The organism is Massilia sp. Root351 (assembly GCF_001425045.1).
Classification (GTDB): Bacteria; Pseudomonadota; Gammaproteobacteria; order Burkholderiales; family Burkholderiaceae_D; genus Rugamonas.
The window spans coordinates 112,953-169,633 of sequence record NZ_LMDJ01000035.1; the positions used below are offsets into that span (position 1 = coordinate 112,953).

48 protein-coding genes (2 of these 48 cut by a window edge) are annotated in these 56,681 nt (G+C 66.7%); 20 read left to right on the forward strand and 28 right to left on the reverse strand.

The annotated features are described in order from the left end of the window. Nucleotides 1–1,560: the 5' portion of a glycoside hydrolase family 65 protein gene (locus tag ASD15_RS28885; RefSeq protein WP_082552220.1), read on the reverse strand. The gene continues 777 nt to the left of window position 1, outside the view; the window shows 1,560 of its 2,337 coding nt (coding positions 1–1,560); it begins with the start codon at nucleotides 1,558–1,560; its stop codon lies off the left edge, out of view. A 112-nt stretch (nucleotides 1,561–1,672) separates the two neighbouring features. Then, nucleotides 1,673–2,680: a LacI family DNA-binding transcriptional regulator gene (locus ASD15_RS28890; protein ID WP_057158471.1), complete on the reverse strand. Its 1,008-nt coding sequence runs from the start codon at nucleotides 2,678–2,680 to the stop codon at nucleotides 1,673–1,675. A gap of 210 nt (nucleotides 2,681–2,890) precedes the next feature. On the opposite strand from ASD15_RS28890, the gene ASD15_RS28895 reads away from it, so the two are divergent. Beyond that, the gene (locus ASD15_RS28895; RefSeq protein WP_057158472.1) at nucleotides 2,891–5,395 is read left to right on the forward strand and encodes a TonB-dependent receptor domain-containing protein; all 2,505 of its coding nucleotides are present in this window, start codon (nucleotides 2,891–2,893) and stop codon (nucleotides 5,393–5,395) included. Between the two features lie 143 nt (nucleotides 5,396–5,538). After that, a complete protein-coding gene (locus tag ASD15_RS28900) occupies nucleotides 5,539–5,865 on the forward strand; it encodes a hypothetical protein (RefSeq protein WP_082552221.1) in 327 nt (108 codons plus the stop codon). A 235-nt stretch (nucleotides 5,866–6,100) separates the two neighbouring features. Here ASD15_RS28900 and ASD15_RS28905 read toward each other — a convergent pair whose 3' ends face one another. Beyond that, nucleotides 6,101–7,168: an MBL fold metallo-hydrolase gene (locus ASD15_RS28905; RefSeq protein ID WP_057158473.1), complete on the reverse strand. Its 1,068-nt coding sequence runs from the start codon at nucleotides 7,166–7,168 to the stop codon at nucleotides 6,101–6,103. 76 nt (nucleotides 7,169–7,244) lie between these two features. Here ASD15_RS28905 and ASD15_RS28910 point away from each other — a divergent pair, with 76 nt between their 5' ends. Then, the gene (locus ASD15_RS28910; protein WP_057158474.1) at nucleotides 7,245–7,859 is read left to right on the forward strand and encodes a TetR/AcrR family transcriptional regulator; all 615 of its coding nucleotides are present in this window, start codon (nucleotides 7,245–7,247) and stop codon (nucleotides 7,857–7,859) included. A gap of 4 nt (nucleotides 7,860–7,863) precedes the next feature. On the opposite strand, the gene ASD15_RS28915 is transcribed toward ASD15_RS28910, so the two are convergent. Further along, nucleotides 7,864–8,952 (reverse strand): hypothetical protein, encoded by a 1,089-nt coding sequence (locus ASD15_RS28915; RefSeq protein ID WP_057158475.1) that lies wholly within the window; start codon nucleotides 8,950–8,952, stop codon nucleotides 7,864–7,866. A gap of 1 nt (nucleotide 8,953) precedes the next feature. Next, nucleotides 8,954–9,223: a MoaD/ThiS family protein gene (locus tag ASD15_RS28920; RefSeq protein WP_057158476.1), complete on the reverse strand. Its 270-nt coding sequence runs from the start codon at nucleotides 9,221–9,223 to the stop codon at nucleotides 8,954–8,956. 95 nt (nucleotides 9,224–9,318) lie between these two features. On the opposite strand from ASD15_RS28920, the gene ASD15_RS28925 reads away from it, so the two are divergent. Further along, the gene (locus tag ASD15_RS28925; protein WP_057158477.1) at nucleotides 9,319–9,651 is read left to right on the forward strand and encodes a hypothetical protein; all 333 of its coding nucleotides are present in this window, start codon (nucleotides 9,319–9,321) and stop codon (nucleotides 9,649–9,651) included. Here the strand turns inward: ASD15_RS28925 and ASD15_RS28930 are convergent. The 6 genes from ASD15_RS28930 to ASD15_RS28955 form a co-directional block, all read right to left on the reverse strand. Next, the gene (locus ASD15_RS28930; RefSeq protein ID WP_057158478.1) at nucleotides 9,648–9,953 is read right to left on the reverse strand and encodes a 2Fe-2S iron-sulfur cluster-binding protein; all 306 of its coding nucleotides are present in this window, start codon (nucleotides 9,951–9,953) and stop codon (nucleotides 9,648–9,650) included. The two genes, ASD15_RS28925 and ASD15_RS28930, sit on opposite strands and share 4 nt — an antisense overlap. Beyond that, nucleotides 9,950–10,288, reverse strand: a complete 339-nt coding sequence (locus tag ASD15_RS28935; RefSeq protein WP_057158479.1) for a hypothetical protein — start codon at nucleotides 10,286–10,288, stop codon at nucleotides 9,950–9,952. The genes ASD15_RS28930 and ASD15_RS28935 overlap by 4 nt, the downstream gene beginning before the upstream one ends. 109 nt (nucleotides 10,289–10,397) lie before the next feature. After that, complete coding sequence (locus ASD15_RS28940; RefSeq protein WP_057158480.1) at nucleotides 10,398–12,092, reverse strand: PAS domain-containing methyl-accepting chemotaxis protein; 1,695 nt, start codon at nucleotides 12,090–12,092, stop codon at nucleotides 10,398–10,400. A 132-nt stretch (nucleotides 12,093–12,224) separates the two neighbouring features. After that, the gene (locus ASD15_RS28945; protein WP_082552222.1) at nucleotides 12,225–13,964 is read right to left on the reverse strand and encodes a glycosyltransferase family 39 protein; all 1,740 of its coding nucleotides are present in this window, start codon (nucleotides 13,962–13,964) and stop codon (nucleotides 12,225–12,227) included. Continuing rightward, on the reverse strand, nucleotides 13,961–15,175 hold the full coding sequence (locus tag ASD15_RS28950) for a TIGR03088 family PEP-CTERM/XrtA system glycosyltransferase (protein ID WP_082552223.1): 1,215 nt from the start codon (nucleotides 15,173–15,175) through the stop codon (nucleotides 13,961–13,963). The genes ASD15_RS28945 and ASD15_RS28950 overlap by 4 nt, the downstream gene beginning before the upstream one ends. A 41-nt stretch (nucleotides 15,176–15,216) precedes the next feature. Then, a complete protein-coding gene (locus tag ASD15_RS28955; RefSeq protein WP_057158481.1) occupies nucleotides 15,217–16,440 on the reverse strand; it encodes a glycosyltransferase family 4 protein in 1,224 nt (407 codons plus the stop codon). Nucleotides 16,441–16,592: 152 nt separating this feature from the next. On the opposite strand from ASD15_RS28955, the gene ASD15_RS28960 reads away from it, so the two are divergent. The 4 genes from ASD15_RS28960 to ASD15_RS28975 are packed head-to-tail and all read left to right on the forward strand — an operon-like array spanning nucleotide 16,593 to nucleotide 21,571. Further along, on the forward strand, nucleotides 16,593–17,960 hold the full coding sequence (locus ASD15_RS28960) for a UDP-glucose/GDP-mannose dehydrogenase family protein (protein ID WP_057158482.1): 1,368 nt from the start codon (nucleotides 16,593–16,595) through the stop codon (nucleotides 17,958–17,960). Nucleotides 17,961–17,971: 11 nt separating this feature from the next. Beyond that, entirely contained in the window at nucleotides 17,972–19,006 is a 1,035-nt protein-coding gene (locus tag ASD15_RS28965) for an NAD-dependent epimerase/dehydratase family protein (RefSeq protein WP_057158483.1), read from the forward strand. A 10-nt stretch (nucleotides 19,007–19,016) separates the two neighbouring features. Continuing rightward, nucleotides 19,017–20,333, forward strand: a complete 1,317-nt coding sequence (locus tag ASD15_RS28970) for a nucleotide sugar dehydrogenase (RefSeq protein WP_057158484.1) — start codon at nucleotides 19,017–19,019, stop codon at nucleotides 20,331–20,333. Beyond that, nucleotides 20,330–21,571, forward strand: a complete 1,242-nt coding sequence (locus ASD15_RS28975) for a glycosyltransferase family 4 protein (protein WP_157201186.1) — start codon at nucleotides 20,330–20,332, stop codon at nucleotides 21,569–21,571. Before ASD15_RS28970 ends, ASD15_RS28975 begins: the two co-directional genes overlap by 4 nt. Before the next feature lie 67 nt (nucleotides 21,572–21,638). Here the strand turns inward: ASD15_RS28975 and ASD15_RS28980 are convergent, their stop codons facing one another. From ASD15_RS28980 to ASD15_RS29025, 10 genes are read right to left on the reverse strand one after another with little or no spacing between them, the layout of a single operon-like run. Next, nucleotides 21,639–23,534, reverse strand: coding sequence for an XrtA/PEP-CTERM system amidotransferase (locus ASD15_RS28980; protein ID WP_057158486.1), 1,896 nt, complete (start codon nucleotides 23,532–23,534; stop codon nucleotides 21,639–21,641). 41 nt (nucleotides 23,535–23,575) lie between these two features. Next, complete coding sequence (gene xrtA, locus ASD15_RS28985) at nucleotides 23,576–25,186, reverse strand: exosortase A (RefSeq protein ID WP_082552224.1); 1,611 nt, start codon at nucleotides 25,184–25,186, stop codon at nucleotides 23,576–23,578. Then, nucleotides 25,183–26,397 (reverse strand): TIGR03087 family PEP-CTERM/XrtA system glycosyltransferase, encoded by a 1,215-nt coding sequence (locus ASD15_RS28990; RefSeq protein WP_057158487.1) that lies wholly within the window; start codon nucleotides 26,395–26,397, stop codon nucleotides 25,183–25,185. Before ASD15_RS28990 ends, xrtA begins: the two co-directional genes overlap by 4 nt. 4 nt (nucleotides 26,398–26,401) lie before the next feature. Beyond that, the gene (locus tag ASD15_RS28995) at nucleotides 26,402–27,478 is read right to left on the reverse strand and encodes a FemAB family XrtA/PEP-CTERM system-associated protein (RefSeq protein WP_057158488.1); all 1,077 of its coding nucleotides are present in this window, start codon (nucleotides 27,476–27,478) and stop codon (nucleotides 26,402–26,404) included. Continuing rightward, on the reverse strand, nucleotides 27,475–28,341 hold the full coding sequence (locus ASD15_RS29000) for an XrtA system polysaccharide deacetylase (RefSeq protein WP_057158489.1): 867 nt from the start codon (nucleotides 28,339–28,341) through the stop codon (nucleotides 27,475–27,477). The genes ASD15_RS28995 and ASD15_RS29000 overlap by 4 nt, the downstream gene beginning before the upstream one ends. Beyond that, entirely contained in the window at nucleotides 28,338–29,477 is a 1,140-nt protein-coding gene (gene wecB / locus ASD15_RS29005; protein WP_057158490.1) for a non-hydrolyzing UDP-N-acetylglucosamine 2-epimerase, read from the reverse strand. The genes ASD15_RS29000 and wecB overlap by 4 nt, the downstream gene beginning before the upstream one ends. Continuing rightward, entirely contained in the window at nucleotides 29,474–30,520 is a 1,047-nt protein-coding gene (locus tag ASD15_RS29010) for an XrtA/PEP-CTERM system-associated ATPase (RefSeq protein ID WP_057158491.1), read from the reverse strand. Before ASD15_RS29010 ends, wecB begins: the two co-directional genes overlap by 4 nt. Nucleotides 30,521–30,535: 15 nt before the next feature. After that, the gene (locus ASD15_RS29015) at nucleotides 30,536–32,098 is read right to left on the reverse strand and encodes a TIGR03016 family PEP-CTERM system-associated outer membrane protein (RefSeq protein WP_162249954.1); all 1,563 of its coding nucleotides are present in this window, start codon (nucleotides 32,096–32,098) and stop codon (nucleotides 30,536–30,538) included. Next, the gene (locus ASD15_RS29020; protein ID WP_057158493.1) at nucleotides 32,091–33,101 is read right to left on the reverse strand and encodes an XrtA-associated tyrosine autokinase; all 1,011 of its coding nucleotides are present in this window, start codon (nucleotides 33,099–33,101) and stop codon (nucleotides 32,091–32,093) included. The genes ASD15_RS29015 and ASD15_RS29020 overlap by 8 nt, the downstream gene beginning before the upstream one ends. 19 nt (nucleotides 33,102–33,120) lie before the next feature. Then, nucleotides 33,121–34,659 (reverse strand): XrtA system polysaccharide chain length determinant, encoded by a 1,539-nt coding sequence (locus ASD15_RS29025; protein WP_057158494.1) that lies wholly within the window; start codon nucleotides 34,657–34,659, stop codon nucleotides 33,121–33,123. A 289-nt stretch (nucleotides 34,660–34,948) separates the two neighbouring features. Between ASD15_RS29025 and ASD15_RS29030 the strand changes: the two genes are divergently transcribed. From ASD15_RS29030 to ASD15_RS29060, 7 genes are all read left to right on the forward strand, one after another. Then, complete coding sequence (locus ASD15_RS29030) at nucleotides 34,949–35,734, forward strand: serine protease (protein ID WP_057158495.1); 786 nt, start codon at nucleotides 34,949–34,951, stop codon at nucleotides 35,732–35,734. A gap of 129 nt (nucleotides 35,735–35,863) precedes the next feature. Continuing rightward, nucleotides 35,864–36,484, forward strand: a complete 621-nt coding sequence (locus ASD15_RS29035) for an XrtA/PEP-CTERM system exopolysaccharide export protein (protein WP_057158496.1) — start codon at nucleotides 35,864–35,866, stop codon at nucleotides 36,482–36,484. Between the two features lie 203 nt (nucleotides 36,485–36,687). Further along, nucleotides 36,688–37,314 (forward strand): hypothetical protein, encoded by a 627-nt coding sequence (locus tag ASD15_RS29040; RefSeq protein ID WP_057158497.1) that lies wholly within the window; start codon nucleotides 36,688–36,690, stop codon nucleotides 37,312–37,314. 32 nt (nucleotides 37,315–37,346) lie between these two features. Then, the gene (locus tag ASD15_RS29045) at nucleotides 37,347–37,625 is read left to right on the forward strand and encodes an HPr-rel-A system PqqD family peptide chaperone (protein WP_057158498.1); all 279 of its coding nucleotides are present in this window, start codon (nucleotides 37,347–37,349) and stop codon (nucleotides 37,623–37,625) included. Continuing rightward, nucleotides 37,619–38,533: an HprK-related kinase A gene (locus ASD15_RS29050; RefSeq protein WP_057158499.1), complete on the forward strand. Its 915-nt coding sequence runs from the start codon at nucleotides 37,619–37,621 to the stop codon at nucleotides 38,531–38,533. Before ASD15_RS29045 ends, ASD15_RS29050 begins: the two co-directional genes overlap by 7 nt. Beyond that, nucleotides 38,530–39,633, forward strand: a complete 1,104-nt coding sequence (locus ASD15_RS29055) for a nucleotidyltransferase family protein (RefSeq protein WP_057158500.1) — start codon at nucleotides 38,530–38,532, stop codon at nucleotides 39,631–39,633. Before ASD15_RS29050 ends, ASD15_RS29055 begins: the two co-directional genes overlap by 4 nt. 44 nt (nucleotides 39,634–39,677) lie before the next feature. Then, nucleotides 39,678–40,631: a lytic transglycosylase domain-containing protein gene (locus ASD15_RS29060; RefSeq protein ID WP_057158501.1), complete on the forward strand. Its 954-nt coding sequence runs from the start codon at nucleotides 39,678–39,680 to the stop codon at nucleotides 40,629–40,631. Between the two features lie 100 nt (nucleotides 40,632–40,731). On the opposite strand, the gene ASD15_RS33460 is transcribed toward ASD15_RS29060, so the two are convergent. Continuing rightward, entirely contained in the window at nucleotides 40,732–41,595 is an 864-nt protein-coding gene (locus ASD15_RS33460) for a PEP-CTERM sorting domain-containing protein (protein ID WP_057158502.1), read from the reverse strand. Between the two features lie 448 nt (nucleotides 41,596–42,043). On the opposite strand from ASD15_RS33460, the gene ASD15_RS29070 reads away from it, so the two are divergent. Further along, entirely contained in the window at nucleotides 42,044–42,877 is an 834-nt protein-coding gene (locus ASD15_RS29070; protein ID WP_057158503.1) for a ThiF family adenylyltransferase, read from the forward strand. 11 nt (nucleotides 42,878–42,888) lie between these two features. Here ASD15_RS29070 and ASD15_RS29075 read toward each other — a convergent pair whose 3' ends face one another. From ASD15_RS29075 to ASD15_RS29100, 6 genes are all read right to left on the reverse strand, one after another. Then, entirely contained in the window at nucleotides 42,889–43,737 is an 849-nt protein-coding gene (locus ASD15_RS29075; RefSeq protein WP_057158504.1) for a PEP-CTERM/exosortase system-associated acyltransferase, read from the reverse strand. Between the two features lie 22 nt (nucleotides 43,738–43,759). Next, nucleotides 43,760–44,572: a PEP-CTERM/exosortase system-associated acyltransferase gene (locus ASD15_RS29080; protein WP_057158505.1), complete on the reverse strand. Its 813-nt coding sequence runs from the start codon at nucleotides 44,570–44,572 to the stop codon at nucleotides 43,760–43,762. 173 nt (nucleotides 44,573–44,745) lie between these two features. Continuing rightward, nucleotides 44,746–47,526, reverse strand: coding sequence for an XrtA/PEP-CTERM system TPR-repeat protein PrsT (prsT, locus tag ASD15_RS29085; RefSeq protein WP_057158506.1), 2,781 nt, complete (start codon nucleotides 47,524–47,526; stop codon nucleotides 44,746–44,748). Nucleotides 47,527–47,643: 117 nt separating this feature from the next. After that, a complete protein-coding gene (locus tag ASD15_RS29090; RefSeq protein WP_057158507.1) occupies nucleotides 47,644–49,497 on the reverse strand; it encodes an asparagine synthetase B in 1,854 nt (617 codons plus the stop codon). After that, entirely contained in the window at nucleotides 49,494–50,771 is a 1,278-nt protein-coding gene (locus tag ASD15_RS29095; RefSeq protein WP_057158508.1) for a pyridoxal-dependent decarboxylase, exosortase A system-associated, read from the reverse strand. Before ASD15_RS29095 ends, ASD15_RS29090 begins: the two co-directional genes overlap by 4 nt. Next, nucleotides 50,768–52,354 carry an acyl-CoA ligase (AMP-forming), exosortase A system-associated gene (locus tag ASD15_RS29100; RefSeq protein ID WP_057158509.1) on the reverse strand — a complete coding sequence of 529 codons (1,587 nt, stop codon included), beginning with the start codon at nucleotides 52,352–52,354 and terminating at the stop codon, nucleotides 50,768–50,770. Before ASD15_RS29100 ends, ASD15_RS29095 begins: the two co-directional genes overlap by 4 nt. 239 nt (nucleotides 52,355–52,593) lie before the next feature. Here ASD15_RS29100 and ASD15_RS29105 point away from each other — a divergent pair, with 239 nt between their 5' ends. The 4 genes from ASD15_RS29105 to ASD15_RS29120 form a co-directional block, all read left to right on the forward strand. Next, nucleotides 52,594–53,904, forward strand: coding sequence for a putative O-glycosylation ligase, exosortase A system-associated (locus tag ASD15_RS29105; protein ID WP_057158510.1), 1,311 nt, complete (start codon nucleotides 52,594–52,596; stop codon nucleotides 53,902–53,904). A 3-nt stretch (nucleotides 53,905–53,907) separates the two neighbouring features. Further along, complete coding sequence (locus ASD15_RS29110; protein WP_057158511.1) at nucleotides 53,908–54,894, forward strand: polysaccharide deacetylase family protein; 987 nt, start codon at nucleotides 53,908–53,910, stop codon at nucleotides 54,892–54,894. Between the two features lie 88 nt (nucleotides 54,895–54,982). After that, nucleotides 54,983–56,245 carry an aminotransferase class I/II-fold pyridoxal phosphate-dependent enzyme gene (locus ASD15_RS29115; protein WP_082552226.1) on the forward strand — a complete coding sequence of 421 codons (1,263 nt, stop codon included), beginning with the start codon at nucleotides 54,983–54,985 and terminating at the stop codon, nucleotides 56,243–56,245. After that, nucleotides 56,242–56,681, forward strand: partial view of a GNAT family N-acetyltransferase gene (locus ASD15_RS29120; RefSeq protein WP_057158512.1) — the start only. 646 nt of this gene lie beyond the right edge of the window; the window shows 440 of its 1,086 coding nt (coding positions 1–440); it begins with the start codon at nucleotides 56,242–56,244; its stop codon lies off the right edge, out of view. The genes ASD15_RS29115 and ASD15_RS29120 overlap by 4 nt, the downstream gene beginning before the upstream one ends.

Sequence of the window (56,681 nt, forward strand, 5' to 3'; positions counted from 1 at the left end):
GGCGAAGTTCAGGTGCATGCGCGCCATGGCGTTGGTGTAGTAGTTGTTGTTGACCAGCGCCGTGTACTCGTCCGGCCCCGTCACCTCGTTGATGCAGTAGCGGCCGGCGCGGTCATAGGCGCCGATGCCCATCCAGATGCGCGCGGTCTCCAGCACGATCTCGGCGCCGTATTGCAGCAGGTACGCTTGGTCCCGCGTGGCCTCCATGTACAGCTTGATGGAGTACGCGATGTCCGCATTGATGTGATATTGCGCGGTGCCTGCCGGATAGTAGGCGGAGCATTCCACGCCGGCGATGGTGCGCCAGGGGTAAAGCGCGCCTTTGGCGTGCGACATCTGGCGCGCCCGCTCGCGCGCCAGCGGCAGGCCGGCGTAGCGGTACTCCAGCAGCTTCTTGGCGATCTCCGGCTTCGAGTACAGGAAGAAGGGGAAGATGTAGATTTCCGTGTCCCAGAAATAGTGGCCTTCGTAGCCTTCGCCGGTGACACCCTTGGCCGAAATGTTGGTCTTGCCGTCGCGCCCAGCCGACTGCAGCAGGTGGAACTGGTTGAAGCGCATGCCTTGCTGCAGCGCGTCGTCACCGCTGATCTCGACGTCGGCGTGCTGCCAGAAGTCGGCCAGGTACTGCTCCTGCTCCTGCGCCAGCGCGCGGAAGCCTTTCGCGGCGGCGGCGGCCAGCGTGGCCTTGGCGCGCGGCAGCAGCTCGGTCTCGGGATAGTCGCGCGAGGTGTGGTAGCTGCCGTACTTGGTGAGCCGCACTACCTCGCCCTGCATGGCGGCCACGGTGTAGGCCTGCTCCAGGCGCTGATCGCCCGCGCCGTTCCTGGGCTGCGCCAGCTCGAACACGCCGCGCATCTCGGTCTGCACCGCGCTCACCAGCCGGAAGCCGCTGTTGACGGTGCGCTGCGTGAGCGCCGAGAAGTGCGGCGCCTGCTCGGCGGCCACCAGCGCCAGCGACTGGCCGCTGATGGCCGAGCCCACGCGCGGATCGTCGCCCGCCTCCAGGTTCTTCACCGCGCCGTCCACGCTGGACACCAGCACCACCTTGCCCGAGAAGTTCAGCGGCGTCACTTCGTATTCAATGGCGAACAGATGCTTGTCCGCCATGCTGACCAGGCGGCGGCTGGCGATGGCCACGCGGCGGCCCTGCGGCGAGCTCCATTCCAGCGTGCGGCGCAGCACGCCGGTGCGGAAATCCAGCACGCGTTCGTAACTGTCGAGGGTGCCTTGCAGCGGATCGAAGCATTCGTCCTCCAGCCACAGCGCGATGCCCTTGGCGTTCGGCACGTTCAGCATGAACTGGTTGGTCTTGGCCAGGCCGTACGCCGCTTCCGGGTAGTGGATGGCTTCCGATTCGTAGAAGCCGTTCAGATAGGTGCCGTCCAGGGAGCTGCCCTTGGGCCCCGTGTAGCCTTCCTCGTGCGTGCCGCGCAGGCCGATGTAGCCGTTGCCCAGCGCGAACAGCGTCTCATCGAGGAAGTGCGACTCGGTGTCAAAGGCGGTTTCGCGTATGCACCAGGGTTCCAGCGGATACGTGTGGTTTGGGGCGTCAACGGGCACGATATTGTTCCTTTTCGGTGATTCAAACCGGTTTGGACACCGGTCCAAAAAAACCAGCCGCGCAGGCTGGGGTCGGACCCGCCGGGTCCGTCCCCGGGGGTAGCAATTGCTTCTAGGTCTGCCGCACCATCAGCGTGGTCGGCAGCATTTCAGACTGCACCGGCTGGCCCTCGATCAGGCCCAGCATCTTCCTGGCCAGCAGCACGCCGCCGTCGCGCAGGTACTGGTGCACGCTGGTCAGCGGCGGCACGAAGCTGGCGGCGCTCGGCGTGTCGTCGTAGCCGATCACGGACACCGACTCCGGCACCCGCATATTCTTTTCCGCCAGCGCGCGGATGGCGCCCATGGCCAGCGAATCGCTGGCGGCGAACACGCCGTCGACCACCGGCCCCTTCTTTTTCAGCAGCGCCGAGATGCAATCGAAGCCGGCCTCGAAGGTGAACGCCTTCGGCCGCATGATGTGCACCGTGCCCTGCCCGCCCATGGCGTCGATGAAGCCGGCGCAGCGCTCCTGCACCTCGGCGTGGTCCACGTCGCCCAGGAACACCAGCTTGCGGCGGCCCTGGTCGATAAAACGTTGCGCAGCGCTGACCCCGCCGGCCCGGTTGTCCGAGCCGACCACGATGTAGTCGCCGCCCGGCTCGGGCGCGCCCCACACCACCAGCGGCAGGCCGGTGCGCTGCAGCGCGTGCACCGCCTCGCCGTGCGAGCCCTGGCCCAGCAGGATCATGCCGTCCGCGCCCTGCACCGGCGCCGTGTCCAGCAACTGCTTGGAAGTCAGCACCACGCTGTAGCCGGCTGTCGTCAATTCCTGGGTGATGCCGCCCAGCAGTTCCAGCGGATACGGATCCGACATCGGCCGTCCCTTCACGGGCGTCATTTCCACCACCACCGCCACCGAATAGCTGCGGCGCATGCGCAGATTGCGCGCGCTCACGTTCAGGCGGTAGCCCTGCTCGCTGGCGATCTGGCGCACTTTCTCGCGCGTCTCCGGGGTCACCAGCGGGCTGTCGCGCAGCGCGCGGGACACGGTGATCTTCGACACGCCGGCCAGCTTGGCCAGGTCTTCCATGGTCAGGCCCGCGTCGCTGTTGCGGATTCCAGTCTTTGGTGCAGGCATGCATTTGTCTTTTCGTCAGTTCTGAAACTTATTATGCCAGATTTTTTTCGTATGCAACAGAAAAATGACATCGATAACATTTTGATTGACATCGATATCATTTGTGGATTTAATGACTACACTCTCGCAGCAATGACCTCTGCGAAGCGTGTGGACAGTGGCATCATGTCCAGGAGACAGCACGATTACCTCGATAAGAAAGAGAAGCATATGAACAGCTCGAACAAGTTCCTGTTGTCGTCAGTGACGCTGGCCGTCCTGTCGTTGATGAATCAATCGGCGTTGGCGCAGGAAGCTGCCGCCGCGCCGGCCGCCACGCCAACAGCCCCTGCAGCGCCAGCCGCCCCGGCCAAGGATTCCGTGGCCGCCGAACTGCAGCAAGTGGTGGTGACCGGCGTGGCGGCCTCGCGCGGCGTGCGCAAGCTCGATTCGGCGTTTTCCATCACCACCGCCAATGAAGAGCAGCTGAAGCAAGCCTCCCCCAGCAGCACCGCCGACGTGATGAAGCTGGTGCCCGGCGTGTACGCCGAAGCCACCGGCGGCCAGTCCGGCGCCAACATCGAAGTGCGCGGCTTCCCGTCCGGCTCCGATTCGCCGTTCGTATCGGTGCAGATGCAGGGCAATCCCATTTATCCGGTGCCGACGCTGTCCTTCTTCGAAGGCTCGTCGGCCTTCCGCCTGGACGACACCATCGAGCGCGTGGAAGTGCTGCGCGGCGGCCCGAGCACCATCTTCTCCAGCGGCCAGCCGGGCGCGACCATGAACTTCATCCTGAAAAAAGGCGGCGAGACGCCGGAGGGCACGCTGCGCTTCACCGCCGGCACCGGCGAGTTGCGCCGCGTGGACTTGTTCTACGGCGGCAAAATCAGCGAAGGCTGGTATGGCAGCGTCGGCGGCTTCTACCGCACCGCGCACGGCGTGCGCGACGCCGGCTTCCCGGCCGACGACGGGCACCAGATCACCGCCACCCTGACCCGCAAGCTGGACCAGGGCGAACTGACCCTGTACGCGCGCAGCACCAGCGACAAGAACGCCTTCTACACCGGCGTGCCGCTGATTTCGGCCAACGAGGGCCGCAGCATCAGCGCCTTCCCCGGCTTCGACCCGCTCAAGGGCACCCTGATGAGCGGTGAAATGCGCCGCTTCACCATCGAAGCGGCGCCCGGCAAGACCCTGAGCTACGACCTGGGCGACGGCCGCGGGCTGAAAGGCAACGTGTTCGGCGCCGAGTTCGACCAGACCTTCAGCGGCTGGACCGTGTCCAACAAGTTCAACCGCTTCGACGCGGACATGAACACCATCGCCATGTTTACCGGCAACAATCCGCTGACCATGGGTGCCTACAACGCGGCCGCCATCGCCTCGGCCAACGGCAGCGCGGCCACCCTGGCGGCAGCGGGACGTCCGGCCACGTCGGCGGCGGCCACCTTCGTCAACGGCGGCGGCGCCGTGTCCGACAGCACGCAGGTGGTGCAGGCCGGCCTGTGGGCGGTGGAGAAGAAACTGAAATCGTTTACGGACGAGCTGCGCATCAGCCGCGAATGGATGGCCGGCAATACCGTCACCGTGGGCGGGTATTTCGCCAACTACTCGTCGGACGACGTCTGGTACCTGGGCAACAGCCACCTGATGACGGCGGTGCCGAACGCCAGCCTGATCAACGTCAAGCTGAACAACGGCGTGGTGGTGTCCAACAACGGCACCGACGGCAACGTGTTCTACGCGCCGAACGCGTCGTACGACGGCAGCAACACGGCCTTCTACGTCAGCAACGAGTGGAAAGTCAACGAGCGCATCAAGGTCGACGCGGGCGCGCGCCGCGAGCGGCAGAAGATCGACGGCACCATCTCCAACCTGATCGCCGGCGACACCGACAACAACCCGCTGACCGTGTACAACAACGGCACCTCGATGCCCTCCGGCGCGTACACCGCGCTGGGCCGCAAGGACACCGCCAGCTCCTTCACCATCGGCGGCAACTACAAGCTGAGCAAGGACGCCAGCGTGTTCGCGCGCGCCAACACCGGCCACACCTTCATCACCTTCGACGACCTGCGCAACGCCGGCAGCCAGAAGAACGTGGACGACCGCGGCATCCTGCCGACGCCCAAGATCAAGCAGCTGGAGATCGGCTTCAAGACGGTGGGCGAGCTGTACAGCGCTTACATCAACGCCTTCCACACGGAGTTCGACGGCATTGCCTTCCAGCAGATCCTGTCCAACGGCAGCATTTTGAACTCCACCAGCGGCTCCAAGGGCAACGGGCTGGAGTGGGAAGTGTCGCTGCGCCCGGTGCGCAACCTGACGCTGACCTTGACGGGCGATTACCAGAAGTCCGAATACAAGGACAATCCGGCCACCGAAGGCAAGACTGTTCAGCGCCAGCCCAAATTGCAGTTCCGCTTCACGCCGACCTACAAGATCCCGCTGGGCGAGGACAACTCGGTCAAGCTGTACGGCACCTTCACCAAGATCGGCGACCGCTGGGCCGACCAGGCCAACCTGCAATACCTGCCGTCGTACAAGACGGTGGACCTGGGCGCGCTGTTCTCGCTGGGCGAGAAGATCGAGATCCGGGTGGCGGCCACCAACGTCAACAACGAGCTCGGCCTGACCGAAGGCAACTCGCGCCTGACCAGCGGCAACAGCGGCCCGGTCAATGCGCGTCCGCTGTTCGGGCGCGCGGTGGAAGGCTCGCTGCTGTACCGGTTCTAAACACGGCGATCAGCCGGCATTACTCCCTGTAGTCTTGGGCAAGGCCGTTCCCCTCCGGCCCTGCCCTTTTTTGTCTGCGCGACTATTGCAACTGCGCTACTTTTCGCCTACGCTTGAGATAAGTCCGCTCTAAGGGGTGCACCGTGGCTACCGTCACGTCCGTCGATACGCTGCGCAATGCGGTTGCGGTTGCTGAACGCAAAGTCCAGCAGGACCAGACGCGTGTGGACCAGGACGCCAGCCGGCTGCAGGACAGCCGGGTCCAGCTGGCCAAGGACCAGGAACAGCTCAGCACCCGTCAAAAAGAAAGCCGCCAGGCCGAAAGCGCGACTGCTGTCGCAGCCGCCCCGGTACAGCTCGACAAAGCCATTGCCAAGCCCGTCCCCACCGACCTCGACGCACTCCCCCGCGCGCCCCAGCTCAACACCCAAGGTCAGACGGTAGGACGCATCATCAACATCATCGTCTGACCCGCCTCAGCCGCCTCCTACGGGCAAGCTGTGCCGCATTCCCACCACTTCGGGGTCAGACCCCGAAGTGGTGCACAGTCCGCTTCGCCGGGATACAAAGTCAGATTTGGCCCTGCGGCCGCCACGCAGCCATCTGACAGTGCTAAGACAGCGCCGACAAGCAGCCTGAGCCGCATCCGCACCGCCTCGGGGTCTGACCCCGAAGTTTGGCGGATGCGGCTCAGCTCGGTGGGGCTTACAGCACTTGCTGCCACCATTTGCCGGTGGCGGGGATCTGGCGCAGGTTGAGCTGCTGGCCGATTTCGGGGGTGGCGAGCACTTGGCCGCGCTGCTCGGCCAGCACGCTGATGCGGTCGAACGGCTCGTTCCAGGCGTGCATGGCCAGGTCGAAGGTGCCGTTGTGGATCGGCATCAGCAGCTTGCCGCGCAGGTCGATGTGGGCCTGCATCGTCTCTTCGGGCTGCATGTGGATGTCGGGCCATTGGGGGTCGTAGGCGCCGGTTTCCATCATCGTCAGGTCGAATGGGCCGTATTTGTCGCCGATCTCCTTGAATCCCTTGAAGTAGCCGGTGTCGCCGCTGAAGAAGATGCGCTGGCCGCCAGCCTGGATTACCCAGGACGCCCACAAGGTCTTGTTGCGGTCGGTCAGGCTGCGGCCGGAGAAGTGCTGCGCCGGCGTGGCGGTCAGGCGCACGCCATCGACTGCGGTCGATTGCCACCAGTCCAGTTGCTGCACCTTGGCTGCCGGCACGCCCCACTTGACCAGGGTGTCGCCCACCCCCAGCGGCGCCAGGAAGTGTTCGGTCTTGGCCGCCAGCGCCAGCACGGCGGCGTGGTCGAGGTGGTCATAGTGGTCGTGCGACAAGATCACGCCCTTGATCGGCGGCAGCTCGGCGATGCTGATCGGGGGCTGGTGGAAACGCTGCGGCCCCAGCCACTGCAGCGGCGATGCCCGTTCCGAGAATACCGGGTCGGTCAGCCAGAATTGACCGTCCAGCTTGAGCAGTATCGTCGAGTGCCCCAGGCGAAACACGCTGTTGTCCGGCGCCGCCAGCAACTGCCCGCGCGTGATCGCGTGCACCGGCACCGCCTTGGCGGGCGCGGTGTCGGCCGGCTTGGCAAACGCCATCCGGTACAGGATGCGCATCCCGCCCATGAAGCCGGTCTTGTGCATCGGCACCGGGTTGCGGAAGGCGCCGTCGCTGTACTGCGGCGAGACGTGGTCGAGTTCGTGCGCGGACAAGGTGCAGTAAGCCATGGTCAGGGTTCCCAGGAGTAAGGTGAGCAGTGCAAGGCGTTTCATCGGCGGCCTCAAAAGTATACTGCACAGTGTAGTTTCATTTTTTGAGAAAGTAAACTGCCGGGTGTAAAATACTTGCATGCCTACTCCCCCAGCCTCCCGCCTTACCGACCGCAAGCGCCAGGCCATCGTCGCCGCAGCGGTGGCGGAATTCCGCGCCAACGGCTTCGACGCCACCAGCATGGACAAGATTGCCTCCACCGCCGGCGTGTCCAAGCGCACCGTCTACAACCACTTTGCCAGCAAGGACGAGCTGTTCGCCCATATCCTGCAGCAACTGTGGGACAGTAGTGCGGCCCTGCAGGCGTTCCGCTACCGCGCTGACCAGCCGCTGCGCGCGCAATTGCTGGAGCTGATGGGAGCCAAGATGGCGCTGCTGCGCGACGGCTATTTCCTGGACCTGGCGCGGGTCGCCATCGCCGAGGGCATCCACCGCCCGGAACGGGCGCAGGAAATGGTGGCCAGGCTGGCCGACAAGGAGGAAGGCGTGGCGGCCTGGCTGCGCGCGGCGCAGGCCGACGGCAAGCTCAAGCCCATGGACCCGGTACTGGCCTCGCATTTGCTGCAGGGCCAGCTGAAGGCATTCGCCTTCTGGCCGCAGGTGACCATGGGCCAGCCGGTGCTGGAACCGGCTGCCGAAGCGGCCCTGGTGCAGACGGCGGTGGAGATGTTCCTGGCTTACTACGCCAGCTAGCAGGTCAGCCGAACCTGACCGCGTACACCGGCGGCATAGTGCTGGAGATGGTCTGCCAGTAGTCGCCGCCGTTGGCCGACAGCCACACGCCGCCGGTGGTCGATCCCATCAACAAGGTCTTGCCATCCTCGGCCACCGCCAGGCCATGGCGGTACACCAGGTCGTAGCAGTGTTCCTGCGGCAGGCCGTTGCGCTGCGCCGTGAACGTGGCGCCGCCGTCGGTGGTGCGGGTGGTGGCCATGGCCGCGTCCACCGGAATGCGCTGCTGGTCGGCCACGCCGGGCGCGAACCAGGCCGTGTCGCCGTCGCGCGGATGCACCGCCACGGCGAAGCCGAAGCTGGACGGCTGTACCTGCGTCACCTCGGTCCAGCGCGCGCCGTTGTCCACGCTGCGCCAGATGCCGCTGTGGTGCTGGCACCATAGTTTGTCCGGCTCGGCTTCGCAGCGCACGATGCGGTGCGGGTCTTGCGCCACGCCGTCTTCGGCCAGCTCGGGCGGCATGTAGCCGGCCACCATGCCGCTGGCGCGCAGGGTCCAGCTGGCGCCGCCGTCCGTGGTCAGCCAGGCGCCGCCGACCGACACGCCGACCAGGATGCTGCGGCTGTCGCGCGGGTCCACGCACACGCTGTGGATGCCGGCCGCGTCATAGCCGCCACCCATCCACTGGGTGCGCTCGGGCAGGTTCCACAGCGCTTCCACCAGCTGCCAGCTGTCGCCCCGGTCGCTGGACTTGAACAGTCCACCCGGCAGCGTGCCGGCCCACAGCACGCCCGGCTCGTCCTTGCCGCCCGCCTCCAGGCACCAGATCTGGCGCAGGGTCCAGTCGGTCTGGTCCTCGCTGCCTTCGGGCTTGGGCGGGTAGACCGGCACGCTCACTTCGGTCCACTCGGCACTGCCGGCGTCGCGCCGGTGCAGCTTGGCGCCGAAATGGCCCAGGTTGAGGGCCGCGTACAGGGCGCCGTCGCGCTCGTCCGCCAGCACCTGGCTGACCGGCTCGCCGAGGAAGTGGCGCCCTTCCAGTTTCCATTCGCCGTTCTTTGCGGCCAGCTCGAACAAGCCCTTGCGGGTTGCAAGATACGCGCGGTCTGCCATGTCAGCCTCCTGAAAGTGCTTGCAAGATGTAGATCTGGGAATCGGGACGCAATGCATCGTCCAGCCGTTCGCGGTCGCGGCTGCGCTGGCCGTCGATGAACACCACCACGTTCTGGCGCAGGCGGTCCTGGTCGTCGAGCACGTAGCCGCGCAGGCGCTGGTTGCCGGCAAAGGCGGCGTCGAGCGCGCCGCGCAGGTCGGCCGCCTGCACCTCGAGCCGGGGCACGGGCAGGAAACGGGCAAGTTGCTGAGTAAAAATGATGTGCGCCATCAATGGCTCCAACCGTGCTCCTGGACCGGAAATTCTAGCGCGGATCGGACCAGCTTAGGTCTAAAATGCAGGCAGGGCAACCTCAGGAGCAACAGATGGCGATCTCGCGTGCAGAACTGGAAGCGCTGATGCTGGAAGTGGAGCAGGAAGACCCGATCGATTTCGCCGACCTGCCCTTCGCGGAGCAGGATTTGCGCGCCCTGGTGGCCAGCCACCTGGTGGACATGGCGGACGCCATGGCGTCCTTCAGCGAGGAGGACCGGCGCCTGACGCTGATGGCGGTGGCGGCCAAGCTGGTGCTGGAAAACCTGGTGCTGCACATTCAGATGCTGCGCCAGCACGGCTTGCCGCTGAGCGGCAGCGCGGATGCACTGCTGAGCCGGCTGCGCCGGGGCGAAACCGGCGGCGGCTCGCAGGCCGGCGGCTAAGGCTGCGGCGCGCCGGGATCCGGCGCGATGCGGCGCGCGGCCGGCACCGCCAGTTCCAGGTCGGACTGGGCCACGGCCACGCAGGGCAGGATGTAGCCTTCGCGCTTTTCGTCCGCGCTCAGGCCAGGCCACTCGATCAGGTAGCGCACGCTGCCGCTGCCCATGTGGCAGATGCACGTGCGGCAGGTACCGTTGCGGCATGCACTGGGCAGGCGGATGCCGGCCTGCTGCGCCGCCATCAGCAGCGTGCTGCCGCCGCCGGCGTCGAATTCCCAACCCTGGATGGTCAGGCTGACCTTCATGTCGCCTGGCAGGCCGCCCGCGCTGCGGCCATGCGCTGGTCCTTGCGCTGGTCCACGGCGGCGGACTGGCCGTTGTTCATGAGTTCGTCGACCTCGGCCTTCGGAATATTGTCCCAGTAGGCCTTGGCCACGCACGCGCAGTACTTGGGGACCAGCTTCAGGTTCTTGGGTGCGCCCGGCCCGGTATTGCCCAGGCGCACGCAGGCGCTGCGCTCGATCTGCTTGATGCCGTCCAGGCGTGGATCGGCGGCGGGCGTGGACGCTGCGGTGGCGCCAAGCGAAATGGCAACTAAGGTGGCAACCGTGGCGGCAGCCGGCAGGATGGTCAAACGCATGAAAATTTCCCCGGTGAATTACTCCGCTATCTTACACCGACCTCTAGCGGACCTTGCACGTCCTTCACCGGGGACAACGCGCGGCAGGGCGCGGGAGGAGACAACTCGGTCAGGCCAGCTGGCGCACCTTGGCGCGGATGGCAGCGGGCGGCGCGGATGGCGCCGGGATCGCACGGCCGCTGGAGGGGAAGACGCGTAGCGCGCCTGACGGCGCCGGCGGCGCCACGCGGCGCGCCGACAGCTCGCGCAGCTTGAACACGGCCATGGCCTGGGCCACGCATTCGGTCTGCTGCGCCAGGCTGGTGGCGGCGGCGGCAGCCTGCTCCACCAGCGCCGCGTTCTGTTGCGTGATGTCGTCGATCTGGATCACGGCCTGGTTCACCTGCACGATGCCATTGCCCTGCTCCTTGGTGGCGGTGGAGATTTCGTCCATCACGCTGGTGACGCGGCTGACCGATTTGATCACCTCGTTCATGGTGGCGCCGGCGCTCCCGGTCAGCACCGTGCCGGCATTGACCTTCGCGATCGACAGGTCGATCAGCTGCTTGACCTCCTTGGCCGCGCTGGCCGAACGGTGCGCCAGGTTGCGCACCTCGCCGGCCACCACCGCGAAGCCCCGGCCCTGCTCGCCGGCACGGGCCGCCTCCACCGCCGCGTTCAGGGCCAGGATATTGGTCTGGAAGGCGATGCCGTCGATCAGGCCGATAATGTCCAGGATCTTGCGCGACGAGGTACTGATGTCGTCCATGGTGGTGACCACCTGGGACACGATGCTGCCGCCCTGCTCGGCAATGTGCGAGGCCGCCTCGGCCAGCTCGTTGGCGCTGGCCACGTTGGTGGCGCTTTGCTGCACATTGGTGGTGAGCTGCTCCATGCTGGCGGCGGTCTGCTGCAGGCTGCTGGCCTGCGACTCGGTACGGCCCGACAAGTCCTGGTTGCCGCTGGCGATCTCGGTGGTGGCTTGCTTGATCTCGTCGAAATTGCTGCGCACATCGCCGATGATGCTGTGCAGGTTCACGTTCATCTGGCGCAGCGCGGCCAGCAACTGGCCCATGTCGTCGTCGCGCGGCACGTCGATCACGCCGGTCAGGTCGCCGCCCGCCATCTTGCGCGCCGCCAGCGTGGCGCGCTTCAGCGGGCCGACGATGGCGCGGTGCAGGCTGTACCAGAAATACAGCACGATGGCAGCCGCCAGCAACGCGCCGGCGCCCAGCCACGCGCCGTGCCGGCTGTCCATGGTCCAGAAGGCCACCGCGAACACCAGCATGCTGGCCGTGAGCCAGGCGCAGTTGATGCCGAGATGGCTGGCCACCGACAGCTTGCGCAGCTCATTGAGCCGGGTCAGCAGGCCGCTGCGCAGCACCCGGCCGTTGCGGATCCGCACGCCGTTCGGATTGCCTGCCTTGATTTCGCGGTACAGCGCGTCGGCCTGCGCCACCTGCTCCCGGCTGGGTTTGGTGCGCACCGACATATAGCCGACCGGCTTGCCGTTTTCTATCACCGGCGTCACGTTCGCCAGCACCCAGTAGAAGTCGCCGTTCTTGCAGCGGTTCTTGACCATGCCGGTCCACGGCATGCCGTCCTTGATGGTGGCCCACAGGTCGGCGAACGCCTGCACCGGCATGTCCGGGTGGCGCAGGATATTTTGCGGCGCACCCAGCAGCTCGGCTTCGGTGAAACCGCTCACCTCGATGAAATAGGGATTGGCGTAATTGATATTGCCCTGCAAATCCGTGGTCGATACGATGGTCTTGCCGTCTTCGAGCACGTATTCATTCTGGGTAACGGGAGTATTCTGGCGCATCGCATATCCTTGTCGGGTAGGCTTTCGATACGCGAGACGGGGGTGGGGGCTCGCTGGGAAACTTCAGTATAGCCAGCGATTCACCCCAGATTGTCACCAATTGTTGCAATCGGAAATTATTTTCGGTCAGCATCAATTCCCGGCATTGATAGACCGGTTGATGATGGGCAGGTCCAGCTGGCGCGGACCGGCCCGGCGGCCGGACGGCGCCTTGTTGCGGTAGATCACCAGTTCCTTCTCGTAGGCCCGCACATTGTTGGGCGTGGGGATGCGTGCCACCACTTCGAACTGGCCAGCCGCCAGCACGCGCTCGAAGCGCTGCATGACCGCCAGGTCGTTCCAGAAACCGGGCTGCACCACCAGGTAGCTGACGTTCAACGCGTTGATCTGGCTGAGGATGTCGGCTTCGCTCAAGTCGTGTTCCTTGACGCCCAGCTCGCGCCGCACGGCCACATTCAGCAGCATCTTGTCGGCCCGCACCACGGTCAGGTCGCGGCGCTCCTCGTGGGTGCGCATATTGAACACAAAGGAGCCGTCGCGGTAGCCGGAAAACAACACGCTGCTGTCCTTGGGGGCTTTTTCCGCAACCAACCTGGCGGCCTCGGCGTAGCCGCCGACATAGGCCACCGGCCGCATCAGTACGGTCTGCAGCGCCACCGCCGCCGTCAGGGCGGCCAGCGCGGCGCCGCGCCAGCGCGGCTGCGGCAGCCGCATCAGCAGCAAGGCGGCGGCCAGCACCACAGGCGGCAGGATGAACACGCTGTGGCGCGCTTCCTTCAGGTCGATGGCCGAGAAGAACAGGTAGCCGGCCACCAGCCACAACAGCCAGAACACGCTGTCGCCCTGGTTCGGCGCGGCCATGCCGTCCGGGCTGCGGCGGCGCAGCGCGGGCACGGCGGCGGCCAGCAAGCCAGCCGCGCCGGCGGCCAGCATGGCCCAGCCCAGCTGGCCGGGGAACTGGCGCAGATACCACAGCCAGCCGGCCAGCGAGCGGCGCGACACCAGCGAGTCGTTGATGCCGGAGGCGGACTGGATGTTGGCCTGGCCGAATTTCACGGTCAGCACCAGCAGCGGGATCAGGCCGATGCAGGCGACCAGTGCGGCCAGCCACACGTGGCGGTCCTTCAGCGCCTCGGCGCGGCGTTCATACAGCAGGGTACCGGCAAACGCCAGCGCCAGGAAGCCGGCCGTCAGCTTGGTATACATGGCCAGCAGCAGCAAGGCGGCGGCGCCGTACAGCAGCAGCGGGCGCTGATATCCCGTGTGGCGGTAGCGCGTAAACAGCGCGGCGCTCCAGATGAAGAAGGCCAGGCTGGGCAGCTCCAGCATGACCTGGCGGCCCCAGAAGGCGATCTCCGGCAGCAGCGCCAGCATGGCGGCGGCGGCAGCGGCCGGCCAGGCCGGCAGCCAGCAGCGGAACAGCGCCCATGCGCCCCAGGCGAAGGCCACGTAATGCAGCGCCACCACCAGCAGCGCCGTGCCTTCGGAAACGCCGAACAGCGCATAGAACGGCGCGCTGATGGCGTAGAACAGCGGCGGGTAGAACAGGATGGTGAGCGCGGGATACTGTGCGTAGTAGTCGTAGGCGTAGCGCGACGGATCGGACCACGGCGCGGCCGCGACCAGGTCTTTCACGAACACGCCGTTCAGGGCGTGGCGCGGCGCGTCGCTCCACCAGTAGGAGCCGTCGGCGTGGGCGCCCAGGAACAGCAGGCCGACCAGCGCGGCCAGCGCCAGATGGATCAGCCAGTAGGTGCCGCGCGCGGTCGCGCCCTGCGCGCGCACGCCATGCGCCACGTCCGCCTGCGCGGCGGCGCGCCCGGGGCCGGCGGCGCCGCCGGCGGCGCTGCGGTGGTTGTGCACCGTGCTCATGCGTGCCGTGCGGTGCTGTCATACACCGCCATGTAGTTGTTGACCATTGCCGCCATGCTGAATTCCTCCATTGCGATCTTGCGCGACGCTGCGCCGTGCGCGCCGCGCAGGTCCGCGTCGCCGCCATAGGCGGCCAGCAAGGCGGCCAGGCCATCCACGTCGCCCGGTTTGAAGTAGCGCCCGCAGACGCCGTCGCGCACCAGCTCCAGGTTGCCGCCCACGCCGGTGGCCAGTACCGGCAGGCCGCAGGCCATGGCTTCCAGGATGGTGTTGGAAATGCCTTCGGACAGCGAGGGCAGCACGAAGACGTCGAAGCTGGCCAGGATGGCGGGCACGTCGTCGCGCGCGCCGGACAGCCACACCTGCTGCTGCAGGCCCAGTTCGGCCACCAAGTCATGCAAAGCCTGCTCCAGCGGGCCGCCGCCGACCACCGCCAGGCGCAGGCGCGGCCACAGCCCGGGCTGCGTATCGCGCAGGCGGGCGAAGGCGCGCAGCAACGTGGCCTGGTCCTTCACCGGCTGCAGGCGGCCCACGGTGCCGATCAGGATGTGCTGCGGCCCGGCGAAGCCGTCCGGCAACGCGGGCCTGGGCGCGTCCGCCGCGCGCGGCACGAAGCGCGTGGTGTCGACGCCGTTGTACACCTGCCTGATGCGCGGCTGCGCCACGCCGACGCGGCGCGCCAGATAGCGCGCCAGGTCCTGCGAGACGGTGATGTAGCGGTCGATCAGCGGCGCGTGCAGGCGGCGCAGCAGCGCCGGTTTCCACTGGCTGCCGTCCAGGTCGCCAACGTCCCAGCCGTGCTCGCCGTGCACGCAGGCGCGCACCCCGGCCAGGCGCGCCGGCAGCAGCGCGTCCAGCCCGGACATATTGCGCGAGTGGACGATGGCCGGCTTGAGCCGGCGGAACAGGCGCAGCATTTCGAGCCGCATGCGCCAGATGCCGACGCGCGAGCGGTGCAGCGCATACACTTCCACGTCCTGGCGCTGGATGCGCAGGCGGAAATCGTTGTAGTTCTCCACGCACAGGATGGCGTGGCGGTAGCGCTCGGCCGGCATGGTGTTGATCAGGTTGACCAGGCCGTTCTCCAGCCCGCCCATGACGAGGTGGTGGATCACGTGCAGCACCAGCGGGCGCGTGTCGGCCGCCGCCGTGGCCGGCCCGTTGGCGCGTTCCCCGCCCGGCTCGCCGGCGGCCTGCCTGGCCGCATGCATCGCGATCCCAGGCGCACTCGCGGGCACACTCAAGGGCACGCTCATGGACGCACCCCGGGGCGCGCGCCGGCCGGCTGCCACACCGGCGTGCTGCGGCCCTGCAGGATGTCGCTGAACAGGCGCAACTGGCCTTCGGTGGTGGCGTCCCAGCTGAACAGCTCGGCGTAGCGGCGCGTGTCGGCGCGCTCGGGCGGCGCGGCGCGCAGCGCCTTGACCGCGTCGGCCACGCCCAGCGGCGTGCGCTCGCGCATCAGTACGCCGGCCGCCGGCGCGGCCACCACTTCGGGCGTGCCCCACACATTGCTGGCCACCACCGGCGTGCCGCACGCCATGGCTTCCAGCAGCACATTGGCCCAGCCTTCGCGGCTGGAGGCCAGCACCATGGCGTCGGCCGCGTTGTAATAGCGCTTCAGTTCGGGCTGCGCCACCGGGCCGAGGAAGCGCACGCGTGCGGACACGCCCAGCTGCGCCGCCAGCGCTTCCAGCTTGGCGCGGTCCGGGCCGCTGCCGGCGATCAGCAGTTCGGCGTCCGGCAGCGCCGGCAGCGCGGCGATGATCAGTTCGTGCCCCTTGCGCTCGATCAGGTAGCCGACCGACAGCAAGGTGTAGCGGTTCAGGCCCAGTTCGCTGCGCACAACGTCGCGTTCCGGCAACGGTGCAAAGCGTTGCAAATCCACACCGTTGCGCAGCGGCGTCACCCGGTCGGCGTCCACGCCGAGTTGCACCATTTCATCTTTGAGCGCCTGGCACACGGTGATCATGCCCTGTGCGTTGCGTGCAGCCCACAAAATCATGCGCTTGGGCAATGAATATTGCGGTATCAAATTGATGTCCGTGCCGCGCGCGGTGATCACCACCGGCTTGTTGAAGTACTTGCCGAGCATCACCGCCGCCACGCCGTCCGGATAGAAGTAGTGCGCGTCGATCAGGTCGAAGTCGTAGCCCTCGTCCAGGATGCGGCCGATTTCGCGCTTGGCGGCCCGCGCCAACAGCAGCGGCGCCACCCGCATGCCGATCTTGGGCAGGCTGATATAGCGCGGATGGCTTACCCGTATGCCGTGCCGCTCCTCGTGGCGCGGCACTTTGGCGTAGCTGGCGTACTCGCCGAAGCGCGGGTTGGTTGATGGAAACCATGGCACTGGAGCAACAACGCGGGAGGTGGCCTTGCCGCTGGCCAACAGGTAGCGCAGCCGGGTTTCGACGAAGATGCCGTGGCCTGCATGTTGCTCGTTGGGAAATAAGGTGCTGAAGGTGAGTAGCTTCATTTTCTGAGGTAAGAACCGGTGGGCGTTACGCCGCACTGCGGCACGTTTACTGATAATAAAATTGAAAGTACAATTACGCAAGAGCTACGCTTGGACGGCCAAGCGCAATCCGCCTCTCGCCTCTACCGGCGTTCAGTCTACAGGCACGATAAATGAATATTTCAGTGATAGGCTCGGGCTACGTTGGTCTTGTGACCGGAGCCTGTTTTGCCGATGTCGGCAACACCGTTTTGTGCCTGGATGTGGACGAGCGCAAGATCGCCCTCCTCAACAGCGGCGGCATTCCCATCCATGAACCCGGCCTCGACGCGCTGGTGGCGCGCAACGCGGCCGCCGGCCGGCTGCTGTTTACCACCAGCTACGACGAGGCGGTCGAGCACGCCGACGTGATCTTCCTCGCGGTCGGTACCCCGCCCGACGAGGACGGCAGCGCCGACCTGCAATACATCCTGGCGGCGGCGCGCAGCATCGGCCAGCGCATCACCCGGCCCGTGATCGTGGTCGACAAGTCCACCGTGCCGGTGGGCACCGGCGACAAGGTGCGCGCCGCCATTGCCGGCGAGCTGGCCAGGCGCGGCGCCGCCGTGCAGTTCGACGTGGTGAGCAATCCCGAATTCCTGAAGGAAGGCGCGGCGCTGGAAGACTTTACGCGTCCGGACCGCATCATCGTCGGCAGCGACAACCCGGCCGCGCTCAAGCAGATGCGCCAGCTGTACGCGCCGTTCAGCCGCCAGCACGAGAAGTTCATCGAGATGGACGTGCGCAGCGCCGAACTGACCAAGTATGCCGCCAACGCCATGCTGGCCACCCGCATCAGCTTCATGAACGAACTGGCCAACCTGGCCGAGCTGCTGGGCGCCGACATCGAGCAGGTGCGCCTGGGCATGGGCAAGGATCCGCGCATCGGCCCGCAGTTCCTGTACGCCGGCATGGGCTACGGCGGCTCCTGCTTCCCGAAGGACGTGAAGGCGCTGATACGCACCGGGGCCGACTTCGACCAGCCGCTGCGCATCCTGCAGGCCACCGAGGACGTCAACGAGCGCCAGAAGAGTGTGCTGTTCGACAAGCTGGTGCGCCATTTCGGCAGCGCCGGCGCGCTGCACGGCAAGACCATCGCACTGTGGGGCCTGGCCTTCAAGCCGAACACCGACGACATGCGCGAGGCGCCCAGCCTGGTGCTGATCCGCGCGCTGTTCGCGGCCGGCTGCAAGGTGCGCGCCTACGACCCGGTGGCGAGCAAGGAGGCCGAGCGCCTGCTGCTGGCCGAACACGGCCAGGCGCGCTGCAAGGACCTGCTGTTCCTGGCCGCGTCGGCCAAGGAAGCGGCGGCCGACGCCGATGCGCTGGTGCTGGTGACCGAGTGGAAGGAGTTCCGCTCGCCGGACTTCCGCTACCTGGCCGCCACGCTGCGCGACAAGGCGGTGTTCGACGGCCGCAACATCTACGACCTGGAAGCGGTCACCGCTGCCGGCCTGTCCTATGAAGGCATAGGGCGCATCAACCACGCGCTGAATACGTGAGCGGGGATCCGATGCAAAGCGCATTGCGGAAAGTCCTGGTGACGGGTGCGGCCGGCTTTGTCGGCAGCGCCGTCGCCGCACGGCTGGCGGCCATGGGCCACAGCGTGGTGGGCTGCGACAACTTCAACGACTATTACGATCCGCGCCTGAAGACCGGCCGGGTGCAGTCCCTGCTGGCGCCCGCCGGCATTGCCTGCCACAGCGTGGAGCTGGCCGACGGCGCGCAGGTGCAGGCGCTGTTCGAACGCGAGCAGCCGGCGCTGGTGGTGCACCTGGCCGCGCAAGCCGGCGTGCGCTACTCGATCGACAATCCTGCCGCCTATGTGCAGTCCAACCTGGTGGCCTTTGGCCACATGCTGGAAGCGTGCCGCCACCACAAGGTGCAGCACCTGCTGTACGCCAGCAGCAGCAGCGTATACGGCGCCAACGCCAGCCTGCCCTTCAGCGAGGACGACAAGACCGACGCTCCGGTGTCGATGTACGCCGCCACCAAGAAGGCCAACGAGCTGATGGCGCACTCCTACAGCCACCTGTTCGCCCTGCCCGCCACCGGACTGCGCTTCTTCACCGTGTACGGCCCTTGGGGCCGCCCGGACATGGCCTATTTCAGCTTTGCCGAGAAGATGATGCGCGGCGAACCGATACCGGTCTTCGCGGAAGGCAAATTGAGCCGCGACTTCACCTACATCGACGACATCGTCGAAGGCGTGGTGCGCCTGCTGCACAAGCCGCAGCCTGCCGCCGGGGCGAATGGTGAAGACCGCGTGCCGCACACCGTCTTCAACATCGGCAACCACCAGCCTGTGCGCGTGCTGGAGTTCATCCAGACGCTGGAGCGGGTGCTGGGCGTGAACGCGAACATGAATTTCCTGCCGATGCAGCCGGGCGACGTGCCGGCCACGTACGCGGCCATCGACAGGCTGCGCGACTGGGTCGGCTTCGCGCCGACCACCACGCTGGAAACCGGCCTGTCCCGTTTCCGCGACTGGTATCTGCCGTGGCGCGCCGAGCGGGATACGCTCGCGCCGGCCGCCAAAAACAATTGAAAGGATTGCCGTGAAAATTTCTGTTTTCGGACTTGGCTACGTGGGCGCCGTCTCGTGCGGCTGCCTGCCCGAACTTGGCCATGAAGTGATCGGTGTCGACACCAATCCGCTCAAGGTGAAGATGATCAACGACGGCCAGTCGCCGGTGGTGGAGGAAGGCATCAACGAGCTGATCTCCAAGGCCGTGGCCAGCGGCAAGCTGCGCGCCACGCACGACGTGGAGGACGCGGTGCTGAACTCGGACGTGTCGCTGATCTCGGTGGCCACGCCGTCCAACCCCAACTACTCGCCCAACCTGACGGCGGTGGACGCGGTGGTGCGTTCGATCGGCGCCACTTTGCGCAAGAAAAAAGGCGCGCACGTTATCGTGCTGCGCAGCACCGTGCCGCCGGGCACCACCGAAGAGCGCATCCTGCCGATCCTGCTGGAAGCGTCCGGCCGCAAGATAGGCGAAGGCCTGTCGCTGGTGTTCAACCCCGAGTTCCTGCGCGAAGGCAGCTCCGTTAAGGACTTCCACAATCCGCCGCAAACCGTGGTGGGCAGCCTGGGCGAAGCGGGCTACGAAGCGATGGAGGCCATGTACCAGGGCCTGCCGGGCAAATTCGAACGCACCACCACGCAGATCGCCGAATCGGTGAAGTACCTGTGCAATGTGTTCCACGCGATGAAGATCGTGTTCGCCAACGAAGCCGGCTCGGTGCTCAAGGCCTGCAACCTGGACGGCCGCGAAGTGATGAAGATCTTCTGCCAGGACACGCAGCTGAACATCTCGCCGGCCTACCTGCGCCCCGGCTTCGCCTTCGGCGGCTCCTGCCTGCCGAAGGAAGTCAAAGGCTTCCTGACCATGGCGCGCGACCTGGACGTGCCGATTCCCACGCTGTCGGCCCTGCTCGACTCGAACGAGGCGCACATCAAGCGCGCTTACGACATGATCGCCAAAAACGGGCGCAAGAAGGTGGCGCTGTTCGGCCTGGCCTTCAAGCCGGGCACCGACGACATGCGCGACTCGCCGCTAGTGGTGCTGGCCGAGCGCCTGCTGGGCAAGGGCTTCGAACTGGCCATCTTCGACCGCTTCGTCAAGATCAGCCGCCTGCTGGGCAAGAACAAGGAATTCATCGAACAGGAAATCCCGCACCTGGACAAGCTGCTGCGCGACACGCCGGAAGCGGCGCTGCACGACGCCGAAATCATCGTCATCGGACATGCCGACGCCGAGGCGCGCCAGGCCATCGTTTCGCGCGCCAAGGGCCGCCGCATCATCGACCTGTCCGGCTACGCCGAGCTGCGCGACGCGCCGGGCGCACTGTACGAGGGCATTTGCTGGTGAACGGTTCCAAGCCGAAGCTGGTCTTCATCTCGCCCGTGTTCCTGTTTCCGAACGACGCGGGCGGCAAGATCCGCAGCACCAATATCCTGCGCGGCCTGAAGGGCGGCGCCTTCCACGTGACCTTGCTGAGCGCGGCCACGCCGGAGCAGGCGCGCCGCTGGAGCAAGGAAATTGCCGGCGTGTGCGACGAATTCGTGCCGTGGCAGCCGGCGCCGCACCGCCCCATGTGGCGGCGCGCCTTCGACCTGCTGGGCAGCCTGCCGGTGAATGTGGCCAACGACAGGACGCGCCCGGGCATGGACGCGGTGCGCCAGCTGGCGCAGCGGCCCGATGTCGACCTGATGGTGTTCGACTTCGTGCATTCGGCCGTACTGCGTCCGGCCACCCTGCGCATGCGCAGCACCTGCTTTACGCACAACGTGGAGGCGGAAATTTTTGCGCGCCACGCGAAGCAGGCGCGCGGCCCGCACAAGCGCTGGCTGTGGGGTTCGCAGCACACCAAGATGGCGCAGTTCGAAGGCGACGCGCTGCGCAGCTTCGACAGCGTGATCGCGGTCTCCGAGCGCGACGCGCGCTTCTTCAAGGACGCCTACCAGGTGGCCGAGTCGTACGCGATTCCCACCGGCGTGGACCTGGATTTCTTCTCCTACCAGGACCCGCCGGCGGTGGACGCGGCCACGCCGCCGACCGTGGTGTTTACCGGCTCCATGGACTGGGCCGCCAATATCGACGGCATCCAGTTTTTCCTGGGCCAGGTATGGCCGAAAGTGCTGGCGGCGCGGCCGGAAGCGCGCTTCGTGATCGTGGGGCGCAACCCGCCGGCCTCGCTGCAGGCGCTGGCGCGCACCACCGCCAACGTGGAGTTCACCGGCTTTGTCGATGATGTGCGCACTTATGTGCACAAGGCGCATGCCTTCGTGATCCCGCTGCTGGTGGGCGGCGGCACGCGCATCAAGGCTTTCGAGGCCATGGCCATGGGCTGCCCGGTGGTGTCGACCGCGATCGGCATCGAGGGGCTGGATGCGGACAAGGACGTGCACTACCTGGAGCGCGACGATCCGGCCGCCATGGCGGACGCGGTGCTGCAGCTGCTGGCCGACGGCGCGCTGCGCGACGGCCTGGCGCGGCGCGCGCGCCAACTGGTGGAAGAGCGCTTCGGCCACGAGAAGGCGGCGCGGGTGTTCGAGGACATCTGTTTGCGCACGCTGGCGCTGCCGGCGGCGACCGAGGCCGCGTGAAGGCCGGCGGGTTACACGTCCGGCAGGCAGGGCGGGTTAGCGGCGCAGCCGCGTAACCCGCTTTTTTTTAAGCCGCCATTTCCTTGCGCAGGAAGGCTTCGAACATCAGCAAAGTCCAGATCGGCGCGCTGTAGTCGCGGCGGCCGGACTGGTGGTGCTCCACCAGCTCGTGCAGGAAGGCCTTGTTGAATATCCCCGTGTCGGCCAGCATCGGCCCGAGCAGCGAGTCGCGCACGCGCTGCGCCAGCGGGCCCCGGAACCACGCCGCCAGCGGCACGGCAAAGCCCATTTTCTTGCGGTACAGGATGTCGTGCGGCAGGTGCGCCTCCAGACTCTTCTTGAACACGTACTTGCCCTCGCCGCCGCGCAGCTTCATGTTCGACGGCAGGCCGGAAATCCATTCCACCAGCTTGTGGTCCAGCAGCGGCACCCGCACTTCCAGGGCGTGCGCCATTGAGGCGCGATCGACCTTGGTCAGGATGTCGCCCGGCAGATAGGTCTTCATGTCGATGTACTGGATCAGCGACAGCGGATCGTCGGTGGGCGACTTGGCGGCATGGCCACGCATCACGTCGATGGCGCGGTAGCCTTGCAGGCCGGCGCGGAAGCTCGGGCTGAGCAGCTTGTCGCGCATGGCGTCGGACATGATGGTCACGCCGTGGAAATAACCCTCCACCGCGTCGCGCGCCAGCGCCTCGAAGGTGGTCTTGGCGCGGAACACGCGCGGCGCCCAGTCGGCCTTCGGATACAGCCGGCCCAGGGTGCCGAACACCGGCTTGCGCAGGCTGTCGGGAATGCGGCCGCGCACGTTCTGCTCGGCCATCGCATAGCGGTAGCGGCGGTAGCCGGCCAGGTTCTCGTCGCCGCCGTCGCCCGACAGCGCCACCGTGACGCGCTTGCGCGCCAGCTGGCACACGCGGTAGGTCGGAATCGCGGAACTGTCGGCGAAGGGTTCGTCGTACAGGTGGGCCAGCGTGTCGAGCAGGCCGTAGTCGTCGGTGTCCACGGTCTCGGTGTAGTGGTCGGTCTGGTACTGCGCGGCCACCATGGAGGCGTACTCGGATTCGTCGTAGGCCTTGTCGTTGAAGGCGATCGAACAGGTGTGCACCGGGCCTTCATTCAAGCCGGCCATCATCGCCACCACCGCGCTCGAATCGACGCCGCCGGACAGGAAGGCGCCCAGCGGCACCTCGGCCACCAGGCGGATCTTGACCGCCTCGCGGATGCGGGTCAGCAGCTCTTCCTGCGCGTCCTCGTCGGACATGGCGCCGTGCAGCTTGAACGGCACATCCCAATATTGCTTGGGCTGGGCCATCGGCGCGCCGACTTTTTGCAGCAGGGTGAAGCCGGGCGACAGCTTGAGCGCGCCCTTGAAGATGGTTTTCGGCTCCGGCACGTAGCCGTAGGCGAAGTAGTCTTCCACTGCCTGCGGATCGATCTCGCGGTTCAGTTGCGGCAGGGTGCGCAGCGCCTTCAGCTCGGAACTGAAAGCGAAGAAGCCGTCCGGCAGCATGGTGTAGTAGAGCGGCTTGACGCCCATGCGGTCGCGCCCCAGGAACATCACCTGCTGGTTGCGGTCCCACAGGCCGAAGGCGAACATGCCGCGGAAGCGGTGCACGCAGTCCTCGCCCCACTCTTCCCACGCGTGCACGATCACCTCGGTGTCGCAGCGGGTGCGGAAGGTGTGGCCCAGGCCCTTCAGTTCCTCGGTCAGCTCGCGGTAGTTGTAGATCTCGCCGTTGTAGCAGACCATCACGCTGCCGTCCTCGTTGCCCAGCGGCTGCAGGCCGGCCGCCACGTCGATCACCGACAGGCGGCGGTGGCCGAAGCCCACGCCCGGCTCGATGTACAGGTCGGCCTCGTCCGGGCCGCGATGGTGCTGCGTTTCATTCATCCGCGCCAGCAGCGCGCGGTCGATTTCGCGCGTGCCGCGCGTATCAAACATTCCGACTATTCCACACATGATGTCCCGCGCTTTCCAGTTTCAGTATCTATTAACGCTGCTTACTTGCGTCTGTTCGCATCCAGGGCGGCATCCACCCGGGCCAGGTTCGCAGCGAGGAATTCGCGCATCGCGGCGCGCGCCAGTTCCGGCTTGTCTTCGAACGGCGAGAAGACCATGACGGCGGCGCCGTCGTCGCTGCCGGTAAGCACCTTCTGCTTCACCTGCAGCACTTTGCCGAGGTAATCGTTGGCGGTGTAGCGGCCGTCGACCCAGTACCAGTTCCACACCAGCATGCGTCCGCCGGCGCCCGCCAGCGTGCTCTCGCGCACGGCCAGCATGCGGCCGCCCACGTTCTCCTCGCGCAGCGCCGACGCCACGCTCTGCCAGTGCGGATCCTTCTCCGCCGCCATGCGGTTCACCGAGCTGATCAGCTTGGTATTGTGGTCCTGCTTGCGGTAGTAGCGCAGGTGCACGCCGACCGGATGGCCGGCCCCGAGCGCGTAGTACTGCTGCAGTTCGGCGCTGGCCGCCGGATAGCTCGGCGACCATTGCACGAATGGCGTGGTTTGCGGCCAGGCGGCGGCGAAGCCGGACAGCTCGGCGGGCGCCGCCGCGCCTTCGCGCTGCTCCAGCCAGGCCGCGTACGCCGGCCAGACGCCGACGCAGACGGCAATGGCCAGCACGGCGGCGGCAAAGCGGCCGAATGGCGCGCTGGCGGCCGACGCCGCCGCCTCGGCGGCGGAGCGCGCCGGCGCGCTCTGCTGGTCCGGCGGCGCATCCTCGCGCCACAGGCTGCCCAGCCAGAACAGCAGGAACATCACCACGCCGAAGAACAGCCAGCCGTAAATCAGGTGGTCGACGCCGACCGCCACTGTCATGCCGCTCAGGTGGCCCAGCATCACGATCATGTAGGCGCGCAGGCCGTTGGCCAGGATGGGCACCAGCGCCGAGGCCAGGATGAACAGCGCGCGGCGCCAGGTGCTGCGGAAGGTCAGGTAGGCATACAGGCAGCCCAGCGTGACCGAGGCGATCAGGTAGCGCACGCCGCTGCACGCCTCCACCACCGACCAGTTGCCGCTCGGGATGGAGAAGTTGGTGCCGTCGCGCAGCACCGGAATGCCGGTGGCGCGCAGCGCCCACACGGTGAAGTCGGCGGTGACGCCGATCAGCGGATTGATGAAGATGTCGCCGAAGGGCACGGCGAACAGCAGGAACGCCAGCGGGAAGGCCAGCGCCCAGGCGATGCGCTTGCCCAGCAGCGCCAGCACCACCAGCGGCAGCATGGCAACGAAGGCGTAGTGGCGCACGATCTGCACGTCGCCGAATTCGGCCAGCAGCCAGCCGGCGCCGCAGGCGGCCAGCAGCAGCAAGGCCGGCCAGTACGGCGCGGCGGGCAGCTGCGCGATGGCGTCGCGGCGCTGCCACACCAGCCACAGGCTGATCGGCACGATCACGTAGCCGTGGGTGAAGGTGCCGGAACTGTCCCAGATCTCGACGATGGAGCGGGCGGTGGCGAAATAGGCCAGCAAGGGCAGCAGCAGCGCCACCACGGTCAACAGCAGCAAGGCCTTGCGCGCGCCGGGCATGGGGGCCGGCGCGGAGCCTGGCCCGGCGGCGGCGCCGGCCGCATTGGCCGCGTCGGCGGCGCTTGGCAGGATACTGGATGTCATGCTTCTTTCCTTACAGGGCGGCCGGCTTCCAGCAGTGCACAGACCTGGGCCAGATGGCTGTTCCAGCCATACAGATGTTCAACGGTGGCGCGCGCGGCGGCGCCGATGGCCGCCTCCGGCCGTTCCAGCGCGCCGTTCACGGCGTCGATGAACGCGTGCGCGTCGGCCGCCAGCAGCAGTTCGCGGCCCGGTTCGGCCTGGATGCCTTCCAGCGCCTGCGGCGACACCACCACCGTGCGCGCCATGGCCATCGCCTCCAGCACCTTGTTCTGGATCCCGCGCGCGATGCGCAGCGGCGCCACGCACAGCGCGGCGTGCGCCACGTAAGGCCGTACGTCCGGCACGGTGCCGGTGACCACCACGCCGGGCAGGCCGGCGAGCTGCTGCACTTCGGACGCGGGCCGCGCGCCGACGATGTAGAACACGGCCTGCGGATGGCGCGCGCGCACTGCGGGCAGCACCTCCTCGGCAAACCAGGTGACGGCATCGATGTTGGGCCAGTAGTCCATGGCGCCGGTAAACACCAGCGCCTGCTCGCCCTGCGCGTAGGGGGTGGCGTAGTCGCCCTGCGGCGAGAAGTACACCGTGTCCACGCCGTTGCTGAAGTGGCCGGTGCGCGCCGCGCTTTCCGGCGCCAGTTTGCGGAACAGGTCGGCCTCCGGCTCGGACACGAACAGCGCCGCGTCGCACTCGCGCGCCACGCGGCGCTCGTAGGCCAGCAGCTGGCGCGCCTCGTGCGCGTACAGCATGCTCATGGGCCAGGACTTCTTCTCGGCGTACTGGCGCCACTTGTCGGAATCGACGTCGACGAAATCGACCACCCGCGTGGCGTCCGGATAGGCCTCGGCGTACTGCGCCATGGCCGAGGAGAACACCACGATGCGGCTGATGCCTTCGCGCTGCACGGTGCCGTCCACCCAGCGCCGCAGGCCCGCGTCGCGATAGTAGTCCAGCGACAGCGAGCGGTTGCCCAGCAGCGCACCGAGGCTGCGCACGCGCGCCTGCTTCGGATGCAGCGGCGCGAAGTGCGCGCTGGCGGTCAGCGCTTCCAGGCGCGGCACGTGCTGCCAGTCGTCCTCGTCGTCGACAAAGGTGGCCAGGTGCACGCGGTAGTGCTCCGCCAGGTGCTTGAGCAAATGGTAGGAGCGGATCTTGTCGCCTTTGTTGGGCGGGTACGGTATCCGGTGTACCAGCAGGAGCAGGTTGTCCATGGCGCTATCCCAGGCTGCGGACGATATGCGGTCCCAGCAGATTGGCCACCGGCAGCGGCAGCTTCTTCCACAGCTTGATGAAGAGCTGGTACTTCGGATTGAGCGGATTGTTGTCCGGCAGCTCGCTGGCCGCGTGCATCTGGTACTCGTAGGCCAGTGGGGTAGCGCTGAAACCCCAGTTCTTCTTGAAGTCGTAGGCGCCGGTGCCGAGCTTGCTGCGCCCGAAGTCGAACAGCCGCACGCCGCGCTCGACCGACGCTTCCATCAGGTTCCAGTACATGAAGTCGTTGCCCGCCACCTCGCGCGCGATCGGCATGCTGCCGCCGTAGTAGGGCAACACCTCGTCGCGCCAGAAGAAGCTCATCACGCCGGCCACCGGCTCGCCGTCCTTGACGATGATGCGGATTTCACACTGCTCGCCGAACAGTTCCTTGATCAGCGCGAAGTACTTCTTCGGGAACACCGGCGTGCCCAGGCGCAGCACGCTGGTGGCGTAGATGTGGAAGAAGCGGTCCACGGTCTGGTCGATTTGCGCCGTGAGGCCGCACTTGATGCCCTTGCGTACCATCGCGCGCTGCTTGCGTGGGATGGCGTTCATGTTTTCCTCGTGGTTGGCGCTGATGGCTTTGCGGAAGGTGACGTACAAATCCTTCACGTGCCAGCCCGGCTTGCCGGTCGGTTCGATGTTGCGGTATTCCAGGTGGCCCACGCCCAGCTCGCCGGCCAACTTGGCGGCGGCCGCGTCCAGCATGGCGCGCGCGTGGTCGTTCAGCGCCACCACGCCGCCGTGCACGCAGAATGGCAGCGAGCTGAGCGAGTGGCCGAACAGCCGGCTCTTGATCTGGCACAAGCCCAGGATGCCCTGGATCTGGCCGTCCTGCTCGACGTAGTAGAACCAGGTCTTGTGGCCGTAGCAGCGCTGGATCAGCGTCTGCCATGCGCTCAGGTGGAAGAAGGTGGCCTGCGGCGCGGCGCGCACGAAGGCGTCCCAGCGGCCGTGGTCGGCCGGGGTCAGCAGTTTCAGGGTGGCGGCGGCGGCCGGCGCTTGCTGCTGCGGCACTGCGTCGATGACGGAACTCATGGCTTGCCCAGGAAGATGCGGTCCATGCGGTCCCACGCGAAATCGCGCGTGAGCGCCTGGATGCGGCCATCCATCCTGGCCAGGTTGACGTAGTGGCGGAAGCGCGTCTTCAGGTTGATGCCGTCCGGACGCGGCTGGCCAGGGTCGATCTCCCATGGATGGAAGTAGAAGATCGCGGGCTGGCCGTCCTCCTGGTTCACCTTGCGCATCATCCAGCGCGACAGCGAATACGGCAGCAGGCGGAAATAGCCGCCGCCGCCGGCCGGCAGGTTGCGCGAGCCCATGCGCACGGTGGTGATCGGCACTTCCAGCAGGCCGCCGGCGTTTTCCGGATGCCAGGCGAAGCGCGGCGCGTCCGGCATGCCGTAGTGGTCGTGCTGCACCGGGTAGATGCTGGAACTGTAGCGGTAGCCCGCTTCCTGCAGCGCATCGAGCGCCCACAGGTTGCCATGGCCGATGGAGAAGCTCGGCGCGCGGTAGCCCAGCACCGCCTGGCCGCCCAGGTCCTCCAGGATGGCCTTGCTGCTGCCGATGTCCTGCATGAAGGCGGCGCGGTCCTGGTCCGAGGCGCGCAGGTGGCCGTAGCCGTGGCTGGCCAGCTCGTGGCCGCCGGCCACGATGCGCTTGACCATGGCCGGATAGCGCTCGGCGATCCAGCCCAGCGTGAAGAAGGTGGCGTGCACATTGCCCGCTTCCAGGATGGCCAGGATGCGGTCGATATTGGCTTCCACGCGGCACTCGCGCTCGGGCCAGCTGTCGCGCGCGATATAAGGCGCGAAGGCGGAGACCTGGAAGTAGTCTTCCACGTCGATGGTCATGGCGTTGCGGATCGGCGCGCGGGCCGGGTTCTGGACGTGGTTCATGATGTCTTGCATCCGTTCTGCATCCACGCTTGCAGCGCGGCGGCGATACGCACGGCGGCCTGGCCGTCCCAGAAGCGCGGCACGCGGCCGGCCTTGCCGCCGCCGGCCATCACTTCGGCGTAGATGGCCAGGATGCGCTGCGGATCCTGGCCGGCGATGGTGTTGCTGCCCTGCGCCACCGTGATGGGACGCTCGGTGTTGTTGCGCAGCGTGATGCAGGGCACGCCCAGCGCGGTGGTCTCTTCCTGGATGCCGCCGGAATCGGTCAGCACCACGCGCGCCTGCTTCATCAGTCCCAGCATTTCCAGGTAGCCCATGGGCGGCAGCAGCAGCACGTTGTCCGTTTCCACCAGGTGGTTCAGGCCGGCCTGTTCTATCATGCCGCGCGTGCGCGGATGCAGCGGGAAGATCACCGGCGTGCGCTGCGCGATCACGGCCGCCGTCTCGAGCAGGGTGCGCAGCACGGCCGGGTCGTCCACGTTGGACGGACGGTGCAGGGTCAGTACCGCGTAGCCTTCGGCGCCGTCGGCCAGGCCGGGACGGCCGGCATCGGCCACGATGGCGGCGGCGGGCACGGCGCGCGGCAGGTTGCGCACCAGGGTGTCGATCATCACGTTGCCGACGAACTGGATGCGGTGCGCCGCCACGCCTTCGCGCAGCAGGTTTTCTTCGCCGCTTTCCTCGGTGGTAAACAGCAGGTCGGAAATCTGGTCGGTCAGCACGCGGTTGATTTCCTCCGGCATGGCGCGGTCGAAGCTGCGCAGGCCCGCCTCCACGTGGATCACCGGCACGCCCTTCTTGGCCGCCACCAGCGCGCAGGCGATGGTGGAGTTGACGTCGCCCACCACCAGCACGGCGGTCGGCTGCACCTCATCCAGCGCCGGTTCGAACTTCCTCATCACCTCGGCGGTCTGCTGCGCGTGGCTGCCGGAACCGACTTCCAGGTTGATGTCCGGCGCCGGGATGCCGAGCGCCTCGAAGTACTGGTGGTTCATGGCCACGTCGTAATGCTGGCCGGTGTGCACCAGCTTGACATCCACCTGCGGGCGCAGCGCGGACAGCGCCGCCATGATGGGCGCCATCTTCATGAAATTGGGGCGCGCTCCCACCACGCACAGGATGCGGAAGGCGCTCATTCGTTGTTGTCCTGCACCGCGCCGTTGGCGGCGCTGGGGCTGGGGCTGGCGCCGGCGCCCATGCCGGCGCCGGCCGGCGGCGCGGCAACGATTTTCTTCAGGATGTTGAGCACCGATCCCATCGACCGCTCGAGCCGCATCATGCGCTCGTCCATGCCGTCCGGGTAGGCCGAATTGACCACCGCCATGTCGGCCTCGTCGACCTGCACTTTGGCCGGCTCCGGCGGCGCCTGGAATTCGGTGGCGATGTCCTTGATCACGTCTTCCACGTGGGCCCCGGTGAACTCGTGCAGCTCCTCCAGGAAACCCATCAGCAGCAAGCGGTCGCACAGCGCATTGGTCATGCGCGGGATGCCGCCGGTGTAGCTGAAGATGGCGGCGTGCGCCTCCGGCGTGAAGGCCGGGTCGTTGTTCCAGCCCACCGTGTGCAGGCGGTGCTCGATGTAGGCCTGGGTTTCCTGCGCGTCCATCGGCCCCAGGTGGTAGGTGGCGATCACGCGCTGGCGCAGCTGCTGCATGTCCGGGCTGTGCAGGGTGGCGCGGAACTCGGGCTGGCCCAGCAGGAAAGTCTGCAGCAGCGACTTGTCGTCGGTCTGGAAGTTCGACAGCATGCGCAGCTCTTCCACCGTGCGCGGCGTCAGGTTCTGCGCCTCGTCCACCACCAGCAGCGCGCGGCGGCCCTGCTGGTCGCAGGCGCGCAGGAAGGCTTCCAGCCGGGTCAGCAGCGTGCTCTTGCTGGCGTCTTCGCTGGGCAGGCCGAAGGCCGCCAGCACCATGCGCAGCGTGTCTTCCGAGTTGAGCGCGGTGTTGACGATGTGCGCCGCCACGATCTGCTGCGAGGACAGCGTGTTGAGCATGTTGCGCACCAGCGTGGTCTTGCCGGCGCCGACTTCGCCGGTAATGACGATGAAGCCCTCGCCCTGCGACAGGCCATACTCCAGGTAAGCCATGGCCCGCTTGTGGCCCTTGCTGCCGAAGAAAAAATGCGGGTCCGGCCGCAGCCGGAACGGTTTGGCGCTAAGGCCGTAGTAACTTTCGTACATCCTTGCCAGACTCCACTAGAACTGCTTGCTCACGGACGCCGAAATGGCGTTCTCGGTGTAGTCGCGCCCGGCGACTGCGGTCACGCCCTTGACCCGGCGCACTTCCAGGTTGCCGTTCACCTTGCGGGCGAACTGGCGCGTCAGGCTGAGCCTGATGGAGCGGTTGTTATCGCTGCGGTCCTGCGTCAGCGATTCGGACCGGTTGACGGTGCCGGTCAGATTGAGGCCGGTGCGCGGGGACAGGCGCCAGTTGAAGGTGGCGGTGGCGCCGCTCTGGCGCGTATTGTCGTTCAGCGTATTGGTCGAGCCGCCCAGCAGGCCGGCATCGACGTCCAGCAGCGACAGGCCGTTGCGGCGCGAACTGACCAGCGCCAGCACCAGCGTGCCGCGCGCACTGTTGAAGGCGGCGGTGGCCTGCAGCTGTTTCTGCAGCATGTAGCGGTTGCTCAGGTAATTGATGCTGTTGGCCAGCGACGGCGGCAGGCCGGCGGCGATGATGTAGGCTTCAACCGCCTGGCGGCGCGCCGCCGCGTCCGGTATCTGGGCCTGGAACAGCTGGTCCAGCAGGGCGAAGGTATTGACCGCCGACGGCAGCTGGAACTGCGAGCGGGTGGTGGTGACGGCGTCGCTGTAGGTCAGCGACCAGACGCTGGTGCGGGTGCGGTGGTTGGCAGACAGGAAATAACTGTCGCCGAAGTAGCGCTTGCCCACGTTGAGCTGCACGCTGGTGCGCCCGCTGGGACGCCAGCTGCCGCCCACCGACCAGTTCTTGCCCTTGGTCACGCCGCCCAGCGACTGGTAGTCGTACTTATCGTAGCCGCCGGTCACCGTCAGGGTCAGCTGCGGCGAATACAGGTAGTTCAACGTGCCCAGCATGTTCTGGCTGCTCGAGCTTTGCGCGATCGAGTCGTCCAGGTTCTGGCGCGTGTAGTACAGGTTCCAGCCGATCTGGCGGTAGGCGCTGCCGCTGGCCAGGTTCAAGGTCACTTGGTCGCTGGTGCTGGTGCCGAAATCGCTGCGGTCGGAACTGACCCTGTCGCGCGCATAGCGCAGTTCGGCGTTGGCCTGCGAGCCGAAGCGGTGCAGCAGGTAGGGGCTGACGCGCCAGGTCTTGATCTCGCTGCTGATGCCGGGCGCGAACGGGTTGGCCGGCGTGCCGCCGACGTTGGGGCCGAACGCCGACACGCCCTGCTCGGTGATGCTGGCGGTGCTGTCGAGGAACAGCATTTCGCTGATCAATTTGGCCTTCAAGTCGGCCTGCAGGTTCTGCTGGCCGCTGTTGGCGTTCTGGCCGTTCGGACCGCGCAGGTTCTCGTCGGCGTACTTGTAGAAATGCTTGTTGTAGCTGGCGCGAAAGTCGATGCGCGGCCCCTGGTTCTGCAGTACGAAGCCCGGCGACAGCTCGGTGATGAACTGGCTGCGCTCCTGGCCTTCGGCAGCCAGCATCACGTTATCGGTCCAGGTCTCGCGCAGGCTGGCGTTGGGGGCGAAGGTCCAGTCCGCGCGGCTGGGCTGCGCCAGCGACAGCGCAGCCAGGCCCACCGCTGCCGCCAATCCAGTGCGGCGCGGTTTAGCCATAGTGATAGTCATAGGTTTCGGTGCCGGGGAATTCTCGGGTCTTGTTGTAGATCAGGTTCACATTGTTCAAGCCTTCGAGCTGGCTCAGCGCTTCCTTGACCGCGTGCTGGGTGGTGCGCTCGGCTTCCACCACCACCACGATCTGGCCCATGTGGCCGGCCAGCACGTGCGCTTCGCTGGTCAGCAGCAGCGGCGGCGAATCGAAGATGACGATACGGTCCGGATAGCGGTTGGCGATCTCGTAGACCAGCGAGGTCATGGTCTGGCTGGCCAGCAGCTCGGTGGCGCGCGGGTTGCTGGTGCCGGCCGGCAGCAGGGTCAGCGTGTCGACGTTGGTGCGCAGCATGACGTCGGCCATGTCGACCTTCTCGTCCAGCAGCAGGTCCATCAGGCCGCGCTGGACCGGCAGGCCCAGCGTGCGCAGCACCGAAGGGCGCGCCACGTCGGCGTCCACCAGCAGCACCGTGTGGTCCAGCTCCATCGCGATGCTCATGGCCAGATTGATCGAGCAGAAGGTTTTTCCTTCGCCGGGCAGCGAGCTGGTGATCATGATCAGGTTGCCCGGCTTCTCGCCGGCCGGGCGCGGGCCGAAGGCGCGCTTGATCAGCGGGCGCTTGATGACGCGGAAGTCCTCCACCAGGGTGGTGCGGCCGCCGGCGGCGGTAACCAGGCCGATGTCCTGCATGTGCTGCAAGTCCAGTTCCACGCGGCGCGGGCCGCGGCGCGGCGCGCCTTCGGCCACGGCGGCGTCGCCCGACGGGGCGGCTGCCGGAGCAGATGCCGCGGAGACGGCTGCAACCGGAGCGGCTGCGGGCGCGGGCGCGGCTGCGGCCACTGCGGCGGCGGGCGCAGCTTCCTGCGGGGCGGCGGCCATGGCGGCAGCCACGGCGGCGGCGTGGCCGGCGTCCTGGACGGCCGGGGCGGCCGCCGGCGCGGCGCTATCGGCGGCCGGCGCGTCCTTCGGGTGCTCTATGCGGCTGGCCGCGCGTTCAATAATGCTCATCGGATTCCCCGTGGATCTATCAGATTGGTTTCAGCAGCAAAGCCGCCATCACGCCGCCATAGGCGGTAAACAGCACCGCCACCGCGGCGCTGAAGGCGTACAGCCGGCGCCGGCGGCGCACTTTTTGCTGCTCGGTCCAGTTCATGCTGATGGTGCCCAGGATGGGAACGCCGGTAATGCTGCGCAAGGCGGACTGGCTGACAAAGGTCGGCCGGATCTGGCTCATCAGCAGCGCCACGCCCAGGCCCATCAGCAAGGCTGCGCCGAACACCATGGACATCAGGCGCGGACGGTTGGGGCCGATCGGCAAGGTCGATGCGGTGGGCGGGTCGATCACGCGGAAGCTCAGCATGTCGGTGGCCGAAGTCAGGTCGCCGGACAGGCGGGCCGCCTCGCGGCGCTCCACCAGCTTGCTGTAGTTTTCCTTGTTGATCTGGTAGTCCCGGTTCAGCTGCGCCAGCTGGGCTTCGACTTCCGGCGCCGCCGTGCTCTGGCCGCGCAAACGGCCCAGACGCGCACTGTACTCGTCCACGCGCGCCTTCAGCGACGCCACGCGCGCTTCCTCCACCGACAGCGCGACGTTCATCTGCTGCATCATGGGGCTGTAGTTGATGCCGGGATCGGCGCTGCGCACGCGCTTCTTGGCTTCTTCCTTCTTGCGCGCTTGCAGTTGCGCCAGCAGGCGGCGGTTCGACACGATGTCGGGATGCTCTTCCGTGAACTGCAGGCGCAGCGCGTCCAGATTCTTTTCGACGGTCTGGATGCGGCCGTCGAGTTCCGGATTCAAGCCTTCATCCTGCTGCGGGATGGCCTGGGTCAGCGGGGCCGGCTCTTCGCCGCCCATCTGGCGCTTGATGGCGTTGCGGGCCTGCTCGGCCTCGGCCAATTCCAGGCGCGCCGCGTTCAGCTTGTCGGCCATGTCGGCCAGGGTGCTGCTGTAGTCGGTGCCCTGGCGCGGCAACAGGCCCATGTTCTGGATCTTGAAGTCTTTCAGCGCGTTCTCGCCGGCGGCCAGCTTTTCCTCGTAGCTCTTGATCTGGTCTTCAATGAACTGCACCGCCTTGTCCGACTCCAGCTTCTTGCCGCCGAAGCTGCCTTCGACGAACAGGGTCAGCAGCGATTGCACGATCTGCTTGCCCAGCTTGGGATCGGGATTGTTATAGGAAATGGTGTAGATGTCGTCGCGCTCGGTGCCGGTCACCTTGATCTGCGCGGTCAGCTCGTCGACCAGTTTTTCGTGCTCCTGCACCGTCTTGGTCTTGATGTCCAGGTCGACGCTGCGCATGACCTTTTCCACATTGGGACGGCTGATCAGCGTGCGGCGCATGAATTGCACCTGCTGTTCCACGTTGGGCACGCTGGTCATGCCCGACAGCAAGGGCCGCAGAATGCTTTGCGTATCGACGTACACGCGCGCCGACGCCTGATAATCGTCGGGCATCCGGTAGACCACCGCCCAGCCAACGACCGCCACCACCCAGGAGATCGCCACGGCGTACCAGCGGTACTTGCCGATAGCTTTGAGGAAGGTTAAGAGCAGTGCCTGTAATTCCGCCATATTGTCTATCTCGCCTAATGAATTGCTGCGCGCATCGTACTTGCTTAAAATGCATCAAATCGCACCTATGATACATGAGTTTGCAAGCCATGTTACTACTAAATGGCGCCGCATCCGCCCCCTGTGTGGCAGCCGACAGACAGCTTTGCGCATTTAACTCCGTGAAATATCTATTTCCAAAGAGGCAAGCATAATTGTGACACAAGCGGCGCCGGAATTGTTGTGCGAAAGACAGCTAATTGCAGCAAAAATCTGCTATCGTTGTTGCGCCATGACTACATAGAGCATTATGAATTTCCGCCCATCACTAATATTACTTTGGAGCATCGTCTGCGCCGGATTTTCGACGCTGGCGCCGTTCGCCGCGGGCGCCGACTTGTCCACCGTGATTGCCGCAGTCAAGCCCTCGGTGGTGGGGGTCGGCAGCTACCAGCGCTTGCGCAGCCCGGCCGCCGTGTTCAACGGCACCGGCGTGGTGCTGGGCGACGGCTTGAGCGTGGTCACCAATGCCCACGTGGTGCCGGAATTCAGCGACGGCGACCAGAAGGAAACGCTGGGCGTGCTGATCGCCGGCGAAGGCACGGCCTTCAGTTTCCGCCCGGCCACCGTGGTGGCGGTCGATAAGGAACACGACCTGGCTCATTTGCGCCTGAGCGGCGCGCCGCTGCCGGCGCTCAAGCTGGGCGACTCGTCCGGGCTGCGCGAAGGACGCGAGCTGGCCTTCACCGGTTTTCCGCTGGGCATGGTGCTGGGCCTGCATCCGGTCACCCACCGCGCCATGCTGTCGGCCATCACCCCCATCATCCTGCCGTCGGCCAATTCGCGCCAGCTCGACGCGCGCGCCGTGGCCGCGCTGCAGCGCGCGCCCTTCAACATCCTGCAACTGGACGGCACCGCCTACCCCGGCAGTAGCGGCAGCCCGCTGTACGACCCGGCCGACGGCAGCGTGGTCGGCATCATCAACATGGTGTTCATCAAGGGGCTGAAAGAAAGCGCCATCACCAGCCCCAGCGGCATCACCTACGCCATTCCGGCGCGCTATGTGCAGGAACTGTTGCAGAGAAAAGTGCCCTGACAAAAATTTTAGCCCGGTCCCGGCTATCGCCGCAGGGGCTGGTATAGAATAGGCATGCAAAAATGCTACATAAAATACCATGCATCTTGCCCAAAAGAATTTCAGAATTTCCTATCCCAAGAAGAGGACATGCACGTGAACACTCCCATGACGAAATGGCTGGCCTGCGGCGCCCTGGCGCTATCCGCGCTGGCACTCGGCGGCTGCGCCACCAAGCAAGTGCTGCCGCAAGAAGCGACGCCGGCCACCGATTACCTGATCGGCCCGGGCGACAACCTCAGCATCGTCGTGTGGCGCAATCCGGAAGTGTCGCAAGGCGTGCCGGTACGCCCCGACGGCAAGATCACCACCCCGCTGGTGGAAGACCTGCAAGCCAGCGGCAAGACCTCCACCGAACTGGCGCGCGACATTGAGAAGGCGCTGTCGAAGTTCATCCAGCAGCCGGTGGTAACGGTGATTGTGACCGGTTTCGTCGGCGTGTACAGCGAACAGATCAAGGTGATCGGCCAGGCCGCCCGCCCGCAGGCACTGCCCTACCGGCGCGACATGTCGCTGCTGGACGTGCTGATCGCGGTCGGCGGCGTCACCGACTTTGCCGCCGGCAACCGCGCCATCATCCTGCGCACTGTGGACGGCAAACAACAAAAGCTGAACGTGCGCCTGAATGACCTGATCAAGGACGGCGACATTTCGGCCAACCTGCCGATGCGCCCGGGCGACGTGCTGGTGGTGCCGGAGAGCTACTTCTGATACTCTCGCGACATAGTGTCGAGAATTCTTACAGTTTTTGCGGTAGAGTCGCCAGGTTATGGCACGGCACCAGGGATTTTTCGCTAACTCCTTGATTTATATCAAGTTCCGTGTACACCAAGTGAATGGGAACAAATATTGCTTTGTTTCCCTTCATAACCAGACCTTGGCCTCCGGGCCGACCGCTTACCTAGGATACAGACGTGGCTAACTCAGAACAGCACAACGGCGACAACGGCGCTACGCCGCCGCCATCCGCAGCGTCCGGCACGGCCGCCGAAGCCGGCGCGGCCAAACCGGCGTTCGCCGGTGCCGCGCGGCGCCGCTTCGCCACCAAGGGCGCGGCTGCGGTCGGCGCCATCCTGACCGTGAAAAGCCAGCCGGGCATGGCGTGCAGCATCTGCCATTCGCCGTCCGGTTTCGCGTCGGGCAACCTGAACAGCCGCGCGCCGGAAGCCGTGGTATGCGAGGGCCTGTCGCCCGGCTACTGGAAGAACCACACCGGTTCCTGGCACTCAAGCTGCGCGCCCAGCATGAAGTTCCAGCGGCGTTTCAATTGCTCGAGCAGCAGCGGCTTCTACAACAAGAGCATGCTGACCATGCTGTCGCACCAGGATTGCGACCAAGACAATGTCGCCATGCACATCGTGGCGGCCTACCAGAACGCGCTCAAGGGCTACACCTCCTTCCTCAAGCCGGACCGCGTGCAGGCGATCTGGAACGAATACTGGCGCACCGGCGGCTCGGGCCGCGGCTATTACACCCCCATGGCCGGCAAGAAATGGTACGGCCCGCAAATCGTCGCCTACCTGCGCGGCACCATGGACTGACACGGCCGCATGCTGACTGAGCCGGTTTTGCCATGTGGCGCCTGATGGCTGGCCAGCGGCTGCGCAGCCGCAGCTGGGATGGCGAAGAGTTCGTGCTGTACAACAATCTGTCGGGCGATACCCATCTGCTTGACGCCGCTTCCATTGAAGTCCTGAACGCGCTGCAGCGCGGCGCGGCCGGTACGGCCGTGCTCGCTGACGCCCTGCAGCTCGACAGCACCGAGCTGGCCCAGCTGGAGGAACTGCTGGACGAGCTGCGCGCCCTCAACCTGGTGGAAGCGTCCGGCACGCTGGACCCGCGCGCATGCTGACCTTGTCTTCGCTGACGCCGGCCGAACTGGCGCGGCGCCTGGCGCACGGCGGCATCGTGCTGCAGACCGGGGCCTACACCACCCATCTGGAAAGCGGCGTGCCCAGCGTAGCGCACGGCCTGAGCCTGCTGTACGGCGCTTATCCGCTGCATGATGCGTGCGCCTTCGCCGATTTCCATCTGCGGGTAGTGCGGCCGGGCGGCCCGCGCCGCTGGTGGCGGCCGCAAGTGATGCTGATGCACAACGGCACCTCAATGTTCAAACCGCTGCCGCTGGCGCAAGCCTTCCCTATGTTTGAATGGGGCCTGAACTGGTGTGTGTCGAGCCGGGCGCACGACTGCCTGATCATCCACGCTGCCGTACTCGAGCGCAACGGCCGCGCGCTGATCCTGCCCGCGCCACCCGGTTCCGGCAAGAGCACCCTGTGCGCGGCGCTGGCGCACCGGGGCTGGCGCCTGCTGTCGGACGAACTGGCGCTGGTGCAGCTGACAGACGGCCGCCTGCAGCCCCTGCCTCGGCCGGTCAGCCTGAAAAACGCATCGATCCCGCTGATGCAGGCCTACCTCGGCGACGTTGTGTTCAGCCCGCCTGTGGCCGACACCGTCAAAGGCACGGTCGCGCACCTGCAGGCGCCGGCCGACAGCGTGGCACGCGCGGCCGAGCGCGCCGCGCCGGGCTGGATCGTGTTCCCGCGCTACCAGGCCGGGGCCGCTACCGAACTGGCGCCGCTGCCCAAAGCCGGCACGGTGCTGCGCGTGGCCCAGAATTCCTTCAATTACAGCCTGCTGGCCGAACCCGGCTTCGACGCCATGGCCGACCTGGTGGGCGCCTCGGCTTGCTACAGCTTTGTCTACAGCCGGCTGGACGAGGCGGTCGAGCTGTTCGCACGCCTGGCGGAGCAGCCATGAGCGCCGTTTCCGCGGCCCCGCTGGCGGTGCTGGCCTTCCGCCAGCCCGCGCTGCTGGCCGGCTACGGCGAGGCCGAATGGAACCTGCTGCTGCGCCAGTGCGCCAGCGCCAACCTGCAGCCGCGCCTGTACTACCTGCTGCGCGAGCGCGGCGAACTGGAGCGGGTGCCGGCCCCGGCGCGGCGCCACCTCGAATGGTCGCGCACGGTGGCCGAACGGCACAGCCAGGCGGTGCGCTGGGAAGTGGCGCAGATCCGCCACGCGCTGGCAGGGCTGGACACGCCGCTGATCCTGCTCAAGGGGGCGGCGTACGCGCTGGCCGGCTTGCCGCCGGCCAGCGGCCGGCTGTTTTCCGACATCGACCTCCTGCTGCCGAAGGACAAGCTGGACGACGCCGAGATGGCGCTGATGCTGCATGGCTGGGCCAGCACCCATCTGGACGAATACGACCAGCGCTACTACCGCCAGTGGATGCACGAGCTGCCGCCGATGGAGCACGTCAAGCGCCGCACCGCCATCGATGTGCACCACGCCATCCTGCCGCAGACCGCGCCGGTGCACCCCGACCCGGTCCGGCTGCGCGCCGCCGCGCAGGAACTGCCGGGCCACCCCGGCCTGCTGATCCTGGCGCCGCCGGACCTGGTGCTGCACAGCGCCACCCACCTGTTCTTCGACGGCGAGCTGGAACACGGCTTGCGCGACCTGGTCGACCTGGACGGCCTGCTGCGCCACTACGGCGCCGAGCCCGGCTTCTGGCCGGCGCTGCAGGAGCGCGCCGCCCAGCTGCAGCTGCAGCGGCCGCTGTTCTACGCGCTGCGCTACTCGGCGCAGCTGCTGCACACGCCGCTGCCGCCGGCGGCGCTGGCGGCGGCCGAACCGGGCCGCCCCGGCGCCCTGCTGCTGCGGCTGATGGACGCGCTGTACGGCCGCGCGCTGCTGCCGGCCCACGCCAGCTGCGACGACGCTTTCACGCCGGCCGCGCGCTTCCTGCTGTACATCCGTGCCAACTGGCTGCGCATGCCGCCGCTGCTGCTGGCACGCCACTTGTTTCACAAAGCTTTTCTGTCACCCAAAGACAAAGATCAAGCCGCGCAGCCCTGACTGCTCTACAATCAAGCATGGCCTTGCCATCACAGGAGCGCAGCATGTCCGCACCTTCCTCCCGCATTTCCCGCCCCACCCGCTTGCGCGCCGCACTGCGGCCGGCGGCCCTGCTGGCCGGCCTGCTGGGACTGGTTTCCTCGGCTGCGGCAGGGACCCCGTCCGAGGCAGCGGCGGCAGTGGCGGCAACGGCGGCAGCGCCGCGCAGCGCAGCCCCGGCGGCCGTGGCCGAACTGCTGGCGACTGCCGCGCGGCTCGAGCACGGCGAGGGAGTGCCGCGCGACATGCCGCAAGCGCTGGCACTGTACTGCCGCGCCGCGCGCCAGGGCGACCCGCAAGGGCAGTACGCGCTGGGCTGGATGCTGGCCAACGGCCGTGGCGCGGCGCGCGACGACGGCGCCGCCGCCCAGCTGTTCGGGATGGCCGCCGCGCAGGGCCACCCGCAAGCGCAAGCCATGCTGCACATGACCAACGCCTCGCTCAGCACGCCGCTGCCGGCCTGCATGCTGCCCGACACGCCGTTTGCCCCCATGCCGCCCGAGCAGGCCGCGCCCTACCCGCAGGCCAGCAAGCAAATCGGCGCGCTGGTGGACTTGCTGGCGCCGCAGTTCGATATCGATCCCAAGCTGGCCATGGCCATCATCGCCATCGAGTCCGGCTTCAACACGCGCGCAGTGTCGCCCAAGAACGCGCAAGGGCTGATGCAGCTGATCCCGGAAACGGCGGAACGCTTCCGCGTGAAAGACGCGTTCGACGCCGAGCAGAACATCCGTGGCGGCCTGGCCTACCTGCGCTGGCTGCTGGGCTACTTCCGCGGCGACGTGCAACTGGTGGCGGCCGCCTACAATGCCGGTGAGAAGGCAGTCGACCGCTACAAGGGCGTGCCGCCGTACGCTGAAACACAGGAATACGTGAAACGGCTGGCGCGGCTGTACAAGCATGCGCTGCATCCGTATCCGGCCGGGGCGGCTGCCACCGGCGCGCTGAAAAAGCCCTGATTACCGGACCTAAACTACCGGCCCTGAAATGAAAAAACCCGCCCGGTTGCCCGGGCGGGTCAGTCTGGCTGCGCGCGGCGCCATGCCGCGCGGTGCCGGATTACTTCTGCTTGCGGCGGCGCAGCGCTGCCAGGCCAGCCAGGCCCAGGCCGAAGATGGCCAGCGAGGTTGGCTCAGGGATGGCGGCGCCGGTTACATGGCCGCTGGCCAGTACGGTCCAGTCAGCCACTTGATTGGCTGGCTTGAAACCCTGGAAGGTCGAGGTCAGCAGCAGATCGCGCGAGTTGCCGTTTTCATCTACCAGGCCATCGGTGTCCAGCTTGGTCTGCCAGCTGCCGCCGGTCACGTTCAGGTAGCCGCCCGAAGCACCGGTGATGCCGTTTTCGTTGAAGAAGCCGCTGTAGGTGGCGCTGTTGTTACCGCCCAGGATACCGGTGGCGAACACCGCGTCCAGTACCAGCGTGCCGCCGCTGATACCGTTGTAGTCGTACTGGCCGGTACGGCCGGCGGTGCCCTGGATGGCGCTGTAGTCGCTGTTGTTTTCAAACATTTTCAGCCAGCCGCCGGCAGCCAGCACCTGGTCGATCACGCCGCCGGCGCCGCCCAGCACGGTACGCTGCACGTCATAGTCGCGCAGGCCGCCGAAAATACCGGTCAGGAACTTGCCGCCCTGGCCAGCAACATACTGGATGGCGTTGTCCGACACGCGGGTGATGCTGGCGATCGAGAAGATACCCCAGCTGTCTTCATTGTAGGCGCTGATGGCGGCGGCACCTGGTGCGGTGACCGCGTCGCAACCGGCGGCGTCGGTGCAATTGGCCGTGTAGCGCGCGGTCGCGCTGTCATAGGCGTTGAAGGTGAACTTCAGGTCGCCGGCGACCAGTTCAACCGCTTGAGCCGAACCTGCTGCGCCGAACGCCAGTGCCACGCCAGCTGCCAGTGCGGATATTTTCTTGAGATTCATTCTTTTCTCCAGTTGTTGGTAAGGGCGCTGTCAGTAGCGTCACACCGAGGTACAAAGCAATCGTCGTGCCAGCGATATGAAAAACCGCCCTCAAACCGCGCCCCGCCTAGCGAACACAGGGGGTCCAGGTTTTCCTTACCGCCGCGAACATTTGCCGATGCCACCCGCGCTGTAAAGAATTTCGACAGCCCGTGTGACATTTGTTGCCCGTCGGACATTGCGCGGTCCGCAGCGCCCATTGCAGCCGATTTACCAGGCAAAACGGCGCCATGCAGGCGCACAAGCAACGAAATCCGTGGCGCGGCAAGAGCGCGCATGTAAAGAAAGTCGACAGCCGGTCCGCTGTGCAGACCAAGGCGCTTGCGCTACTATGGCATTGTCAAACAGTAACGAGCCCAGCCGCCACGCGCGGCGCCGTCCAACCACACATGCAAAGGGTTTTTCCGCCATGGCTAACGCATTCGACTATGACCGCTTCGTCACCCGCAATGAGGGTTATATAGACAAGGCCACGCAAGCCAAAATACGCGACACCCGGCTGCTGTTCGCCGGCTGCGGACTGGGCAGCCCGGTCGCCATCTGCGCCGCGCGCAGCGGCTTCCAGCATTTCGTGCTGATCGACGGCGACACCATCGACGCGCACAACTTGAACCGCCAGTTCTACGACCAGGACGATATCGGCCAGCCCAAGGTGGAAGCGCTGAAGAAGCACATCCTGCGCATCAACCCGCAAGCCCGGGTGGAAACCCACTACAAGATGCTGGACAAGGACAACGCGGCCGAGCTGGTGGGCAAGGTCGACATCGTGTTCGACACCATCGACTTCGTCGACCTGGAAGCGGTGCTGGCGCTGCACATGGCCGCCACCATGCAAGGCAAGCCCATCTTCACCGCCATCAACGTCGGCTTCGGCGCCGCCGTGCTGTACTTCCCGGCCGGCGCGGCCGAGTCGCTGCCGGCCATCCTGCAACGCGATGTGGAGGCCGCCGCGGCGGAGGGCAACCTGAACTACACCGCCGTGTTCGGACGCGTGATGGCGCGCATCGGCGCCCACCTGGACGAGCAGGTGGTGCGAGAAGTGGCGCGCGCGCTGACCATCATGGACGACGGGCGTCCCTGCCCGGCTTCGCAGATCGCGGTGGGCACGTTCTCGGTGGCGGCGCTGGCGGTGACCATGATGCACGACATGCTGGCCGGACTGCCGGTCGAGAGTGCGCCCAATATCGTGGTGCACAGCTTCCGCAACCACGTCACCAAGAAGATCAGGATCAGCGCCGACTAAGCCGGGCCGCGTCAGGAGCGCGGCCGCACCGTGCGCGGATGCTTGCGCGCCGGGTTGCGCTGCCAGGCCAGCCTTGGCAGCAGCGCCTGCGGGCGCTCGTGCAACCAGGCCGACAGCTTCGGGTTGTCGGCCGCCAGCTTGGCTTCCAGCATGTGCAAGTCGAGCACGTACGGCACCACGGCGCCGTAGTAGTCGGCTGGCGGGCCGATCGGCTGAAAACCGAAGCCCATGCGCTGCAGCGACTGCGCCAGCGCGCGCTCCATGGCGGCATACCAGTAGCGGATGCCGACGTTGCGGCTGTGGCGGAACATTTCCCGGTACATGCCGAACAGCAGCATGGGCGAATCGCGGCGCCGCTCGCCATGCCGGCGCTCGGCCGCCGGCACCAGCGGCGGCAGGCCCGGCACGCCGTCCAGGCTGTCGGCGCGGCGACGGCGATGCTCCTTGCGCACCACCAGGCGGGAAATCTCGCAGGCCAGCTCGCGCGGCGGATGGTCGAAATGGTCGAACACGGCGCAGTGGCGCTCGAAGGGATAGGGCTGCTCGGCGTCCGGCTGCACCAGGCGCACCGTGCCGATCAGCTTTTCATCCATGGAGTAGGCGGCGATGTGCACCGCGCGGGTCTCGTACTCGTCAAGCTCCATGCCGCCGGCCTGCTCGGCCTGCGGCAGGAAGGCGCACTCGATGCAGTACACGTCGTAGCGCAGCTTGAAGATATCGTGCGGCACCTTGCCGTGCTGGTCGCCGCGAAAGGAACGGAAAATATTACGGTTGGCGTGGTCCACCGTTTCGAAATGGGCTTGATATTCCTGGCGGGAAAGTACGCTGCGGTAGCCTGGTCCTGCAAATACGTGCGCCATACAGCGAATTCTCCTACGGGTTTCATTTCTTTCTGGTGCGCCCGATCATGAACGTGGCTACCATGGTTTTCACCACCGTCCAGAAAGGGATAGGCTCGTCATTGAACCAAGCAGCCAGAAAACGGTTTTCCTGCTTCAATCGTTCGTACAGTTCATCCAGGTCCACCATATGGGGCGTAACCGGCCCGTAATAGTCGACCTGCGGCCCGATGGGGACGAAACGGAACCCCATCTTGTCGAGCGAGCGCGCCAGCGAGCGCTCCATGGCGGCATACCAGTAACGGATGCCATGCTTGCGGCTATAACGGTACATCTCGCGGTACAGCCCCAGCAACAGCAGCGGACTGTTGGTGCGCTGCTCCTTGCCGCTGGGCGGCTTGATCGCAGCCGGCCCGCCCTTTTGCTCGATAAACTCCTTCGACACGCCTTCCAGCGTATCGCCGCGCCGCCGCCGGTGGGTCTTCTTCACCACCAGGCGCGACACCTCGCCGGCCAACTCGCGCGGCGGCATGGTGAAATCCTCAAACACCGTGCAGTGCGACTCGAAGGGATACACCTGCCCCTCCCCCGGCTGCACCAGGCGCACCGTGCCCACCATGGCCTGGTCCAGCGTGTAGGCAGCGAAATGGATCGAACACGGGTCGTACTCGTCCGTTTCCTTGCCTTCATCAAACTCGGCCGCGTCCAGGTAATGGCATTCCAGGCAATACACTTCGTAGCGCAGGCGATAGATCTCGGCCAACACGGCCGAATCCGTTACGCCTTTCATGACGCTGGCAAAGTCGAAATACGGGATGAGAATGTCGCGCTTGCCGAATATTCGCTCGAGCAGCATTGTGCGTTCCTTATCTGCACATCAGTCGGGCGCCGGGCACTGGCTCACCACATGCAAGCCAAAGCTCAGGCGCAAAGATAACCTATTTCCGGCCAGCACGCACATGCAAATTCAACCGTGCGCGCGGGCGCAAGCCGCTGTGCATGCGGCTTGCGGACCCGGAGGGGGGCGGATCAGAGCTGTTTCAGCAGGGCCCGCGCTTCGTCCGCCTGCGGGAATGTCTTGCCTGTAGCCAACAGCTGTTCCAGTTCCTTGCGTGCGCCTGCCTTGTCGCCCGACTTGCTCAGCGCGGCCGCGTAGTGATAGCGGATCTCGCCGTTGCCGGCTGCGGCAGCGGCCGCTTTTTGCAGCAGCGGCAGGCCGCGCGCGACATCGCCCTGCTCGACCAGGATCCAGCCCAGCGTGTCCATGATGGCCGGATGGCCGGGCACCAGCTTGTCCGCCTGCTCGGCCGCAGCCAGCGCGCGCTTGTCCTTGACCTGCGCATACGCCTGCGCCAGGTTATTGTGGGCCACCGCGTTCTTCGGATTACTCTTCAGGATAGCTTCGAATTGCTCGATTGCAATCGGGTACTGCTTGGTGACCAGGCTGGTTTCAGCCTGGTACATGGCCACCGCCGGATCGTTCGGATTGTCCTTGCGCCAGCGCGCCACCACCTGCTCGGACTCCTTGACCTTGCCGCTGGCGCGGTAGGCGTCGGCCAGCTTGATGGCAAAGCCGGGCGCCTTGCCCAGCGCCAAGGCTTTCTCATACAGCGGCGGCGCCAGCGCCACCTTGCCCTGCGCGGCCAGGATGTCGCCTTCCATGGCGTAGCCGGCCGGCAATTTTGCATGCTGCTTCTGCACCAGGCGCGCCACCGCCAGCGCGGCATCGTGCTTGTTCTGGCGCACCAGCATGCCGGCCTGCATGACGTGCGCCTGGATCAGGTCGGGTTGCAGCTGCAGTGCCTTTTTCAAGTCATCGGCGGCGGCGGCCTCGTTCTTCAACTCCATGTGCACTTCGGCCAGGCGCAGCTGCACGCCCGGCGACTTCGGCAGCAGGCCGGCCAGCTTGCTGTACGACTCCAGCGCGCCGTTGACGTCCTTGGTGGCCAGTTGGCTCTGCGCCACCAGTTCGAGCACGTCGGTATTGGACGGATAGGTCGGCTGCAGCTTGCGCGCCAGGGTCAGCGCCTGCGCGGCCTTGCCGCTGCGCAGGTAATGCACGCCCAGACGGAGCGCCGGCTGCACCGCGTCCGGATGCTCGGCGCTGGCTTTTTCCAGCCAGCTGGTGACTTCGGCCTGCTGGCCCTGGGACGCTGCCAGCCCGGCCAGCGCGGTCATCGCGTCCAGGTTTTTCTTGTCCTTCTCCACCAGCGCCAGCAGGCGCTGCTTGGCCGCTTCCGGTTTTTTCTCGTACATGTCCAGTTGCACCAGCGCGGCCACGGCCGGGAAGAAGCCGGCTTGCTGCGTCAGCGCCTTTTCGAAGCTGGCGCGCGCGCCGGCGGCGTCGGCCTTGCCGAGCAGGGCCACCCCGGTCAGCTGCGACACTTCCGGGTTGTTCGGCTGGCTCTTGGCCAGCTGGGTGGCCGCCGCCAGCGCCTTGTCGAAATTGCGCAGGCCGATCTCGGCGCGGATCAGCGCGATGCCGGACTGCAGCGACTTGGTGTCCAGCGCGGCGGCCGCTTCCAGGTCGCTGATGCCCTGCGCCTGGTCGCCCTTGCCCAGCTTGCTCAAGCCCAGCGAGGTGCGCAACGAGGCCGTCTTCGGTTCCAGCGCGCTGGCTTTCTCGAAGTACTCGGTGGCCTTGTTGAAATCGCGCGCTTGCATATAGGACTCGCCGGCCAGGGCCAGCAGCTGCACGTCCGGCGTTTCGGTACTCTTCAGCGCGGGCGCCAGCACCGCCAGCGCATCCGGTGTCTGGCCGCCGCGCAGCAAGGTGGTGGCCAGCATCTTGCGGGCGTACAGGTTGTCCGGGTTTTTCTCCAGGTATTTGCGCAAGTGCTGCTCGGCCTGCTGCATGGAACCCAGGTTCAGGTTGACCGCGCCGGCCAGCAGGATGCTGGGCATGTGCTCGGGCGCCGCGCGCAGCACTTTCTGCAGCGACTCCAGGGCCGCCGCGTTCTTGCCCTGGGTAAAGTCCAGCAAGGCCTGGGTGTAAGTCACCATCATGCTGTTGGGGGTGGTCTTCTTGGCCGCCGCCAGGTCGGCCTGGGCCAGCTCGTACTTGCCGGAAGAGATTTCCAGGTAGGCTTTCTCGATGTGGGCCGAGCGGTGCGCCGGATTGGCCACCAGCACCTGTGAATACGCTTCCAGCGCCTGCTCGGGCTTGTTCTGGGCGCGCAGCAGGTCGGCCTTGAACAGCAGCGCCTCGTCGTTCTTGGGCGCCGCCGCGACCGCCTTCTCGGCATACGCCATGGCGGCGGCCGGGTCGCGCGCCAGGAACGCCACGCGGCCCAAGCCTACCAGCGCGGGCGCGAAGGCGGGCTGGCTTTGCAGCACCGATTCGAACACGGCCTTGGCCTCGTCGCGCTTGCCCAGCGCCAGCATGGCGTCGGCGCGCACGCTCAGCAGTTCGGCGCCGCCGGCCTTGGCTGCCGCCTCGGTTTCATCCAGCGCTTCCTTGAACTTGCCCTGCATCAGCAGCGCGCGCGCCAGCACCGGCATGGTTTGCGCTTCCGGGTACTTCAGGCCGATGGCCTTGCGGACTTCCTTCTCAGCGGCCAGCACGTCGCCGCCATCCAGCGACAGCCTGGCGAGCAGGTAGCGGGCCTCGCCGTCGTCCGGACTGGCCGCCAGCGCGTTCTTCAGCTGGATCATGGCGGCGGTGTTGTCGCCCTTCTGCTGGAATTGCTTGGCCTGCGCCACCAGCGTGGCCGCCGACTCCTCTTTCTTGCAGCCGCTCAACCCGGCGGTCAGGACACAAGCTCCGGTAATCACGGCGGCTGCCGTCAGTTTGTTCAGGCGATGCGACATATATTTCCTCTTGGTAACGGACGACAGGGCGGCCTATGGCCTCCCGTCATGTTGGCATGTTCACAGTTGTGTAGCAATAGCAATAACTCGTCCAGCAACAAATCGTGCCGGCGGAGCCTAGGCCGTCGTGCCGGGACGCTGGCGGAACCACTGCTCCAGCATCATCAGCACCCACACCATGGTGCCGTGGTAGCCGGCGTGCTCGGCCAGGTGCTGGTCCATCAGCTTGCCGATGAAGTCCGCGCGCACGATGCCGCGCCGCTTCAGGTCGCTCAAGCTGTCGGCCGCCAGCGCCTGCAGCTGCGGCGTCTGCTGCAGCCAGACGCCGAACGGCAGGCCGAAGCCGTGCTTTTGCTTGGTGATGATCTCGTTGGGCAGGAAGTCGCGCAGCGCTTCCTTGAAGAAATAGCGCAGCTGGGTGCCGTTCAGCTTCTGCTGCGGCGTCAGGCCGGCCGAGAAGGCCACCATCTGCTCGCTCAGGAAGGGGAACGCCACCTCCATGCCGGCCAGCTCGCACGCCTTCATCACTTTGGGCAGGTCGTTGTCGGCCAGGGTCACCTTCAGGTCCAGCGCCAGCATGCGGTTAATCAGGCTGGGGGCGTCGCTCAGGCCGTAGGTGGCGTTCAGGCCGGCCAGCGGCTGGCCGACGTCGGCGCCGGCCAGGAACTCGTCGGTGAAGACCTGGGTCGGGCCGTAGCGGCCCAGCAGGTTGTAGGTTTCCAGGCGCGCCGGCATCGGCACCGAGGCTTGCTCGATATAGCTGCGCGCCTTGCGCAACAGCTTGACGTGCTCGCCGCCCGGGAAGTTGAACACGGCCGGCTCCAGCAGCGCCTTGCGCAGCAGCGAGGGCACGCGCTCGTACAGCGCGAACACGTGCTGCTTGGAATAGCGCTCATTGCCGCCGAACAGCTCGTCGCCGCCGTCGCCGCCGAACATGCGCGCCACGCCGTCGGCGCGCGCCATGCGGGCGCAGTAGAAGGCCGGCACCGCCGAAGCGTTGCCGAAGGGCTGGTCGAACACTTGCGCCATCTGCGGGATGGCGTCGGCCACGTCGGCCGGGGTCACATAGTATTCATGGTGCTCGGTGCCGAAATGGCGCGAGGCAATGCGCGCGTATTCCATCTCGTCGTAGCCCTGGGCCTCGAAGCCGATCGAATAGGTCCTGGCCGGCTGGCCGCCCACCTCGCACAGGATGCCTGCCAGGGTCGAGCTGTCGGTGCCGCCGGACAGGAAGGCGCCCACCGGCTGGGTGCCGCAGGCGTCGCGCACGCTGCTGCGCAGCACGTCGCGGAACTGCTCCTTGAGTTCGCCGAACGGGCGGTTGCCGTTTTCCTGGAACTGCATGCGCCAGTAGGTCTGCTGCTCGACGCGGCCCTGGCGGTAGCGCAGATAGGTGCCCGGCAACAGGCGCTGCTGGTTCTGGTACACGGTGCCGGGCGCCGGCACCATGTGGAAGTATACGTAGTTGTACAGGCCCTGCGGATCCAGCTTGGCGGGCGTTTGCGGGTGGCGCACCAGGCTGTCGGCCGATGAGCCGAACACCAGCGTTTCGCCGGCCAGCTGCCAGGCCAGCGGATGCGTGCCCATGCGGTCGATGGCCAGCAGCGCCTCGCCGGCGCGCTCGTCCAGCACGGCCAGCGCGAAGGCACCCACCAGGCCGTTGCACAGCGCTTCGGCGCCCTGCTTCCACAAGGCCAGCAAGGCCGCGCCCATGCCTTCGGCCACGGCCTGCTCGCGGCGCGCGGCGTCGCGCAGCTGCACGTCGCCCCACAGCGCGAGCGAGACGCCGTCGCGCTGCAGGCTGTGGGCGCAGTCCACGCCCGCCGCCACCGCCAGCGCGCTGGCATTGCCCGCCAGGGCGTGCACGGCGCTGCCGTCGAAACGCGCCAGCGGCGCCGCCATCGCCTCGATCAGGGCGCGGTTTTCCGCCGCGCCGTGACCATGGCCCATCCAACCGCAAATACCGCTCATACACTGTCTCCAACTGGTTCGTCACTGAGCACATCGCTGCCGACGAGCACTTCCACCGCGCCGGGATGGCTGAGGAAGGCGCCGGGGCTGGCCGTCAGGCCATAGGCGCCGGACTGGAACACCACGGCCAGGTCGCCGGGGCCGGCTTGCGCCAGCTCCATCTGGTCGGCCAGCAAGTCCAGTGGCGTGCACAACGGCCCCACCACGGACGCCGTTTCGCGCTCCCCGCCGCGCACCTTGTTGCCGATCACGACGGGATAGTTCTTGCGGATCACCTGGCCGAAGTTGCCCGAGGCCGACAGGTGGTGGTGCAGGCCGCCATCGGTCACCAGGTAGACCTGGCCGCGCGAGAGCTTGCGCTCGATTACCTTGCTGACGTAGACGCCGGCCTCGCCCACCAGATAGCGTCCCAGCTCGATGACGATGTGGGCCTCCGGCAGCGCGCGCTTGACGTCGGGCAGCAGCCGCTTCAGGTTCTCGCCCACCGCCGCCAGGTCCAGCCTGCCCTCGCCGGGGAAATAGGGAATGCCGAAGCCGCCGCCGATGTTGAGCATGCGCAGCGGACGCGGCGCGTGTGCGGCCAGGCGCAGCGCCAGCGCGAAGGTTTTCTCGTGCGCTTCCTGCAGCGCTTCGGCCTTCAGGTTCTGCGAACCGCTGAAGATGTGGAAGCCGTGGAAGTCCAGCGCCAGCTGGCCCAGGCGCGCCAGCAGCGCCGGCACCTGCTCGGCGTCCACCCCGAACTGCTTGGGGCCGCCGCCCATCTTCATGCCGGACGATTTCAGCTCGAAGTCCGGGTTGACGCGCACCGCCACTTGCGGCCGCACGCCCAGCCGTTCGCCGATGGCGGCGATACGCTCCATCTCGCCGGCCGATTCCATGTTCAGCACGATGCCGGCCGCCACCGCGCAGGCCAGCTCGGCGTCGCTCTTGCCGGGGCCGGCGAAGCTGATGTTGCGTGGCGCCATGGTGGTGTCCAGCGCCACCCGCAGCTCGCCGCCGGAGGCCACGTCGATGCCATCCACCAGGCCGGCCATGTGCTGCACCACGGCCGGCATGGGATTGGCCTTCATGGCGTAATGCAGCTCGATTTCCGGCGGCAAATGGCGCCGCAGCTCGGCCACGCGGGCCGTCATGGCGGCGCGGTCGTAAGCGTAGAACGGGGTCTGGCCGACGCGCGCGGCCAGCAGGGTCAGCGGCACGCCGCCTATCTGCAGGCAGTCGTCGACGATGGGAAATTGCACCAGGGGCGCATGCTGCGGGCGCACTGCGCTCATTGGGAGTTCTCCGTAAAACAGTGTTCGTATTGCAGGCTGAGCAGCTTGCGGTCTATCTTGCCGTTCGGATTGCGCGGCAAGCTGGCCTCGGCCATGATGATGCGCTGCGGCAGCATATAGGCCGGCAGGTGCGGCTTGCAGGCGGCCAGCAGCTCGGCGGCCGTCAGCTCCTGGCCCGGCTTGCACAGCGCCACCACCACGATGGCCTGGCCCAGCGCGGGGTGCGACACGCCCAGCGCGGCCGCCTCGGACACCTGCTCGCGGGCATAGATGACTTCTTCCACCTCGCTCGGGCTGACCCGGTAGCCGGAGGTCTTGATCATCTCGTCGTTGCGGCTGATGAAGTACAAATAGCCTTCCTCGTCCTTGCGCACGGTGTCGCCCGACCACACCGCCATTTCCGCCAGCACGATGCCGGGTTCGGCGCGGTAGGGCTTGAAGCGCTCCGCGGTCTTGGCCGGATCGTTCCAGTAACCCAGCGACACCAGCGCGCCGCGGTGCACCAGCTCGCCCGGCTCGTGCGGATCGCACTCGCTGCCGTCCGGGCGCAGCACCATCACTTCCGCGTTCGGGATGGCCTTGCCCATGGAATCGGGGCGCAGGTCGACCTGGTCCGGCGGCAGGTAGGTGGAACGGAAGGCCTCGGTCAGGCCGTACATCAGGAAGGGCTTGGCGTTCGGCAGCGCGCGGCGCAGCGCGTCCAGCGTGGGACGCTGCATGGCGCCGCCGGAATTGGTCAGGTAGCGCAAGGTGCAGTCGGCCGGCCAGTCCAGGCCGGCAATCTGTATCCACAGCGGCGGCACGGCCGCCAGGCCGGTGATGCGCTCGGCCGCCACGGCTTTCAGGATGTCGCGCGGCAGCAGGTGGTTGATCAGCACGGCGGTGGCGCCGACCCGGAACGCGGTGCTCAGCTGGCTCAGGCCGTAGTCGAAGGACAGCGGCAGCACCGCCAGCAGGCGGTCGGCGGCCGTGTTTTCCAGGTAGGTGGAGACGCTGACGGCGCCGGCCACCATGTTGCGGTGCGACAAAACAACACCTTTCGGCTTGCCGGTGCTGCCCGAGGTGTACAGAATGGCCGCCATGTCGGTGTCGATGGCGCGGTGCGGCTGCATGCCTGGGGGCGCCGCGGTGGCACTGTCCCAGCCCAGCACGGACACGCCGGCCACTTCCGGCAAGTCGAGCCCGTTGGGGTTGACGGCGAACACCATGCGCAGGTCCGGGCACAGCGCCAGGCTGGAGGCCAGCAGGCGCAGGCGGTCGGCCGAGGTCACCAGGATCCGCACATTGCAGTCGGCCATGATGTAAGCCACCTGTTCCGGCTTGAGCAGCGGGTTGACCGGCACGAACACCCCGCCGGCGGCCGCCGCGCCGAACATGGCGGCCACGTTCTCCACGTTCTTTTCCATATAGACGGCGATGCGCTCGCCCCGTCCCAGGCCGGCGCCCAGCAGCGCGTCGGCCGCGCCGCGCACGGCCAGCGCCAGCGCCGCGTAGTCGAGCCGGCGCTGGCCGTACACCAGGGCCTCGGCGGCCGGCGTGCGCGCCGCGCTGGCGAAGATGAATTCATGGATCAGGTCGCTCATGATTCTCAACAATATGTTTGAATTAACAATGTGACACAATGCAGCATGGTACGCGTGGCCCTCCGCCCTGTCTATCGCCGGGTCTGCAACAAACCTGCGCCGAACGATGGCAAAAAGCTTGCCTTAACGGATTAAAATAGCCGAGGCCGGGTTATACTACGGCGATATATAAATGGAAACAAGCAATTGCAGTATTACAACAGTATTTGCTTGATAAAGCCACCCCTACAGGATGCTGCATGAGAGATATCGTCATCACGCTGATTGTGTTCGCTTCATTGCCCTACACTTTCAAGAAACCCTACATCGGGGCGCTGATGTGGATCTGGATCAGCGTCATGAATCCGCACCGCCTCAGTTGGGGCTTTGCCTACGATTTCCCGTTCGCCGCCATCATCGCCGCCACCACCATGCTGGCCCTGCTGGTCGCACCCGGTCCCAAGCGGCCGCCGTCCTCGCCGGCGGTGCCGGTGCTGGTGGCGTTTACCATCTGGATGTGCATCAGCACCATTTTCGCCATCAACCCCGGCGAATCGTTCGTCATGCTGCAGCGCGTGTTCAAGATCATGCTGATGAACCTGGTGGTGATGATGTTGATCCGCAACAAGGAGCAGCTGCACCTGATGCTGTGGACCCTGGCCGGCTCGCTGGCGTACTACGGCGTCAAGGGCGGCGTGTTCACCATTGCCACCGGCGGCAGCTTCCGGGTCTGGGGCCCGGAAGGCAGCTTTATCTACGGCAACAACGAAGTGGCGCTGGCCTTCGTGGTGATTATCCCCATCCTGTATTACCTGCACTTGGTTTCGGTCAAGAAGTGGCTGAAATACGGGCTGCTGGGGGCGATCGGCCTGTGCGCGCTGGCCTCGCTGGGCTCGTATTCGCGCGGCGCGCTGCTGGCCCTGGTCGGCATGTGCGGCTTCCTGTGGCTGAAAAGCCCGAAAAAGGCCGCGCTGGGCACCGGCATGGCGCTGATGCTGCCGCTGCTGATCCTGTTCATGCCGGCCCAGTGGACCGAGCGCATGGACACCATCGACAATTACCAGGAGGACGGTTCGGCCATGGGCCGCATCAACGCCTGGCAAATGGCCACCAACCTGGCCATCGACCGTCCGCTGACCGGCGGCGGCTTTGAAATCTACGACGCCTACGTGTTCGGACGCTACGCGCCGGTGCCGAACGACATCCACGCCGCCCACAGCATTTATTTCCAATGCCTGGGCGAGCACGGCTTCATCGGCCTGGGACTGTACCTGGCGCTGATCGTCATCTGCTGGCGGCGGGCCAAGTGGATCATCCGCCAGACCGCCAAGCGCGACGACCTGAAATGGGCCGCCCAGCTGGCCGGCATGATACAAGTCAGCATGATCGGTTTCGGCGTCGGCGGCGCCTTCCTCAGCCTGCTGTACTTCGACGTGCCCTACTATCTGATGGGCGCCCTGCTGGTGACCGGCCAGATCGTGCAGGACGCCCTGCAGCAGCCCGCGCCGGCCACCGCCGGCGGCAGCGGGCCCCATGCCATCGCGGCACAACCCACGGTAAAGCAGGCCTGATCCATGAGTGTAAGCACCAAGCTGGCCGCGCTGGCGCGCCGTTCCCTGTTGCGCCTGGGCGCGCTCGGCCGCGCCCGCCGCAGCCTGAGCATCCTGATCTACCACCGCGTCCTGCCGCAGACCGACCCGCTGTTTCCGGACGAGGTCGACGCGGCCCGCTTCGACCAGCAAATGGCCTGGCTCAAGCAGGGCTTCCGCGTAATGCCGCTGGCCGAGGCCGCGCAGCGGCTGCGCGACGGCACGCTGCCGCCGCGCGCAGCCTGCGTCACCTTCGACGACGGCTACGCCGACAACGCCGAGATCGCGCTGCCCATCCTGCAGCGCCACGGCCTGGCCGCCACCTTCTTTGTCGCCACCGGCTTCCTGAACGGCGGGCGCATGTGGAACGACACCGTCATCGAGCTGGTGCGCCGCGCGCCCGGACCGCGCCTGGAACTGGCAGCGCTGGGCTATGGCAGCCACGCCATCGGCAGCGACGCCGAACGCACGGCCGCCATCCACGCCCTGCTGGGCCAGCTGAAATACCTGGAGCCGGCGGCGCGCCTGGCGGCGGTCGAGCAGCTGCGCGGCCACCTCGGCCTGGCGCTGCCGGACGACCTGATGATGAACACCGAGCAGTTGCGCCGGCTGCACGCGGCCGGCATGGAGATCGGCGCGCACACGGTGCACCACCCCATCCTGGCCAGCATGGACGAGCACGGCGCGCGGCAGGAGATCGCGCGCGGCAAGGCGGCGCTGGAAGACATGACCGGCGCTCCGGTGCGCCTGTTCGCCTACCCCAACGGCAAGCCGGGACGCGACTACCACGCCGCCCATGTGGCGCTGGCGCGCGAGCTGGGCTTCGAGGCGGCCGTGTGCACCTCGTGGGGCGCGGCCGGGCCGGATGCCGACCTGTACCAGCTGCCGCGCTTCACGCCCTGGGACCGCAAGCCGCTGGGCTTCACCTTGCGCCTGCTGCACAATCTGTACCGCCCGGGGCAGACAGTGTGATTGTGCGAAATTATTGCAACAGTTATACTATCTGATGTATTAATTGAAACAAGCCGAAACGCCCCGCAACTACCGGAGAAACACGGAGATGGCCCCCCTCGCAGACCGCGCCCCGCAGCAATCCACGGCCAGCCCTGCCGCGCCGCCGGCCGGCCATCCGCCGGTGTTGCCGAACTACCCGCGCGCGCACGTCCCCACCAAGCCGGTGCTCTCGCGCGACTCGTTCCGCCGTGCCGGCGGGCACGCGCCGTCGATCCTGGACACGCGCGAGGCGCTGCTGGTCACCAGCGGCCGCGTCGCCATCGCGCTGGCGCTGCGCCAGATGGGCGTGGGCCCCGGCGACCGCGTGCTGATGCCGTCCTATCACTGCGCCTCGATGATAGAACCGGTGGTATGGCTGGGCGCCACGCCGGTGTTCTACCGCATCCACGGCGACACCCAGGTCAACCTGGAGGACGTGGCTGCCAAGTTGGCCGGCGCCAAAGTGATGTTGGCCACCAATTATTTCGGTTTCCCGCAGAACCTGTCGGCGCTGCGCGCCTTCTGCGACCAGCACCAGCTGATGCTGCTGGAAGACTGCGCCCACTGCTTCCTCGGCGAGCATCAGGGCCGGCCGGTGGGCTCCTTCGGCGACTACGCCATCGCCAGCACCATGAAATTCTTCCCCATTTACGAGGGCGGCTGCCTGGTGTCGGCGCGCCATTCGCTGGCGCCGGTGCGGCTGCAGGCGGGCGGCTTCAAGTTCGAGGCCAAGATGGCCGTCAACGCGCTCGAGGACGGCTTTGAATACCGGCGCCTGGGCACGGTGCGGCGCCTGCTGGCGCTGCCGCTGGGCCTGAAGAATTTCCTGCTGGGCCAGCTCAAGCGGCACAGCCACGGCGCGCCGGCCGCCATGGCGCCGCGCTCGTCCGAAGGCGGCTTCGGCTTCGACCCGGCCTGGCTGCACAAGCGCGGCTCGCTATTCTCGCGCCTGATGCTGCGCCTGGTCTCGCGCGGCCGCATGGGCGAACTGCGCCGCAGCAACTACCTGCGCCTGCAAAGCGCGCTGGCCGGCCTGCCCGGCTGCCGCCCGCTGCACGCGGTGCTGCCGGAACGGGTCTACCCTTGGGTGTTCCCGCTGTACGTGGACCTGCCCGGGCCGGTATTCGATTCGCTCAAGAAGGACGGCGTGCCCATAGTGCGCTTCGCCGAATACCTGTGGCAGGGGGTGGACGCCACGGTCTGCAGCAACAGCGTGGAGTTGTCGCGCCACGTGCTGCAGTTTCCCTGCCATCAAGAACTACAGGAACAGGAACTGGACTGGATGATAGACAAGATCAAGACCGCCATGCTGGCGGCGCGCGCGCCATGAGCTGGACCCTGCTGCCGGCCAGCGAGTTCGCCGCCCACGCCGCGCGCTGGCACGCGCTGAACCAGGCCAGCGTCAATTCGCCGCTGCTGGAGCCGGCTTTCGTGCAGCCGCTGCTCACCGAGTTCGGCGACGGCGGCGAGTGGCTGGCCGCGTGCGAGCGGGATGGGCGCACGGTCGCCATGGCGCTGCTGAAGAAAACCCAGCAAGGCGCCTGGCAAACCTTCCAGCCCTCGCAGCAGCCGCTGGGCATGTGGCTGCACCTGCCGGGCCAGGCGCTGCCGGAGCTGATGGACTCGCTGCTGCGCGCCCTGCCCGGCATGCCCCTGGTGCTGGGCCTGACCCAGTTCGATTCCTGGCTGCACCCGCGCCCGGCCGACGGCGGCCAGCTGCGCACCGCCGACTACATCAGCACGGCGCGCATCACCATCGCCGGCAC

Bases quoted from the DNA above. Each gene is read 5' to 3' on its own strand.
- ASD15_RS28890 (WP_057158471.1), bottom strand. From the start codon at position 2,680: ATGCCTGCACCAAAGACTGGAATCCGCAACAGCGACGCGGGCCTGACC.
- ASD15_RS28895 (WP_057158472.1), top strand. From the start codon at position 2,891: ATGAACAGCTCGAACAAGTTCCTGTTGTCGTCAGTGACGCTGGCCGTC.
- ASD15_RS28905 (WP_057158473.1), bottom strand. From the start codon at position 7,168: ATGAAACGCCTTGCACTGCTCACCTTACTCCTGGGAACCCTGACCATG.
- ASD15_RS28910 (WP_057158474.1), top strand. From the start codon at position 7,245: ATGCCTACTCCCCCAGCCTCCCGCCTTACCGACCGCAAGCGCCAGGCC.
- ASD15_RS28915 (WP_057158475.1), bottom strand. From the start codon at position 8,952: ATGGCAGACCGCGCGTATCTTGCAACCCGCAAGGGCTTGTTCGAGCTG.
- ASD15_RS28920 (WP_057158476.1), bottom strand. From the start codon at position 9,223: ATGGCGCACATCATTTTTACTCAGCAACTTGCCCGTTTCCTGCCCGTG.
- ASD15_RS28925 (WP_057158477.1), top strand. From the start codon at position 9,319: ATGGCGATCTCGCGTGCAGAACTGGAAGCGCTGATGCTGGAAGTGGAG.
- ASD15_RS28930 (WP_057158478.1), bottom strand. From the start codon at position 9,953: ATGAAGGTCAGCCTGACCATCCAGGGTTGGGAATTCGACGCCGGCGGC.
- ASD15_RS28935 (WP_057158479.1), bottom strand. From the start codon at position 10,288: ATGCGTTTGACCATCCTGCCGGCTGCCGCCACGGTTGCCACCTTAGTT.
- ASD15_RS28940 (WP_057158480.1), bottom strand. From the start codon at position 12,092: ATGCGCCAGAATACTCCCGTTACCCAGAATGAATACGTGCTCGAAGAC.
- ASD15_RS28945 (WP_082552222.1), bottom strand. From the start codon at position 13,964: ATGAGCACGGTGCACAACCACCGCAGCGCCGCCGGCGGCGCCGCCGGC.
- ASD15_RS28950 (WP_082552223.1), bottom strand. From the start codon at position 15,175: ATGCATGCGGCCAGGCAGGCCGCCGGCGAGCCGGGCGGGGAACGCGCC.
- ASD15_RS28955 (WP_057158481.1), bottom strand. From the start codon at position 16,440: ATGAAGCTACTCACCTTCAGCACCTTATTTCCCAACGAGCAACATGCA.
- ASD15_RS28960 (WP_057158482.1), top strand. From the start codon at position 16,593: ATGAATATTTCAGTGATAGGCTCGGGCTACGTTGGTCTTGTGACCGGA.
- ASD15_RS28965 (WP_057158483.1), top strand. From the start codon at position 17,972: ATGCAAAGCGCATTGCGGAAAGTCCTGGTGACGGGTGCGGCCGGCTTT.
- ASD15_RS28980 (WP_057158486.1), bottom strand. From the start codon at position 23,534: ATGTGTGGAATAGTCGGAATGTTTGATACGCGCGGCACGCGCGAAATC.
- xrtA (WP_082552224.1), bottom strand. From the start codon at position 25,186: ATGACATCCAGTATCCTGCCAAGCGCCGCCGACGCGGCCAATGCGGCC.
- ASD15_RS28990 (WP_057158487.1), bottom strand. From the start codon at position 26,397: ATGGACAACCTGCTCCTGCTGGTACACCGGATACCGTACCCGCCCAAC.
- ASD15_RS28995 (WP_057158488.1), bottom strand. From the start codon at position 27,478: ATGAGTTCCGTCATCGACGCAGTGCCGCAGCAGCAAGCGCCGGCCGCC.
- ASD15_RS29000 (WP_057158489.1), bottom strand. From the start codon at position 28,341: ATGAACCACGTCCAGAACCCGGCCCGCGCGCCGATCCGCAACGCCATG.
- wecB (WP_057158490.1), bottom strand. From the start codon at position 29,477: ATGAGCGCCTTCCGCATCCTGTGCGTGGTGGGAGCGCGCCCCAATTTC.
- ASD15_RS29010 (WP_057158491.1), bottom strand. From the start codon at position 30,520: ATGTACGAAAGTTACTACGGCCTTAGCGCCAAACCGTTCCGGCTGCGG.
- ASD15_RS29015 (WP_162249954.1), bottom strand. From the start codon at position 32,098: ATGGCTAAACCGCGCCGCACTGGATTGGCGGCAGCGGTGGGCCTGGCT.
- ASD15_RS29020 (WP_057158493.1), bottom strand. From the start codon at position 33,101: ATGAGCATTATTGAACGCGCGGCCAGCCGCATAGAGCACCCGAAGGAC.
- ASD15_RS29025 (WP_057158494.1), bottom strand. From the start codon at position 34,659: ATGGCGGAATTACAGGCACTGCTCTTAACCTTCCTCAAAGCTATCGGC.
- ASD15_RS29030 (WP_057158495.1), top strand. From the start codon at position 34,949: ATGAATTTCCGCCCATCACTAATATTACTTTGGAGCATCGTCTGCGCC.
- ASD15_RS29035 (WP_057158496.1), top strand. From the start codon at position 35,864: ATGCACGTGAACACTCCCATGACGAAATGGCTGGCCTGCGGCGCCCTG.
- ASD15_RS29045 (WP_057158498.1), top strand. From the start codon at position 37,347: ATGTGGCGCCTGATGGCTGGCCAGCGGCTGCGCAGCCGCAGCTGGGAT.
- ASD15_RS29050 (WP_057158499.1), top strand. From the start codon at position 37,619: ATGCTGACCTTGTCTTCGCTGACGCCGGCCGAACTGGCGCGGCGCCTG.
- ASD15_RS29055 (WP_057158500.1), top strand. From the start codon at position 38,530: ATGAGCGCCGTTTCCGCGGCCCCGCTGGCGGTGCTGGCCTTCCGCCAG.
- ASD15_RS29060 (WP_057158501.1), top strand. From the start codon at position 39,678: ATGTCCGCACCTTCCTCCCGCATTTCCCGCCCCACCCGCTTGCGCGCC.
- ASD15_RS33460 (WP_057158502.1), bottom strand. From the start codon at position 41,595: ATGAATCTCAAGAAAATATCCGCACTGGCAGCTGGCGTGGCACTGGCG.
- ASD15_RS29070 (WP_057158503.1), top strand. From the start codon at position 42,044: ATGGCTAACGCATTCGACTATGACCGCTTCGTCACCCGCAATGAGGGT.
- ASD15_RS29075 (WP_057158504.1), bottom strand. From the start codon at position 43,737: ATGGCGCACGTATTTGCAGGACCAGGCTACCGCAGCGTACTTTCCCGC.
- ASD15_RS29080 (WP_057158505.1), bottom strand. From the start codon at position 44,572: ATGCTGCTCGAGCGAATATTCGGCAAGCGCGACATTCTCATCCCGTAT.
- prsT (WP_057158506.1), bottom strand. From the start codon at position 47,526: ATGTCGCATCGCCTGAACAAACTGACGGCAGCCGCCGTGATTACCGGA.
- ASD15_RS29090 (WP_057158507.1), bottom strand. From the start codon at position 49,497: ATGAGCGGTATTTGCGGTTGGATGGGCCATGGTCACGGCGCGGCGGAA.
- ASD15_RS29095 (WP_057158508.1), bottom strand. From the start codon at position 50,771: ATGAGCGCAGTGCGCCCGCAGCATGCGCCCCTGGTGCAATTTCCCATC.
- ASD15_RS29100 (WP_057158509.1), bottom strand. From the start codon at position 52,354: ATGAGCGACCTGATCCATGAATTCATCTTCGCCAGCGCGGCGCGCACG.
- ASD15_RS29105 (WP_057158510.1), top strand. From the start codon at position 52,594: ATGAGAGATATCGTCATCACGCTGATTGTGTTCGCTTCATTGCCCTAC.
- ASD15_RS29110 (WP_057158511.1), top strand. From the start codon at position 53,908: ATGAGTGTAAGCACCAAGCTGGCCGCGCTGGCGCGCCGTTCCCTGTTG.
- ASD15_RS29115 (WP_082552226.1), top strand. From the start codon at position 54,983: ATGGCCCCCCTCGCAGACCGCGCCCCGCAGCAATCCACGGCCAGCCCT.